The 57,671-nt window shown below is 39.6% G+C and carries 53 protein-coding genes (1 of these 53 cut by a window edge); 1 reads left to right on the forward strand and 52 read right to left on the reverse strand.

The window, feature by feature from the left end; genetic code table 11:
• The 45 genes from KA713_09355 to KA713_09575 form a co-directional block, all read right to left on the reverse strand.
• On the reverse strand, positions 1-1,484 hold the 5' portion of the coding sequence (locus tag KA713_09355; protein ID UXE68754.1) for a hypothetical protein. It extends 430 nt beyond the left edge of the window; 1,484 of the gene's 1,914 nt are visible here — the first part of the coding sequence; it begins with the start codon at positions 1,482-1,484; the stop codon falls past the left edge of the window.
• A 12-nt stretch (positions 1,485-1,496) separates the two neighbouring features.
• A complete protein-coding gene (locus KA713_09360; GenBank protein ID UXE68755.1) occupies positions 1,497-1,901 on the reverse strand; it encodes a hypothetical protein in 405 nt (134 codons plus the stop codon).
• 494 nt (positions 1,902-2,395) lie between these two features.
• Positions 2,396-3,565 carry a DUF262 domain-containing protein gene (locus KA713_09365; GenBank protein UXE68756.1) on the reverse strand — a complete coding sequence of 390 codons (1,170 nt, stop codon included), beginning with the start codon at positions 3,563-3,565 and terminating at the stop codon, positions 2,396-2,398.
• 10 nt (positions 3,566-3,575) lie between these two features.
• Complete coding sequence (locus KA713_09370) at positions 3,576-4,697, reverse strand: adenine-specific methyltransferase EcoRI family protein (GenBank protein UXE68757.1); 1,122 nt, start codon at positions 4,695-4,697, stop codon at positions 3,576-3,578.
• Between the two features lie 174 nt (positions 4,698-4,871).
• Positions 4,872-5,516 carry a hypothetical protein gene (locus tag KA713_09375; GenBank protein UXE68758.1) on the reverse strand — a complete coding sequence of 215 codons (645 nt, stop codon included), beginning with the start codon at positions 5,514-5,516 and terminating at the stop codon, positions 4,872-4,874.
• Between the two features lie 317 nt (positions 5,517-5,833).
• Positions 5,834-6,736, reverse strand: coding sequence for an IS3 family transposase (locus KA713_09380; protein UXE68759.1), 903 nt, complete (start codon positions 6,734-6,736; stop codon positions 5,834-5,836).
• 5 nt (positions 6,737-6,741) lie between these two features.
• Positions 6,742-7,083, reverse strand: a complete 342-nt coding sequence (locus KA713_09385) for a hypothetical protein (protein UXE68760.1) — start codon at positions 7,081-7,083, stop codon at positions 6,742-6,744.
• Positions 7,084-8,020: 937 nt separating this feature from the next.
• Complete coding sequence (locus KA713_09390) at positions 8,021-8,428, reverse strand: hypothetical protein (protein UXE68761.1); 408 nt, start codon at positions 8,426-8,428, stop codon at positions 8,021-8,023.
• Between the two features lie 43 nt (positions 8,429-8,471).
• Positions 8,472-9,005, reverse strand: a complete 534-nt coding sequence (locus tag KA713_09395; protein UXE68762.1) for a hypothetical protein — start codon at positions 9,003-9,005, stop codon at positions 8,472-8,474.
• A 179-nt stretch (positions 9,006-9,184) separates the two neighbouring features.
• Positions 9,185-9,787 (reverse strand): hypothetical protein, encoded by a 603-nt coding sequence (locus KA713_09400; GenBank protein UXE68763.1) that lies wholly within the window; start codon positions 9,785-9,787, stop codon positions 9,185-9,187.
• A gap of 157 nt (positions 9,788-9,944) precedes the next feature.
• Positions 9,945-10,550 (reverse strand): hypothetical protein, encoded by a 606-nt coding sequence (locus KA713_09405; protein UXE68764.1) that lies wholly within the window; start codon positions 10,548-10,550, stop codon positions 9,945-9,947.
• Between the two features lie 365 nt (positions 10,551-10,915).
• Positions 10,916-12,064 carry a hypothetical protein gene (locus KA713_09410; protein UXE68765.1) on the reverse strand — a complete coding sequence of 383 codons (1,149 nt, stop codon included), beginning with the start codon at positions 12,062-12,064 and terminating at the stop codon, positions 10,916-10,918.
• On the reverse strand, positions 12,061-15,408 hold the full coding sequence (locus KA713_09415) for a hypothetical protein (protein UXE68766.1): 3,348 nt from the start codon (positions 15,406-15,408) through the stop codon (positions 12,061-12,063). The genes KA713_09410 and KA713_09415 overlap by 4 nt, the downstream gene beginning before the upstream one ends.
• A gap of 37 nt (positions 15,409-15,445) precedes the next feature.
• Positions 15,446-16,024 (reverse strand): DUF4194 domain-containing protein, encoded by a 579-nt coding sequence (locus KA713_09420; GenBank protein ID UXE68767.1) that lies wholly within the window; start codon positions 16,022-16,024, stop codon positions 15,446-15,448.
• Positions 16,021-17,481 carry a DUF3375 domain-containing protein gene (locus KA713_09425; GenBank protein UXE68768.1) on the reverse strand — a complete coding sequence of 487 codons (1,461 nt, stop codon included), beginning with the start codon at positions 17,479-17,481 and terminating at the stop codon, positions 16,021-16,023. Before KA713_09425 ends, KA713_09420 begins: the two co-directional genes overlap by 4 nt.
• A 1,109-nt stretch (positions 17,482-18,590) precedes the next feature.
• Complete coding sequence (locus KA713_09430; GenBank protein UXE68769.1) at positions 18,591-19,493, reverse strand: WYL domain-containing protein; 903 nt, start codon at positions 19,491-19,493, stop codon at positions 18,591-18,593.
• 1 nt (position 19,494) lies between these two features.
• Positions 19,495-19,848, reverse strand: coding sequence for a hypothetical protein (locus KA713_09435; GenBank protein UXE68770.1), 354 nt, complete (start codon positions 19,846-19,848; stop codon positions 19,495-19,497).
• Between the two features lie 10 nt (positions 19,849-19,858).
• Positions 19,859-20,683 (reverse strand): hypothetical protein, encoded by an 825-nt coding sequence (locus KA713_09440; protein ID UXE68771.1) that lies wholly within the window; start codon positions 20,681-20,683, stop codon positions 19,859-19,861.
• Positions 20,684-20,919: 236 nt separating this feature from the next.
• Positions 20,920-21,315 carry a hypothetical protein gene (locus KA713_09445; GenBank protein UXE68772.1) on the reverse strand — a complete coding sequence of 132 codons (396 nt, stop codon included), beginning with the start codon at positions 21,313-21,315 and terminating at the stop codon, positions 20,920-20,922.
• Entirely contained in the window at positions 21,293-21,751 is a 459-nt protein-coding gene (locus KA713_09450; protein ID UXE68773.1) for a hypothetical protein, read from the reverse strand. Before KA713_09450 ends, KA713_09445 begins: the two co-directional genes overlap by 23 nt.
• On the reverse strand, positions 21,748-22,011 hold the full coding sequence (locus KA713_09455) for a TM2 domain-containing protein (protein UXE68774.1): 264 nt from the start codon (positions 22,009-22,011) through the stop codon (positions 21,748-21,750). Before KA713_09455 ends, KA713_09450 begins: the two co-directional genes overlap by 4 nt.
• Positions 22,012-23,236: 1,225 nt before the next feature.
• Positions 23,237-23,671 carry a nuclear transport factor 2 family protein gene (locus KA713_09460; GenBank protein UXE68775.1) on the reverse strand — a complete coding sequence of 145 codons (435 nt, stop codon included), beginning with the start codon at positions 23,669-23,671 and terminating at the stop codon, positions 23,237-23,239.
• Positions 23,668-23,985: a DUF2971 domain-containing protein gene (locus KA713_09465; protein ID UXE68776.1), complete on the reverse strand. Its 318-nt coding sequence runs from the start codon at positions 23,983-23,985 to the stop codon at positions 23,668-23,670. Before KA713_09465 ends, KA713_09460 begins: the two co-directional genes overlap by 4 nt.
• Before the next feature lie 290 nt (positions 23,986-24,275).
• Positions 24,276-24,755: a hypothetical protein gene (locus KA713_09470; protein UXE68777.1), complete on the reverse strand. Its 480-nt coding sequence runs from the start codon at positions 24,753-24,755 to the stop codon at positions 24,276-24,278.
• A 161-nt stretch (positions 24,756-24,916) separates the two neighbouring features.
• A complete protein-coding gene (locus tag KA713_09475; protein ID UXE68778.1) occupies positions 24,917-26,089 on the reverse strand; it encodes a hypothetical protein in 1,173 nt (390 codons plus the stop codon).
• 227 nt (positions 26,090-26,316) lie between these two features.
• On the reverse strand, positions 26,317-26,775 hold the full coding sequence (locus tag KA713_09480) for a hypothetical protein (GenBank protein UXE68779.1): 459 nt from the start codon (positions 26,773-26,775) through the stop codon (positions 26,317-26,319).
• 158 nt (positions 26,776-26,933) lie between these two features.
• Complete coding sequence (locus KA713_09485; GenBank protein UXE68780.1) at positions 26,934-27,404, reverse strand: hypothetical protein; 471 nt, start codon at positions 27,402-27,404, stop codon at positions 26,934-26,936.
• Between the two features lie 881 nt (positions 27,405-28,285).
• Positions 28,286-28,693, reverse strand: coding sequence for a hypothetical protein (locus tag KA713_09490; GenBank protein ID UXE68781.1), 408 nt, complete (start codon positions 28,691-28,693; stop codon positions 28,286-28,288).
• Positions 28,694-28,829: 136 nt separating this feature from the next.
• Positions 28,830-29,822 carry an alpha/beta fold hydrolase gene (locus KA713_09495; protein ID UXE68782.1) on the reverse strand — a complete coding sequence of 331 codons (993 nt, stop codon included), beginning with the start codon at positions 29,820-29,822 and terminating at the stop codon, positions 28,830-28,832.
• Between the two features lie 13 nt (positions 29,823-29,835).
• The gene (locus KA713_09500; protein ID UXE68783.1) at positions 29,836-29,976 is read right to left on the reverse strand and encodes a hypothetical protein; all 141 of its coding nucleotides are present in this window, start codon (positions 29,974-29,976) and stop codon (positions 29,836-29,838) included.
• A 48-nt stretch (positions 29,977-30,024) separates the two neighbouring features.
• Complete coding sequence (locus KA713_09505) at positions 30,025-31,485, reverse strand: NAD(P)/FAD-dependent oxidoreductase (GenBank protein UXE68784.1); 1,461 nt, start codon at positions 31,483-31,485, stop codon at positions 30,025-30,027.
• A 6-nt stretch (positions 31,486-31,491) separates the two neighbouring features.
• Positions 31,492-31,779, reverse strand: a complete 288-nt coding sequence (locus tag KA713_09510) for a hypothetical protein (GenBank protein UXE68785.1) — start codon at positions 31,777-31,779, stop codon at positions 31,492-31,494.
• 6 nt (positions 31,780-31,785) lie between these two features.
• A complete protein-coding gene (locus KA713_09515; GenBank protein UXE68786.1) occupies positions 31,786-32,187 on the reverse strand; it encodes a hypothetical protein in 402 nt (133 codons plus the stop codon).
• Positions 32,184-32,597, reverse strand: coding sequence for a hypothetical protein (locus KA713_09520; GenBank protein ID UXE68787.1), 414 nt, complete (start codon positions 32,595-32,597; stop codon positions 32,184-32,186). Before KA713_09520 ends, KA713_09515 begins: the two co-directional genes overlap by 4 nt.
• Before the next feature lie 819 nt (positions 32,598-33,416).
• On the reverse strand, positions 33,417-34,064 hold the full coding sequence (locus KA713_09525; protein UXE68788.1) for an energy transducer TonB: 648 nt from the start codon (positions 34,062-34,064) through the stop codon (positions 33,417-33,419).
• 208 nt (positions 34,065-34,272) lie between these two features.
• Entirely contained in the window at positions 34,273-34,827 is a 555-nt protein-coding gene (locus tag KA713_09530; GenBank protein ID UXE68789.1) for a hypothetical protein, read from the reverse strand.
• A 2,582-nt stretch (positions 34,828-37,409) separates the two neighbouring features.
• Positions 37,410-37,580, reverse strand: a complete 171-nt coding sequence (locus KA713_09535) for a hypothetical protein (GenBank protein ID UXE68790.1) — start codon at positions 37,578-37,580, stop codon at positions 37,410-37,412.
• Between the two features lie 755 nt (positions 37,581-38,335).
• On the reverse strand, positions 38,336-40,957 hold the full coding sequence (locus KA713_09540) for an ABC transporter permease (GenBank protein UXE68791.1): 2,622 nt from the start codon (positions 40,955-40,957) through the stop codon (positions 38,336-38,338).
• 2 nt (positions 40,958-40,959) lie between these two features.
• Entirely contained in the window at positions 40,960-41,292 is a 333-nt protein-coding gene (locus KA713_09545) for a PadR family transcriptional regulator (protein ID UXE68792.1), read from the reverse strand.
• 384 nt (positions 41,293-41,676) lie between these two features.
• Positions 41,677-42,153, reverse strand: a complete 477-nt coding sequence (locus KA713_09550; GenBank protein ID UXE68793.1) for a hypothetical protein — start codon at positions 42,151-42,153, stop codon at positions 41,677-41,679.
• 191 nt (positions 42,154-42,344) lie between these two features.
• Positions 42,345-42,968, reverse strand: a complete 624-nt coding sequence (locus tag KA713_09555) for a hypothetical protein (GenBank protein ID UXE68794.1) — start codon at positions 42,966-42,968, stop codon at positions 42,345-42,347.
• A gap of 273 nt (positions 42,969-43,241) precedes the next feature.
• The gene (locus tag KA713_09560) at positions 43,242-44,111 is read right to left on the reverse strand and encodes a carboxypeptidase-like regulatory domain-containing protein (protein ID UXE68795.1); all 870 of its coding nucleotides are present in this window, start codon (positions 44,109-44,111) and stop codon (positions 43,242-43,244) included.
• A 2,343-nt stretch (positions 44,112-46,454) separates the two neighbouring features.
• Positions 46,455-47,657 (reverse strand): DNA (cytosine-5-)-methyltransferase, encoded by a 1,203-nt coding sequence (gene dcm, locus KA713_09565; GenBank protein ID UXE68796.1) that lies wholly within the window; start codon positions 47,655-47,657, stop codon positions 46,455-46,457.
• Positions 47,654-48,829 carry an HNH endonuclease gene (locus KA713_09570; GenBank protein UXE68797.1) on the reverse strand — a complete coding sequence of 392 codons (1,176 nt, stop codon included), beginning with the start codon at positions 48,827-48,829 and terminating at the stop codon, positions 47,654-47,656. Before KA713_09570 ends, dcm begins: the two co-directional genes overlap by 4 nt.
• 2 nt (positions 48,830-48,831) lie before the next feature.
• Positions 48,832-49,134 carry a helix-turn-helix transcriptional regulator gene (locus tag KA713_09575; GenBank protein UXE69089.1) on the reverse strand — a complete coding sequence of 101 codons (303 nt, stop codon included), beginning with the start codon at positions 49,132-49,134 and terminating at the stop codon, positions 48,832-48,834.
• A gap of 861 nt (positions 49,135-49,995) precedes the next feature.
• Here KA713_09575 and KA713_09580 point away from each other — a divergent pair.
• Positions 49,996-50,880 (forward strand): phosphoadenosine phosphosulfate reductase family protein, encoded by an 885-nt coding sequence (locus KA713_09580; GenBank protein UXE68798.1) that lies wholly within the window; start codon positions 49,996-49,998, stop codon positions 50,878-50,880.
• Positions 50,881-51,207: 327 nt separating this feature from the next.
• On the opposite strand, the gene KA713_09585 is transcribed toward KA713_09580, so the two are convergent.
• From KA713_09585 to KA713_09615, 7 genes are all read right to left on the reverse strand, one after another.
• A complete protein-coding gene (locus tag KA713_09585) occupies positions 51,208-52,119 on the reverse strand; it encodes a tetratricopeptide repeat protein (GenBank protein ID UXE69090.1) in 912 nt (303 codons plus the stop codon).
• 179 nt (positions 52,120-52,298) lie between these two features.
• A complete protein-coding gene (locus tag KA713_09590; GenBank protein ID UXE68799.1) occupies positions 52,299-53,318 on the reverse strand; it encodes an alpha/beta hydrolase in 1,020 nt (339 codons plus the stop codon).
• 185 nt (positions 53,319-53,503) lie between these two features.
• A complete protein-coding gene (locus KA713_09595) occupies positions 53,504-54,079 on the reverse strand; it encodes a hypothetical protein (protein UXE68800.1) in 576 nt (191 codons plus the stop codon).
• A 160-nt stretch (positions 54,080-54,239) separates the two neighbouring features.
• A complete protein-coding gene (locus tag KA713_09600) occupies positions 54,240-54,914 on the reverse strand; it encodes a hypothetical protein (protein UXE68801.1) in 675 nt (224 codons plus the stop codon).
• Positions 54,915-55,077: 163 nt separating this feature from the next.
• Positions 55,078-55,323: a hypothetical protein gene (locus tag KA713_09605; GenBank protein ID UXE68802.1), complete on the reverse strand. Its 246-nt coding sequence runs from the start codon at positions 55,321-55,323 to the stop codon at positions 55,078-55,080.
• A 942-nt stretch (positions 55,324-56,265) separates the two neighbouring features.
• On the reverse strand, positions 56,266-56,847 hold the full coding sequence (locus KA713_09610) for a hypothetical protein (protein UXE68803.1): 582 nt from the start codon (positions 56,845-56,847) through the stop codon (positions 56,266-56,268).
• A gap of 175 nt (positions 56,848-57,022) precedes the next feature.
• Positions 57,023-57,460, reverse strand: coding sequence for a hypothetical protein (locus KA713_09615; GenBank protein UXE68804.1), 438 nt, complete (start codon positions 57,458-57,460; stop codon positions 57,023-57,025).
• Between the last annotated feature and the right edge of the window lie 211 nt (positions 57,461-57,671).

Genomic DNA, 57,671 nt, shown 5'->3' on the forward strand with positions numbered 1-57,671 from the left:
TAAATATCTGCTAAATACGTAAGTCCTTCACCGATGCTTTGGCTGGTGCCTGTTGGATCGTTTTCAGTCCAATAATATCTAGTAACACCATTGTTAGATGCAGGGTCAACCACGGCACGAAGAACCATCCAATGTTCGCAGGCGTCAATATCGTTAATAGTCACATAGGAAGAATTGACTATCGGGGTTGGGGTCACATTTAGATTGATTTCTGATGCGTAATTTCCAGCAATAGCTCTTAATATCACCGTTCCACTTCCTGCTGCTTGAATTGTTACTTGATTATTTCCGATTGAGTTTATTGTAGCAGGACCGGCAACAATTGTCCAAGTTGGTGCTAAACAATTTGGATTCGTTAAATTCACCACACCTGTACAGATAATGTTGGAAGTTGGTTGTTGAATCATGAAATAGTTATTGAGAAATGCTGCCCTTGGTCCACCTGCAGCAAAAATTGCTCTTCCCCTAAGTCTTTGTCCATTCGTAAAAACATTCATACAATTATCATCTGTATAGTCCATATAGTTCATGAACATAGAGCTTGGGTCGGCCACGTTGCACCTTGGGCCAAACCATCTTTGTGCAGTATTTACAGCAACCAGAGGAAAAGTGGGGCAGCCAAAATTGCTGTTTTGTTGCACGGGCGTATCAGCAACAAAGTCATCGCCACAAGTTGAATCGCCCCAAATGTGGCGGAGGTTCAACCAATGGCCTACTTCATGTGTGGCTGTGCGACCTCCGTCATATGGTGCAGTTACATTTCCTGTTCTGCCCATGGACGTGGTCGAGATCACAACTCCATCAACGTTTGGATTTGTTAGAAAGTCAGCTGGCCACGTTGCATATCCCAACGTTCCATCAGTAAAATTCCCAACCCAAATGTTCAAATAACGGTCAGTCGGCCATGGGTCTTGACCACCCTGATTGGTTATCTTTATGCCAATTGAAGTTTCGTCTGTTATTCGCTCATTTGGGTTATTTGGGTTGACGATTGTACTAAAAGTAAACCCAGTCTTGTTTGTGGATCTCCGGGTTACCCCATTTGTAGTATTTCCATTTGGGTCTTGACAGGCTAATCGAAATTCAAAATTATAATCAGAAGCTACACCCGCAAATGCAGCCGGTGTATTTGTTCTATTTGCATTCAATCTCCTGAAGTCCTCGTTGAGCACATCAATTTGCGATTGGATTTGCGCTAAGCTGATATTCAATCCAGTGCCTTCAGTCTCGTTACGGTGCAGCACATGTACCACTACAGGTATGATTATTATACCATTCGGGTCGGCAAGGCGATAGCTTGCGCCTGATTGGTTATTTATATAATTAGTGGTAAAACTCTCCAAGTACACAAACCGTTGGTAACGAGCTGGGTTCTGAATCTGCATCGAGTTGAGATCAAGGCTCATTGGACAATTTCGACTTTGACTCATTAATAAAAAGGTGAACCAAGTCATGAAATTGAGCAACAATATTATTTTCTTCATAAAAATTTGGTTTTAGTTTGATTTTTTTTTCCATGTGTCGGGGCCCCCTATACTTCTTACAAATTGATAATCCATGATCAAATATTGAGAGCAAATCCTTATAGGAACATCCGTAACCCTTAAGCCTGTTTTTAGGTCATAAAAGATTAAAACAGGCAACTCTCCCTCAGGAAATCCATCAGTGCCAGAACCAGGTGCATCTTTCCATTTGATTATGTCAAATCTTCTTTGGACACCAGCTTTGTTACAGGTATAATAAGTTGCAGTATCATTTTCCAATTTCAGTTCGAGAGAATATCCTTCTGTTTTCGGGGTCAAGTATTTAGTAGGCTTACCTCTTTGTACCTCCTCTTGCTGAAGCCACGTCCATGTTCCTTGAATATTCATTTCAACTGTATCAATATTTCTGGTTAGCATACATGGAACTCTAAATGGTGTTTCCACATTTTCGAGAATGCAAGGGCTTGGTTTACTGCTTTCATTGCAAGAAGAAATCAATAAGAGATTAATCAACATGAGAGAAACTATTTTCATCTAGTGCGATTTGTTTTCAACGGCTTCGATAATATGAATATAAATTTAGACACTCATGAGATTAAAAGGTTGAAAAAAGTGAAATTAATTTTTTGATAACAATATCTTAATTTGGTGTAACAATTGGCTCTTTTGCTTGCTTTGGTGTCGCGCGGTAAGGTGTGGCAAGCGAACGTGCCAATTTTCGAAGCGCGAATCTGTCCCGCGGCATTGTGCATAACGTGAGTATTTGCGTTCGAGCGGGGCTTTCGAAGCCACGCCTTGTCCCCGACACCGAACGCATTAAAGATACGAAAACGTTGGATTACGCGTCAACCCCGCTTGACGCAAATACATTGTTACAGGCTGGCGTTCGGTCTTTCCGTTATTGGTTGTCGTCATTTATTACCTTTTGCTCTGTTGTGTGTCTTACATAACATTTCGCAATTTTTTATGTCTGTCGCACCGCCTTTGCTCCACGCTGTTACGTGGTCTGCGTCCATTTCTGTTAGTTGCCAAATTTTAGTTTTATTGCTATCATGTCCTAATGAACATAATGGACAATTTGAAATCTCTTTTTTCTCTGCTTCTGCCGTTTGTTTTGTATAAACAGATTTCTTTGTCGCATCGTCAAAAACTCGAACTTCTAAAAGTTTTGTGTCTGTTGAACCACCAAGAATATATTCAAAAATACCTCTGCGATATTTTATGTATGGGTCACCATACAGTTTTTTCACTTCGTCTGATACTGTCTTTGAGTTGTAGGGCTGTTTCCGATAAGTTTCATAAAGTCTGCCCCATTCAAGTCCTTTCATTTCGCTTTCAACGTCAATAAATACAGTAGAAACCCAATCAATTACACTTGTAAAATAGTCTTTTAACTCTGTAATGTTGTTATCAAATCTATGTCGGCTCATATATTCGCTAGCATTGTCTTTGCTCACCCATTGTAATGCTCTTTCTAGAAAATCCTGACGATTTGCACTACCTGAAATGTATGCACTCCACTTTTGAATATTGGAATTTTTACTATTGCTAAATTCTTCTTTACCCATTGTAACGAAAGGTCCTGAATAAACTGCATTCAGCAATTCTTGGCCATTTAAAGGAACTCCTGCAATGTTTATAGTTCTAAACCATTCTTTAATTTCACTTTCTGTTCCCTCACATTCATAGATAAGAAGTTTAGTATTTAATATTTTATTCTTTTTGTCTAATGCAAAACCACCGAATAATTGTTCATTTCCGTTTTCGTCTTTTATTGCAAATTTATTTGTCACAAAACGTCCAATGCTTGTGATACGCTGTTGACCATCTAAAACTTCAAAGTTGTTTGGGTTAACTTTGTTGAAGTAGACTAAGCCAATTGGATAACCTTTCAAGATTGATTCAATTACAGCAACTTCTCTCTTGCCACCTTCAGAAGCATAAATGTAATTTCTTTGATACTCTGGTTGGATAGTAAGCTTACCGGAAAGTCCAAATAATCCTTTGCCCTCAAGTTCACTATAAACAAACCCATCGCAAATATCTTCTACAGTAATTTCTGTTATTAATGTTGCTTCCATATTCTTACTTTCATTTTTTACGTTTTATAAGAAGTCGCTTATATACATTTACACCATCAACTGAAACTGACATATTGATATCATTATTCCAACCATCAGGTCTTCCGTAATCATAAGAGCAGCCAATTATTTCGAATTGTTCAGGATTATATTTGTCTAAGAAAGTAATGGGAACGCCCATTACACCATCATAGTCACTTGGAATTGAATCAGTGTATGGAACTTCAATTGCATTGAAATTATCATATTTTTTATACCCAACCCCTTTAATATCCTTATGAGAACTAAACTTAATGTTATCATTCATCGTCATTAGAGGTAATATTTGGTGTCTCTTTCCATGGTCTAGATTAGTAAACCAAAGACAATTGTTTGTAGCTACGATTCTATTGCCATCTTCATCAATTCGTGCTTCAGTGCCATATAATTCATAAGATTTAGGAACAATAAAGCCAGAAATCCAACGCCCCATTCCTGTACCTAACCATACTTTATTTTTTTTGATCAATGGAAAAACTTCTTTGTAAGTAATTGCATTTATATTAGCTATTATTAAAAATTTCTTGTCGTAATCTACAAGCTGCTTAATGAATTCTTTGAAAAGACTAAATGGTGGATTGGTTATTACAAAGTCGGATTGTTTCAATAATTCAATTGATTCAGGGCTTCGAAAATCACCTTCACCGTACAATGGTGCCCACTCATTTTTCTTGTTTTGTTTTAGTTGTAAGGCAACGTCTTTTAAGCTGAATTCACCGTCACCATCTATGTCACCAACTGAGTTTATAATAAATTTGTTGGCTGTTATTTTGGGACGACCTTTTTTTTGTTTATCGGTGTCATTGTAAACAAATAAACCTAATTGAGTATTTGCAACAGGAGAGGGTTTGTAACTTGTGGTAATGAGCCGTTTTAATCCAATTCGTTCAAAGTTCAATATGAAATAGCGAAAAAAATTGCTTTCATACGGGTCGTCACAGTTACAATAAACAACTTTACCTCTGAATGTGTCAGGGTTGTATTCTAAATAGGCTTCAACCTCCTTTTGGATGTCAACATATTGCGTGTAAAATTCATCACTTTTTGATTTCTTTGCTTTATGCAATAATTTGTTTGCTCCTTGTCTTGCCATTTTATTTTAAGTCTTTCTTTCAGGTTCTAAATTTACATTTTTGTTGTCAACTGTTATTTCTTTGCGGTGTCGTCTTACGCTTGCCTGTAACGTGAATATTTGCGATCGGGCGGGAATTTGAAACTGCGTCCTGTCCCCAAACACAAAGCGGAATAAAGATAACAAAACTTTGAACTACACGTCAACCCCGCCTGGCGCAAATATATTGTTGTGTGCCGTACCAATTTTCTCAACTCTCTCTTGTCCACTAGTTTCGTTTTTGAAAATGATTGTATCGTTGTCCCGCCACGAGATTTTATCGCTTAGGCTTTCCTTTAATTCGATTTCATAAAATTCTATAAGAGGCAATTGAATTGGACTGTCAAACTTGTAAAACTTTAAAACATATGGACATGCCCAGTAGCAACCCACTACTCCTAAAATTTCAGCATTTGGTGAGATGTAGTAGTCTGTCCCAATGAAGCCGTCTTCTCCCGGAGAAAAACCCTCAATTATTCTATTTGTTAAATCAATAATTGTCTGTCCCCCATAGATGTCCTCTGCGCAAATTAGATAGTCAACATTACCTTTTGTTGCCCACCCATGAAAGAATGTCCCCCAGTTGCTGAAAATTGAAAATAGTTTTTCTCCGGTCGCGTGTTCAAAAATTTCAACTTTTGTTACTTCCCAATTTGTGTCGGGTCTGGTCTGATTATACTCTGCCGTCTCTATTCTGTACTTCTTTGTCGGGGAAAAGACTGTCGTCTCGCTTTCCTTAATTTTTGAATTAAGGTCAAGATATGTTGCTATTTCCTTTCTAATTTCTTCTATGTGATTCATCGTCCAATCGGTATGGCACACAACGGCCAAGTTTATGACGGCTGTCTCGTCCTGAAAAAAGTTTACACAATTTGGTTAAGAATCCTACTGCAAGTTTACAGCTTTAAGTTAATCCTGAATACCGTTTACATTTTTTAATTTTGTGTTACTGGTGAAAGCGGAAGTAGGCCCTGCAGAGGTGCAACCTACCAGGAATTAAACCAGTGTGTGACGAAGTATGTTGTTCAATAGAAGCCAAGTTTAACCGCTTGGCTTTTTTTGAGGGGTATACTTTTGAACACCTTTATGCCTTTTAAAACCTGCCCCGCGCAGCGGGGCTATGCCATTGAGACCTCCTTTCCTTTGTTCTTCTGCCAATAGTTGGTCCACCGCTTCTTGATCGGGCCGCTTTGTTGGTGCGCTTGGGCAGGCTTTAGGTTATCAATGCTTCCATGTGGGCGAAGGTGGTTATAGGTGCTGCACGCAATGGCCACTTCTTTTTGGGCCGTTGCATAATCAGGGAATGCCTCTTCCAGTAACTCTTGCTTCAAAATCCCGTTCACTCTTTCGGCCAGTGCATTTTCCAACGGGTCACCTTTCTCGGTCATACTGATCTTGACCCCATGCTGTTCCAATAATTTCACATATCCATCGCAGCAATACTGTACCCCTCTGTCGCTGTGATGGATAAGCCCATCGTGCAGGGGGGTTGAAGCCAACGCCATTTTCAAGGCGGCCAGCGGCCCTCTTGCCGATAGGCCCTCGCTCAAATAAAACCCTACAATCTTTCGGCTGTATGCGTCTGTGACCAACGACAAATAAGCAAACCCCTCATTCAAGTGAATGTAGGTTATGTCACTGACCCAAAGCTGGTTAGGGGCAACTGGGATAAAATCACGGACAATGTTGGGGTACTTTTTAAAGCGGTGTTTCGATAGCGTGGTCACTGGGCCTCTCCGTTTTCGTTTCGTGACCAACAGGCCTCTGTCTGCCAGCAAATCAAACATTGCGTCCCGCCCGATTTTAAAACCATGGGCCGTTAGAAAACTTTGCATCTCATCTAACAATTTTCGAGTACCGATACGTTTGAGATGTTTTCGATGCCGCAACACCTCTTCGATAATGACATCCGATTCATAAGCTTTCTGATGAATATAATCTATGCCTTGATAGTAGGACTGCCTACTATAACCAAGCAGCAAACAAAGCCCGTTGATACAACGGGGCGTACTTTGTTCCACCTGCTCTACTGCTTGGTGCCAGACTTTTTTCGGATGTCGATCTTAAGCTGCCCCTCAGCTATGTCAATGATGGCATTGAGCAACTTATTGTGCAACTTAGCTTTTCGGAGTTCTTCCCGCAGTAGCTTTACATCGGTAGGCAATTCTTCCCGGGGAATATCGTCTTTGACTTTGATCTTGGGCTTTGTTTTTCTCACCGGCTTTCCTTGAAATTGTGTGACCCAATGGTGGATTGATCTAAAGTCAACTCCATGCTTGGCCCCCAATTTACGATAGGTCGTATCGCCCAGCAAATACTCTGCAATGATAGCCTCTTGTTCCTGAACTGTTTTTTCTGATTTTACCATCTTGTTTACACGTTAATTCGTGTAAACCCAGATCAGGACGAGACACTCTTTCTTCTTTTGTCATTGTCTCAAGTTTGGGTTTTAACTTTGTCCAAAAGCCGATGATTAAAAGTGGTCCGAGAAAAGGAATTACCCAAATAAGTCGTTTGTGTAATCTTCGTCTCTCTTCGTTTAAATAGTCAGACTTGTTAATACGAATTGTCACGAAAATGTTCAGTAACACATAAACTGTCCCAATGGCCAATAGTATTTTCAATTCGTTTGCTTTAAGTTATTCTCATTGTCCCGTAGCATAGCAGCCAACGGTTTGGCTTGCAGAAGGCGGGCAGTTAAAACCTGCGCCTTCTCCCACGTGATTAAATAAATGAAACGCACTGAACTTTCCTAACGCACAGTCCGCCCGCTTTTCTGCAAGCCTGTGTTATGGCCAGTTTGCAACCGAGCTTAGGGTTTTAATGTCGACCGTGCAAAAGAATAAATGTCAACCGAGAAAGTCTCGCGAGCAAGTCGTCCAGCGCAAGAGTTTTTGGTCGTCCGCCAGAAAGTGTCGTTAAGAGTTGTCGCGCGAGAATGGGTCGTCCCATTGCAAATGTTTCCGAGACGAGTCGTCAACGAGCAAAAGTGTCACCAAGGAAAAAGTTTAAAAAGGCGTCTTTGATTTTTTAAATTTTCCGTCAGTCGTTTGAAGCAAAGTCCGCGCAATGTTTATGAATTGTCAGCGAGCAGAAGTCAGTCGTCTACTAATTTGCCGTCACCGAAATTTCGGATGCACACTCGTCCCGCAAATTGGCCATAACGTGAGTATTTGCGTTCGAGCGGGGCTTCCGAAGCCACGTGCTGTCCCCGACAGCGAACGCACTAAAGATACGAAAACGTTGGATTACGCGTCAACCCCGCTTGACGCAAATACATTGTTAGCAGCTGGTTTGCCTCTCAATCAATATAACTCAATAATGTCAGTCGTCTCCAAATCAATCTGATTGTCGTCAAGGAATCGAAGTGCATATTTTATCATTTCATTTTCCATTTCCATTTTCAATTTGAAGTCCTCCTTGTCCTTAGATGGAATACTTGGCGAATAGTCAAAAACCTTGTCCGCCTTTTCAATTTCAATTATACTTCTTGAGTTTGTCTTTACTTTTTCAATTTTCAAACGGAGAATCTCTTCTATTTCCTTTGTCAAGTTCGCTGCATGTCTGTCAAATAAATTGTACTGATTGCCCGTTAAATACAAACTAAAAAAAGTCTTGTCATCTTTGTCGAAATAAAATTTCTTTTCAGGGTCGTCATTTAAAAATTGTCCAGCCCAAATAAAAACTAATACCCTATCTTGTTTCCATGTCATATTCAAACTTGCTGCTAACGTTTAGCTTATTGCTGGCGGGCAATTAAAACCTGCGCCATGTCCAACGAGATAAAGATAAATAAAGAACTGCAAACTTCAATGACGCACAGTCCCGCCCGCTTGCAATAAGCTTTTGTTGTGGGCTGGGCCGCTTTACCCATTCTATTTTCTTCCTCTTGTCCAATGTCGGAATTGTCTTTTGTCCGAAATGCCTTCTGTGTATTTGTATTGTTATTATAAGTCGTACGATTTCAAGCCCCATAAGAGCTCCAATAAAATACTTATATCCTAATTCGTCCAGTTGGAATGGATTAATTGTCAGCAAGAAACTAAACGACAAAATCACAAATAAAAGTCGGAGTGGGAATTGTCCATAGGTTAACCAAAGTCCGACCTTACTTTGTCTAATCAAGAAGTATGCAGAGAAAATGAGAGATAAATAACACAAAGGTGTCCCAATTGCAATAGCTACAAAATACGGAGAGGCACTTGTAAATCCAGTGTCGATTGGATTTTTAATGTCCCTAAACAAAGTCACTAAATCAAGAAGACCAAATACTATCAATAACTTTTTCATGTCCTATTTGTCAACCGCCAATTTGTCCAGCGGCCTTGCCCACAACGTGAGTATTTGCGTTCGAGCGGGGCTTCCGAAGCCACGCCTTGTCCCCGACACCGAACGCATTAAAGATACGAAAACGTTGGATTACGCGTCAACCCCGCTTGACGCAAATACATTGTTGTGGGCTGCTTGCCTCACTTACTTTTTATCATTAGGGAAATCTTTCGAGTGTCCCTTATGTAAATTCCTTTTAGCTTTTCTCCTTCAATTTTCGTTTCGTCTTTGCCCCCTGGATTTATAAATACTCTCCCTTTAAATTTAAAATTGTACTGGTCACCATACATAAATTCAATTGTCATGTTAGGAACAATGCTCGCAGGATTGTTGTCGTCCACGTTGCTTGCAATGTCAATGCAACCCAGCTTGGTAATTTGTCCTTTGTTATACTCAAATACGTCAACTCCTGTTGAATACTCAAATCCAAGTTCGCACACAATTATTATTCTGTCGTCCTTGAACTTGTAAAATATTGGTCTATAAATATAACTCTCTCCAACGTCTTCAGATTTGAATTTAATCTTGTTCTCTTCAATATAAAGAAGTTTAAGACCTTCAATCTTAGCGTTGTCAGTTGTCAGTTGGTTTGCTATTACAAATCTCTCCTTTTGGTTGAGTACATAACTGTCCTGAACGTTGAAGCCGTCAAGTTTGAATTTATTGTCTTTAGTCAATTGAATAATTTCGGGGTTCTCTGTCCCGATAAATAGAATAAAAAGAATAGTTGTTATCTGGTTCATGTCTTAATTGCCAAGTTGCCCACAACGTGAGTATTTGCGTTCGAGCGGGGCTTTCGAAGCCGCGTCCTGTCCACGACACCGAACGCATTAAAGATACAAAAACGTTGGATTACGCGTCAACCCCGCTTGACGCAAATACAGTGTTGTGCGCTGGCCTTCACCTCTTAAGGTACTCTGTCAACATGAATACTCCGTAGATCCAAAAGTTATAAAGCAAAGTGTAGGTCAGCCCATACCTGATGCTCTCAAATATGTTGCCCTTACTTTTATTGGAATTCTTAAAGACTAGTCTCAAGGCTCGAAAGAAAATCCAGTACAACATTGCTGCAAATGTCGCGATGACTATCAATACAACGTTACTGAAAATCCATAGCGCTAACGCAACTAGTATTGCCCAAAGAATCCACAATAGTATTCCCGCAATTATCCCCTCTAAGCCGTCACCAACGTCAACGTCAAAACCGTCTCCATGGTGAGTCGGATGAATATTTAAATCTAGGCTGTCGTTAAATGATAATTTGTCACTTGTTATTTGTCCAATGTTGTCTTTAAGCTTGACACCCCGGTACAGCCCGATAGTTATAAAAAGAAAGAAAGCTATTGAAAGTATTGTCGTTGAAATTATTGAATTCTCAAAAAATGTATTGTGTCTCCCGAGTCCAAAAAAATAAACGCCAATAATGGTCAATGAAACTACTAGAAGACTAATCTTAAAAATAGTCTTCGATTCAATTAGTCTATATGTCTTTGGTCTTAACTTCATTCTGTGTCCTTAAGGCTTGCGCACAACGTGAGTATTTGCGTTCGAGCGGGGCTTCCAAAGCCACGCCTTGTCCCCGACACCGAACGCGATAAAGATACGAAAACGTTGGATTACGCGTCAACCCCGCTTGACGCAAATACAGTGTTGGTAGCTGTAGGGCCCTTCACCGCAGTTAATTCGTAGCCTTGTCTTTGGTCACCCGTCAATGTTACACAGCTCTTTATTGGTCAGTCGCGCGGTTGGGCATTTTTCATTGACTCAATTGTCGGCTTAACACAAAACTGAGCACACTTATTGGCTGGCTTTGGCTGTGGGTGGAATGTGCGGCCCTGACAATGTGTGTGCGACTTGAGGTTTGTAGCTAATTAGTCATTTTTAAAGTAGTTGTTCACATAGTCGAATGGCACTTTTTCCTGTTCAAGTCTCCAGTTATTTGTTTTTAGAATATTGTAAAGTTCCTGTTCTCTGTCTGTCAGGTTTAATTTCGTTGAAATATTGGTCGGTGTTCCTTTATCATTTTCAAAGAATGTCTCAAAAGTTACTTTGTCCATTAGTACACTCTTTACGTTTGTAAAATGTTCTCGAAGTCGCGATAGTATCTCAAATCCTTGAACATCGATGTCACCCCAATACAAGATTTCCATTTCAATAAGCCAAGCAGTGTTTTTAAGATTAAGCACGGCATTACCTTGACCAAACACTGCAATCGCTCCCTCCATTTTTGGAAGTGTCAAGGTTGTATAAAGTGTAGTTTTGTTTTCCACAACCAATATTTTTTTGATTGGTAGATTCAATGTTTCGAATTGACTTACTGGAATTGCTAAATCATCAACCCCTGAAAATAACTTTTGACTGATTTCCTTGTCTAGTATCTTAAATCGAATTTGTGATTCACTATACTTTAGGTAGAATCTTTTCTCAAACTGCTTTTCTTTTGTATTTAAATTTTCAAAAACTAGAATATCGAGCAATTCTTTGAGTACGCTCTGATTTCTTTCAATAAATTTAGTATGGACATTTATGGGCAATTCCCTTATGTATTGATTTGGTTTAGGGTTTTCCTTGAAATATTGACACACCTTCAAAATGCTAGTCCATTCAGCGTGGTTTTGTATCACCTTAGCAGGATTTTGAGCAGCCCAGTTTCTCAATTCAGGAAGCTCATTGATGATTTTATCTATGTTTATCTTAAATAATTCCGCTTCTTTCTCTTTACCCAAAAATTTCAAAAAATCCCTCTCTGTTTCAAAGTAGATTGATACAGGTAAATCTTGGATACCTAAGTGTTTGGTTTTTACCTGCTGAAACTCTAACGAATAGCCAAATCCTTTTTTCTCTTTTGACTGACTATTGATTAACTGTATTTCTTTTTCGAAATCAGGAAGAGATGATTTGGTATAAGATTTATCTCCACGTATAACAAGCTTCGCAAAGGGAACATCATTTGCTAGAGCTTGTAGAAAAGAAAAGTATTTTCTTTCAGCCTTGTCTTTTATTTCTTGGGGAGTAATCATTTAGACACGTATTTCGCTTTCTCTTGTTTGAATTGTTCAATCGGCATATCGTAAAGCCAAGAATGTCTTTCTTCTTTGCGTTCAACGAAGTGAACGAACGATATGTCATTTTCAACAATATGAATGTTATCACTTGGAGTAACTACTAGTAATTGCAAGTGGAGCTGTTTACAAAGTGTAATGAGGTAACGCGCTTTGTCTTCGTCCTGCGCTTTAAACGCTTCGTCAATAGCAATAAACCGGAAAGAATTAGTTTGTAATCCTTCTTTTGTCAAACCAAATTGATAAGCGATTGCCGAACCTAAAATTGTGTAAGTAAGTTGCGCCTTTTCACCACCAGAAAGTTGCCCCATATTTTCGTAGGTCTTGAATTTTGCGTTCGTTTCTTTATAAAATTCTTCAGCTTTGTAACTGAACCAAGAACGAACATCCATCACTTTTTTACGCCAATCCTCCTTATCCAATTTTGAAATTAAGGGTTCTATGTGGTTGTAAAAGTGATTTTTCCGTCCGTCAATAGACGCATCAATTTCTCTGATATTTGGGATTGCAGCGTTAAGTAATTTCTTAAACTCACCAACTTCATCACTGATCTTATTTGGTGCTACAAGTTGAATGTATGTTTGAGGTTTACTTTTAAAATCAATTTCCTTTAAGGAATCGTTTAGGTGCTTAATGTTTTCCTTGATAGAATCAGTCCAGTTTTCGAAGAACATTCTAAAATCACCAACTTTGTTTGTAATTGTTTCTTGAAGGTAATTATTGAATTTTGTTTCAAATTTTGGGAGATTGTCTTTTTCTAATTTGTGCAAAAACGTCTGATATTCGCTAATGAATTCCAAATGCGTAGAGTCGGGAAGTGAGCTAATATCGGAGCGCCAATCTTTGAATTTATTTGTGATCTCTTCTAATGGCTGTTTAAGGGCATTTATTTTAATACTTACTTCTCGTTCATTTTGTTGTTTTTGATTTATAAGTTCAGATTCTTTTCTCGTTAATTCTCTTTGAAAGTTTGTTTGTGTTGTTTTGATGTTTGAATAATCTATATTCAAAATCTCAAAGTGGTTCTTTTCAAACTCAGCAATATTAATAGTGCCTGTAATCTGAATTGTTTTCTTATTTTCTAGAATACCTTTTTCAATATCTTCAATGTTCTTTTTCTTATTAAAAATATCTTGCCCTTTATTGAAAATAGTAACTTCCGAAAGCTGTTTTAAATTCTCTTGCACTTTCCTCAAGTCTTCTTGCAACTGTTTTACTCGGTCATTGGTTTTTTCTAACTTGTTTTTCTGTTCTGTTTTTTCTTGTATTTCCTTGGCATAGGATTGCCAATTTACATCATCAAATTTCTCAAATCTTGAAAATAGATTATGACATTCATCTTTGTATGTTCCTAAAGTTCTAATTTCAGTACTTTTACTTGTAATCGCTTTCCTGTTTTCTGTTTGCTGGATTTGTAAATTGATTAATTCCTTCTTTAAAGCCGCAATTTTTTCTTTGTTGTCCCAACCTAAAACATAGTTTTCCTTTTTTGAAATATGTTCACGGTCGTCTTTTTCGTGCTTTCCTTTTTTAAATTTAATCAACCCATTTTGAGTGATTACCATTTCAGTGTGAAGGTCAAATTCAGATAGATTATCCACACAAATAAAATCAAATTGATTTTCTAAGTACACCTCAATCCATTCGTAATACTGTGTTTTCGGCTTTATATCAATTTTATGGACTAAGGATTTTTCGTTATTGTCCTTGTGTCGTAAATTTTTGAGATAGTCTTGTTTTTCGTATTTATCGTAACGAATTCTACCCTTCAAATTATTACTATTAACATACTGATTTACTTGTGAGTAATACTTTGGTGGAACAATCAATCGCAACGCAAAATTGTGAAGCACTTTTTCAATTGAAGATTCCCAGGTAAGTTCATTTTCTTTTACTTTGATAAGTTCGCCAATAAATGGAATCTCTTCTCTGTTTGCACCAATGTGTGTAATTATTTCATCTCGTATTGCGGCTTCGCGGCCCGCAATGTTGTTTTTATTTTCTTGAAGCGTTTTTATGGTTTTTACTAATTCTTCTGTCGCTTGTTTTAGCTTGTCCTCTTCATTTTCTAACGCGCGTAAACTTTTATTTCCATCATCAATATTCTGTTGAGTACTTTGTTTTAACTGTTTAGCATTTTCACGGTTTGCATTAAAAGTTTCCTCGCTTGGGTTTGAACTTAGTTTAACAATTTGTGCAATTCTATTGTACTCATCTAATTTTGTCTTTCTGCTATCTCTATTCCTTTCAAGTTGCTTAATGTCTTTTTCTAATTCTTTTAGTTGATTGCCGACTTCATCTTTTTCAATAGAAATAGAAATGGTTCGTTCATCTTGTTTTAGTTTTTCTTCTTTGTTTCGTAATTGTGTTAATTCGTCATTCAAACGTTCTAGTTCTTCCTTACTCTTATCAAACTCACTCTCTCCAAGTTCCACGCCTCTCTGGGCAAACCAATAGACTGCCGTTTCTCTTGAATTTTCTAATCGCAGTAAGTCCACTTGAATATTTGTGAGAAGTATTGCAATATCATTTATTGGCTTTAACTGTTTGATTTGTTCTTTGGCTTTTTCAATGTTGGTCTTTGCGTCCATTAAAGTTAAAAAGCTTTCCTTAAGTTGAATAAATTCAGCTTCGGCATCTTGTTCTTCTAGCATGTTTGTTCTGATGAACTCATCCAAATCCTCCAACACTTTTACACCCACAACTTGATTAAACAGACTTAGCGCTTTTACAGACCTCATTCCCAACAAATTTGACATTCTCTCCGCGTATGCTGTTGGTCCGTCTAAAAATTCAACTTTCTTCTTAGTAGTGTTTGAATTATATATTTTATCCAATCTTCTTTTCCACAAACCTTTTGAGTCAAAATCATTAAAATCTTTTTCAACGTCTAGAGAAACGTGAGCAATACCGAATTGCCGGTTTAACTCCCCACTACTATTAAACCAACGCACCTGAAACAACGTGATTTGTTTTTGGTCGGTGTTTGAGAAATTGGCAAGGATTACTGAATAAGTATTTTTATCACGCAACTTTTGGGTGGAAGTTGAGCTTTTCCCTTCTTCTTGAATACTTCCATAGTGGCCTAAAACATAGGTTTCTTCGGTTCGGTCGCCCTTTTTCTCAACACCAGATGATTGGTTGTAAAATCGGTCTTTCTTTGCGGGAACCATCAAAGTAAGCAAAGCATCAATAAATGTACTTTTGCCCGATGCGTTTGCACCAGTAAGTAGCGAGTTATTTCCTTGAGGATTTATTCTGAAGACGTTCTCATTAAATGTTCCCCAGTTAAAAACCTCCATATATTGAAGTCTGAAACCCGCTTTGTTAGAACTTGTACTAAACAGACTCAACATATTCTTTCAGTTTTGTTTGAAAATCCTGTAAAGTATCGAGTGTTATTTTCTCCTTTATGATTCGGTGGATTTGGTATTTTGTTTCGCTATCCTTTTTGTTGATTTCTTTCAGATACCCCAATTCGACTACGTTCCGAATGTATTTATCTAGGTCTTTTTTAAACTTCAATTTGTTGTAACCCTCTTGCAGAAAGAGTTCCAATTCATCTTTAATTTCGGAATCAGTAATGAATTTTTCCGTTGCCAATTGAGTGGGATTGCTGTCGAATTCTTCTAGACTCTGCCTTAAAACCACAAGAACGATTGATGTTTCAAAGCCGATTTGTCTCCTTGTAACTAAACCTAGTGTTTCGCCTTCGCTATTTTCAAATTGCTCTACGAAAGCAAAACCTTCATCTTTTTTTACAATTAACTCTAATCCGATTTGACCGATGTATTCCTGAATTTCTCTTTGATAGTTGATTATATCTTCCCATACGGTTGAATTTCGCTCAACTGGCGATTTGAGCAATCTAACTATTGCTTTGCTATATGGCTGAATATTTCTCTCTAAACTGCTCATTTTGTCAAAATAATTTCAGGTATTCTAATTTGCTTTTTATTTTCAACATCAAACATGACGTTCTGTGTTTTATCAGGACTGATTATATGCTTGAATTCTTTTGCAATAGCAATGTATCCGAAAAGTTCAGGCAACCCTTTTTCAAGCCCTCCGGAATTTTCAACAACTTCTAAAAGTGTTGTTTGTGATTTTTCTTTAAGAATATCTTTGATTCTTCTTCTAAGTAGCTCCTTGTCAATATTAGATTGTGCAAATAGCTTATTTAGGTAATTAGAATGCGAGATATCAGCGTCTGCTATTTTGGGCTTGTTTGTATAAGAAATATCTTCAGTTTGTTCAAGAGTTAATTTACGTTCAAAGAGTATGTTGATTTCAATATCAGTTTCTAATTCAAATGAAATTTCTGGCCTTTTTCCTTTATTACTGATTTCGACAAGTGACTTCTTAATCTCTTGAATGACGTTTTTTGTAGCTTCTGATTTAGAGCTCTCACTTTCCCGAATAATACGACTCAATTTCTCGGCCATTTTATCATTAGCTTTATACACCCTTTGGCCCGAACCATGTAAGTGTTTTTTCATTCCCTTGAGAAACTGATCATTTACCGAAATAGATTTTCTTTCCAGTGTATTATATAATTCTTTGGTTAATATTTCCCATTCTTTTTGCAAGTCAGGGTTTAAAATGAACGACCAAAAAGCATAAAAGCTTTTGCCTTGTTGACTTTCTTTAAGTGAATCAAGTGCATCAAAAGTAAATTCCAAGATGTCACTTTTTGTCAAACTTCCGTCAGCGTGCTTTTGGTAAATTGCTTTTGTAATTTCTTTGAAGTTGTCTTCAACCTCCTTAAAGTCTGAGAGTAATTCCTTGGCCGATTGGTTTAACTGATTAAAGCGAGGAACAATTTCAAATTCCTGAAATACTTTAACATCTTCCCCTGTCTTTATCCTTTGAATTTGTTGTTCAATTTCTAATTTTTTGTCTTCTAGTAATTGAATTCTCTTGTCAGTATCATCATTAGTAAATTCCACTAATTCTTTTAATTGACTAAATATGTACTTGAATTTGGACTCTGTACCAATGTACTCCTCTTTTTTTAGGCTGGAGAGCCAGTCAATAGTTTTACTTGAGTGAGATGAGAGTTCATAAAATATTTCCCCTTGGTCATCCTGATAATTCGTTAAAAATCCCTTGTTTGTCCAACTCAGAATATATTTCTTAGCCTTTACTTCATAGGTGTCAATTAATTCTATCTCATTCTCATCATCATTTTCGATTTGTTTGAACTCTAGGTAATCGGCAAGTTGGCTGTGTATGTTATCATAGGAGATGCTCCCTCGAAGGTTGGAAAAAGTCCTTATAAAAAAACCAACAATAGCTTCCCTATTTCTTAGCCTGAGTAGCTCAACACTAGGAGAGGTATTTATAATTTCTGTTATTTTAGAACTCTCTATCATTGCTAAGGGATTTTTTCGAGTTGGTAACGGCTATGCTTTGCCATTATCTAAAGTCAGTTTTCAAGCTATTAAATGGTAATATAGGGAAATTTGAGTCTTTTAACCGCTTTTTGTGCGTTGGGAATTTGGCTCTTGCCATAGCTTTGGTGTCGCGTTGGGTTTGCGCGGCTATGGCATGTGCCAAATGCGTGGGGCAAATCGAAGCACAATTTTCTTAAAAATGCGAAGGGTCGGCTGTATTGATTTTAGTCTGTCCCACGTTTTAGTTTTTTCAAAGTCCAAGTTGTCATGGAGCCGTTCACTTGTCCCCGTGGAAAATCTTTGTTAGAAAATTGTCGTCCTCTTTTTTTGAAACACAAATTTGTCCGGGCCCTATTGCTACCAACGTTTGTGCTTCTGCAGTAGCGCGCTTTCGAAGCCTCGTCCTGTCCCCGAACCCAAACGTTGAACGAAGATAACACTTATAGCTTACACGTCAACGCGCTATTGCAGAAGCACTTTGTTAGCAACATGTGCCCTTCTTCTCTCAACTTTTAAGTCAGTCGCTAGTGTGTCGTAAAGGTGTCACGTAATAGAATTGATTGTCACGGTACATGGTTGTCCGTTTGCTATTCATTTGTTCTTTGTCACCGGAACTTGGTTGTGAAACTGTACCCGCGCGGGGGGCAGCCTTGGAGAATCTTTTAGTTTGCTCTTATTAATCTGTCCAGTATTGGTGCGGGGGTGAGGCACTCTTGGCAAAGGCTTTGGATTGTGCGGTTGGATGTGTGGCCTTTGGCAAGTGTGCTGCCTGGGTCGGCCTCACTGTCGGGTTAGATATGCCCAAAATCTGCTCAAATTCAATGATTGGTCGCCCGAATTGAAGTCACGGGCGCGAGAATTCTAAATGCGGAAGCGAGAATACTACTCGCGGATGCTCCATTTCTCCGCGCTGTCGCAAGAATTCTCCGCACGGAGGCGAGTTTTGAAGTCGCGGAAGCAAGAATACTACTCGCAGGTGCGAGAATTCTATTCGCGGAAGCTCCAATTCTAAAGCAGGTCAGGAGTTTTCTAAATCATCCTGCTTACTTTATGAATCAGGTTGCTTAATTCTTACTTAGCGGGCAGACTCACTTCTTGTATTGAACCAAAGCATTTTTGTATATTTCGCAAAGTTCTTTTCGTAAGCTGTCGGGTGAGATTATTTTTACTCTGTCACCGAACGATAGGAGTTCCATTACAAAGTCATAGGTAATATAGAGTGAAAGTTTTATTTGGGTCTCTTCATAGTTATCAGTTATCACTTTTTGTGATTCATGAAGCGGAAATGATTTAATGTACTTCCCCTGAAAAGAGTCAAATGATAATATCACCTCTTCCATGTCTTTGTCGATTGAATTGATGATCCCAAAGTAGTTTTTGAACATTTCATTTGCATCAAAGTGTTGTGGCCACTCAAATTTCTTCTTGGTTATTTCGATTTCCTGTATTCTATCTAGTCCAAAAGTTTTTAGTTGATTGTTTTTTTGGTCTTTTGCCAGAAGATACCATCTGCCTCTAAATTCTTTCAAAGCATATGGCTCAACGTCTCTTTTGCTAATCTCATCTTCATCAAATTTCAGATAGGGAAATCTGACTATAAGCCGATTCTTTATGCAGTGTAGTATTCCGTAAAAATTATCTGTGCCTTGAGCCTTACGCTTTTCGAATTGAATGTAGTTAGAAAGGTCATCTGTAATGTTGAGAGCATTGAACATATCGAAGGCTTCTAACATTCTCCCAGTTATCTCTGATTTATCTCTGTCTTCAATGGAATAGACTCTGCGCGAAAAGTCGTATTGAATGTCAATTTTAAAAATATCCCTTATTTCGGTTAAGTCTCTTTGAAAAGTCCGCTTAGAAATAGAAAGGTCGCAGTCCAGAAGGTCAGATTCACGCGCTAAGTAGGTACTTATATCTTCAAATGTTGCTTGTCCTTTTTGCAGCCTTTTCAGAATTAGTGAGTAACGGAGAAAATATTCACGTTTTGACATATTACTGTTTGTCCCTTAGTTGCGATACCCTATTGATCTGTTTGGCTAATTGTTTGGCCTCTTTTAATTGAACTTCGTTCAGAAATATAATTTCAACGAAACAATGCAAATGGATAAGAATTCCATTTTTTAAAAAGTAAGTTATGCTCTCATAAGGATTATTCTCTCCAAATTGAATAATACGTTTGTTATGAATACTAGATCTCAACTTAGTATCAATCCAAACAGCGGCCTTTTCACAATCGGTCTCTTCTAAAACAATAATACTTGGCGAGGTTATTAAAAAGCGGTTGTATTCGCGTAACCATTCGTCACCGTATTCACCTTTAAAGAAATTTATGTAGGTGTTATCCACAAAACTTAGTTTAAGACTTTATCAAACTCAATATTTGATGTACAAATAAATCTTGAAGCTTGTGACCTCCAAATCGAGGTCGTTCTGTTACTATTATTTTTGTGGAGTCAAATTTTTCATTGTAGTGAATTTTAGATGGTAATTCTTGTATTGTTGGGAAATTCTGTATTAAAGCTTTGCCGAATGGCTCCCACCATTTCCCATTTGTAAGAATTATACAATACTTTGGTTTTACTTCCTTGATTTCCAGTTCTAACAATTTTATAGAATACTCCATTTGAATATTTTGTTCATAATCGCTTGGGTTTGCGTCCTCTGGAGCAATCTTATATAAGTTTGACCACACTAATTTGCTCGACCAAGAGCTTTGATTGCGATCTGTACCATAGTAATCATTTATCAACTTAAACACAACGTTCCAAAAAAATGAACGGTTTGCCCTATAATTACCTTTATAAAAATCCTTTACACCGACATCTTTAAGTAAGTATTCTTCATAAGAATACATATCCCATTGCACATTAATAAAATCTAAAGGATTATGGTTAAGAGGCTCAAAATATTTATTGGACGCTAGTATACTCTCTGATAATTTATTGTCAATATCAATAGGCGTTGCTATTTCAAAACCGGAACCCCAGCCGTTGGCAGCCTGACCATATACTAAAAAATCAGCGTGCTCGTTTTCCGCAATTCCAAAACTTGGATAAAAATCAATATAGTACTCTCCGGCCTTTCCATCTTCTTTTAGTTTTGTTTGAAATGATAAAATGTTTTCTAAAAATAATTGATTGTATTCTTTGGATAGTTGATTGTAAACTTTAATGTCTTTCATACAATGTATTTTTAAAATTGTCTTTTCTTTGTTCAGCGTTTGGATATCGTGTGCAGTAGCCAGGTGCAAGACTTGAAATGTTTCTTCCGCAGTATTTATAATAATTGTTTGGCATGGCTAGTGGCAAAATGTAAACTGGCCATAAACAAATATACTAATATTAAAATCCTACTTTAGACTATCATTTCATGTTTGGCTATTTCGATATGCTGCTGTTCTTCAATTCGCACTGCGAACTAAATATCTGTTATCTTAAAAATATGTTTGTTTTTTTTGTTATGATCCCATAACGCATGCATGGTGTAACACCACCTTGTACCCAGTTTTGGAAATTGTTCTTCACTCCAATCGTCATTAACTTGTTTTTGTTTCGATTCTATGTGTCTTAAAGAAAAGGCCTCATTAAATACAAAGGCCGGACTATTTCTTCCCGTATAGTATTCGATATAAAAATCCAAATTGTAGTCTTGAAGATCACCTCCGTTTCTTTTCAGTCGTTTTCCATAGATTTCGCTAATTGTCCTGAGCCTTTCTAATAGTTCTCTCTCTTTATTGGCTAGGATGTAATTTAGCTTTTTCAAGACCTGCACCTGTTCCTTAGTAAGTTCATCATTTATGTGGTAAGTTTTCATTCTGTACTAATTTTAAATTAGAGTTTCTTCCAAGAATGAACGGTAGATAGTTGGTATCAAAGGCAATCATATTTTTATCTAAATCATAAAAGAGTTGCTTGCCTCCAAACATTTCTTCCAGTAAATGCTTCTTCAAATCGGCAATACATTCCTTGATGTAAAAAAGCCTGTCATATTGGTATGATGATGCCCATTCTTCCAAAATAGAAATGGCTTGCGCAATTTTATTCTCATTTTGCATTCCCTTTTTAACCAAGTTTTCATTGGACATCCATAAGATGGTGTAGTTACGCTGTAGGGTTTTAATAGTTTTTTTTAGTTCCATTCTAAACTCAATGCGTTCTAGTTGATTTAGTTGTAGGTAACGGTCAACAGAAAATTTTTCGTTTAGGAATTCGAGATCAATATGAGATTTCCTTTTTAGATTCTTTTTCACGGTTTTTTTAGATTGCTGGCTGTTATTTTGCCAATCTCCAATGCGGTTGCTCTCAATGTCTTCAATTCATTATTGGTATTATATTGGTCAACCTGTCCCCCCAAAGTGAATAGGTCAATCAACGAACCAATGCCGAGTACTCCGCCTGTAATTATCCAGAGTATACCCGTACCGATTTTCCCAAGATAGAAACGGTGAAACCCCAGCCACCCAAAAATGCTGATAAGCCATAATAAGTAAGCAATTCCTTTTGATTTCATAATTTCATTGTTTTTTGAATCAAAAGTATTCAGCCACTCAGCCAAAGTATGTCGCAGTTATTTTTTCTTTTTTGGCGGGTTGGGATTTGGCTCTTGCCATTGCTTTGGTGTCGCGGTGGGAGGTGCGGCAATGGCAAGTGCCAAAAGCGTGGGCGAGAATCTTTTTAGGTTGCGGTGCGGTGGGAATTGTTAGACGAATCTTTGTTCGTCAGCCGAGTCGAGTCCCAGTTTTTTATGTTTCTTTTTAAAGACCCCGTTGTCTAAAGATACGCTAAGTTGTCCAAGTGGAGATACTTAATAGGTGGGGTTGTCGAACATTGTTTTATTGTCGTGGAGAATTTGTCGGGTTACACGGAAGGGCATTGTTGCTAACGCTAAAGTTTGCGTCAGGGCGGGAAGTTGACACCTGCCTCATCTCCCACGTGATAAATAAACCAAATAACCACGAAACTTACAAGCCACACGTCAGCCCCGCCTGGCGCAAACTTAATGTTATGGGCTGCTGTCCTGCGTCACCCTCCACGAAGCGCGTCCCGATGTCGTCCTGCGTCAAACGCTCAGCAACGTGCTGTCTTCCTCGGTCAACGGAGTGCACACGTAAACGTCAAACGAAAAACTGTCAACGAGCTAAAGTCCCACGAGAACAAAACAAGTTACCCATAACGATGAGGCTTGCTGCAGTGGCGGGTTTTTGAAACGTGTCACTGTCCCACGTAGCTGAACGAAATTAAGAAAACAAAACTAAAATGCAACACCAAACCCCGCCTTTGCAGCAAGCCATTGTTGTGTGCTGGCACTTTTACACCAAGCTAATTCCAACTCCCTTGTCAAACAAGTAGTAAATATCCCCGTCACATGTTTTAACTCGAACCCTCTCAAAGTTCAACACGTCCACAAATTGTTTTGAACCCTTGCTCTCAATTTCGTCATTATTGTCAAGTCGTTACTTTCATTGGGAAGTTGTCTATGTTCGGACTTTTTGTATAAACATAAACACAGTCCTCTCCGCTGTCATTTTGGTCAATCATTATCCATAACTGAAAGTCGTGATGTAAGTCTTTAGTTTTTGTTTTAACTGATCAAATGTCTCGAGGATTTGTTCAAGATATTGTTTTCTTGTCTTCCTGTTCTTGTTTCCTTTTCTGTCCCAGTCAAAGTGTGTGCCAACGGTCAAACCAACTTTTAGGTCCACCCGAAAAATCTAGATCCAATTCTCTTTTCGTGCCTAAAGTTGCTTAACAAAACAAACTTCGCTTATCAAGTCATTGGTAATTGTATAAACAACCAACGCATCCATTACCCAATTATCAGGAAAACCGCCTGACTTATCAAAGCCTGTCAACTTTTCCAGATCAATCACCTTGTTCCCAAATACTATCCTATTCGCAATCTCGCACTTTAACTTTGGGTGAATGGCAAATAACTTTTCATATCGCTTCCTCATTTCAGATTTACCAACATACAACATAGTATTCGGGTATTCCCTTACTTTTACGCTGTCGCTGAACGGTCTCAAAAATTCATCAATGTCCTTGTTGTTGTAGGCGAGCAATTGCTTATCGGCTAATTCCACGGAAACCTTCTCCAATAAGGCAATCTTTTTATTTACCTCATCAATAGATTGGCTATAAGCACTTGTGAATAAAGTGAGGATTGTCACAAAAAGAATCTTTTTAAGGAAAAGACTAAACAGACACCTTTGTATTTGTCGCCATATTGATCCCACATTCTTGGTTTTGCAAACCCGTATTTTTCAAAAGGAGGAAAAATCATACCATTTTCGTCCGGACGACAAGTATTTTTGCAAAAACAAACTTGCTTAGTTTTTCTAAGCATTTTCTTGGTCTCGTTCGTTAATCGAATTGCATCAGCGGGAATTCCTTCTCCGTGATTACCTCCAGCATAGCTAAAAAAATGTTCTGTGTTTTCAATTGGATCACTTGATTGAGAACGAGGACTTAGTCGTAATTTCATGCTCGGCAAAATATGAGATAGAGCCGTCTCAGAAGTCGTGTAGTGATAAATTGTGTCGTTGTCTTTGTATAGATTTGGAATAAGTTGGATACTCATTTGTCAGTGAATTTTTTTACCCGCGCGCTCCTTTTACAATGAGGCATAACGTGAGTATTTGCGTTCGAGCGGGGCTTCCGAAGCCACGCCTTGTCCCCGACACCGAACGCATTAAAGATACGAAAACGTTGGATTACGCGTCAACCCCGCTTGACGCAAATACATTGTTATGGGCAGTTTTCTGTCCACACAATTTAGGTGAAGTATTCTCCGTCCCAAGGTTCTTGAAATGAAATTGTCGAACTTGGTTGGAGCTCCACAGTCAACGATTCGTTGTCAGGAACCAAACCAAAGATAAACCCGTTAATTACGGTCTTAAAGGTTTTTACTTTTATGTCTTTGAATTCCGTTTGTCCCAAGTCAGAAACCATTTCTTGAAGTTTTACTTTAATTTTTTCATTGTCCACGTCTGCCGTTGTTCCTGCAAACCAATGTTTTGTCGTCAAGTAATTTCCTTTTTTGTCGAAAGTGTGAAGTACTGCGTACTCCCATCTACTTTTCTTCCAGTCTTCGTCCCCTGTTATTTCGTCCATTGGCTTTGAAAACACAAATGTTTCATAACCCCAAAATAGTCGACCGTCACTGCATTGTCCAAGGTAATGAGTATGGTAATCTTCCATTCTCATTATTGGTAACAGGTCTGGAATTCCTTTCTTTCTAAATAGGTTGAACATGACTCAAGTCAAAAATTGCCCATAACGTGAGGCTTGCTGCTGTGGCGGGTTTATGAAATGCGTCACTGTCCCACGTGGCTGAACGAAATAAAGAAAATAAAACTACAATGCAGCACCGAACCCCGCCATTGCAGCAAGCTATTGTTGTAGGCAGGCCGCAATTATTTTTCGTTTTTTATAAGTTCCCAAACTTTGTCATTGTAGTTATTCCTAGTAATGCCAGTCAGTTTTTCAAGTGTTTTGTAATAATTCTCATTCCCTTTTTCATAAGGTCCGCAGTTCAAAAATTCCCAAACTCCGTCAAAACCCTTTTCTTTTTCTATTTTTTGTACTATTAAGGCATTCACTACATAGTCAACCATTAGATGTCTGGCTTGACTTTCTCCAAAATTTACGGGATTTTCCTTGTAGTCTGACCAATTTGAATTTTTGTCGCTCGCTATTTTTGTTTCAAATTGTTTGAAAATATCTTTCCAACTAATTCCCCAACTACCACCATAGAGATAAGCACATGCCTCGTCAATTGGCTTGTTAACTTTTCGTCTTGAAATTACTAAACTTAATCGGTCATGCCATAAGTCGTGAGGGTCAAAGTCATTAAAATTTGCATTATTGTTCCCTAGAACAATCACTTTTCTATCACCTAATGATGAACTTAAAGTATTCTCTGTGTAGCCATTATAGTCTGATTTATAGTCCACGCCTATCAAGTTTAGAACTTCGGCAAAATTTTCAGTACAATAAAACTCAGTAATCTTATCTTTCGATTTTAGTTTACCATCAAAAACGGAGGCCATTTTATCGTACTCCTTTGTCTTTGCCTTATTTATGTCACTCTGGTAGTGAAAAATATTGTTGCCTACTTTTAAGACTTTCCAATTCCTTGAATTTCGTATCAGAGTAGAAGAGAATAAAAAGGTATTATTTGTCTTGGTGGCAATGAATTTAAAACTTGCCCTAGTCAATGGAGTTTTCTCGTCTACGCCAATATAAGACACCTGTATCAAATACTTACTTTCCTTAAGAGGTACAACATTTGTCAGATAGGGCTTATAAAAAAAGTCATCTTTAAATCTTCCGCTTTTCGCAATACCGTTTATCTCATCAAGCAAAACATAGGTTTCTATTTTCTCGCTTGGGAGAATAAATTTATTTTCTTCGTTTGGTTTTTGGGCAGCCACTAAAAAGTCATTCAATGATGAAAGTAGCTGCTTGCTTTCTATACTGTCTGAAAGTAAAGCAATATTAGGATTTACAATTAAGCCACTTGTCTGGGCACTCAAAAAAAGTGTCGTTACTAAAAACGTAATGGTCAAGATAAATTTTAATTTCATTTTCTGGTCTTTGTTAAATTGTTGGAATTAAATCTGCCTATAAAGCTGCATACGACTATTCTCACAAAAAGTTTTCTAAGTAGGGACTCTCCCAGTGGCTTGCCTACAACGTTTAGCTTATTGCTGGCGGGCAATTAAAACCTGCGCCCTGTCCAACGTGATAAAGATAAATAAAGAACTACAAACTTCAATGACGCACAGTCCCGCCCGCTTGCAATAAGCTTTTGTTAGCTGCCGTTTTTTTTGGTCAATGCTTGCTCGAGCTCCGGAAAAGTCGCGCTGATTGTCGTGCCGTCCATTTTTCCGTCATAGTCATTGTCGCCATACTCAAGTCCAACTATAATAAGCTCATTAATTTCGTTTTTCTGTTTTTCAGTCAGTCCGTTTATAAGTTTAATAAATTCCTTTTCTCCTAATCTATTAATTATTTGCGTCAACACATAACCGAGGTCATAGCAACCAGCAGCCCCACCACACGAAAACTCAGTCAGTTCAATTAAAGCTTGCTGGTCTTTGTCAAGTGTCCGATTGATAATGTCGCAAAGTCGCTTATTAGTTGCGTAGTCCTGATTTTCATATAATGCGTTGCCGATTATAACTCCGTCAACTTTGGATTGTCTGCAAGAAGTCAACAGTATAAAAGTGATCGAAGCTACTGTTATGTTAATAAGTTGTCGTGGTGACATGGTGTCTGTTCAAAAATGGCAGCTAACGTTTAGCTTATTGCTGGCGGGCAATTAATACCTGCGCCCTGTCCAACGAGATAAAGATAAATAAAGAACTACAAACTTAAATGACGCACAGTCCCGCCCGCTTGCAATAAGCTTTTGTTGTGCGCTGCCATTCATGCAGTCCACTTTAAATAAGTAGGCAATTTTTGTCCTGAATTAAATTTCTTAAATTTATCAACCTCGTTAATCAATGTCAGGCAAATATTCTCAGTTAACCAAAATTCAATTGGTGAGTTAATGTCCCACCCAATTTTTTTAAAGCCCTCACACAACTTAAATGATTGAGTCGGAGTCCAAAATGCTTTAAACAGTTCGTCATGATGCTGAAAGTCCACGTCCTTGTCAGTTATAAAGAAGTCGAAGCAGTCAGGCATTGTTATTCGCAGTGCAGGAGCTTCTCCGCTACCACCACCTACAATTATGTCTCCAGTTTTTCCGTCAAAGTTGTCCTCGCTGTTCGGTATGTCCTCGAGTAATTCGTAGACACCAATGTCCTTTGTGGAACTATTGTAAACGAAGTCGTAAGTGCTCGGGCAATTTATGCGTCCAAGAAGTTTATGTTTATATAGGTCAATCGAAGCCATACTTTTCTAGAGGGGTTGCGCACAACGGCTAAGTTTGTGACGGCTGCGGTCTTCGGAGCGCGTCCCTGTCGCACGTGGCAGAGCTAAATTAAGAAAAACAAACCGAATAACCACAACGACCCCGCAGCTGGCATAAACTTTTTGTTATGCGAACAGCCCCAGAAACTGTTCAGGGGCCGAAAAACCGTCCAACGTGGCGGGTGCGCCTGCGTCCCTGTCCCGGAGCGGTGAAGCGTGGCGCGGTGAAGAAATTGTCGACCGCGTCACCGTCCCCACGCAATGGTGAACCAATTTGAAAAGCTGCAAAACAAATAAGCAAAGGCGCGGGATGAATTTTGTTTTGCGGTCTCAAAATCCTGCGCGTCCGCGGGGCTTGCGCATAACGGCTAAGTTTATGACGGCTGCGGTTTTCGGAGCGCGTCCCTGTCGCACGTGGCCGAGCTAAATTAAGGAAAACAAACCGAATAACCGCACCGCACCCGCAGCTGGCATAAACTTTTTGTTATGCGAACAGCCCCAGAAACTTTTCAGGGGCCGAAAAACCGTCCAACGTGCCGGGTGCGCTACGTCCCTGTCCCGGAGCGGTGAAGCGTGGCGCGGTGAAGAAATTGTCGACCGCGTCACCGTCCCCACGCAATGGTGAACCAATTTGAAAAGCTGCAAAACAAGTAAGAAAAGGCGGGGGATGAATTTTGTTTTGCAGATTCAAAATCCTGCGCGTTCGCGGGGCTTGCGCATAACGTGAGTATTTGCGTTCGAGCGGGGCTTCCGAAGCCGCGCGGTGTCCCCGACACCGAACGCAATAAAGATACGAAAACGTTGGATTACGCGTCAACCCCGCTTGACGCAAATACATTGTTAGCAGCTGGTTTGCCTCTCAGTCAATATAACTCAATAATGTCAGTCGTCTCCAAATCAATCTGATTGTCGTCAAGGAATCGAAGTGCATATTTTATCATTTCATTTTCCATTTCCATTTTCAGTTTGAAGTCCTCCTTGTCCTTAGATGGAATACTTGGCGAATAGTCAAAAACCTTGTCCGCCTTTTCAATTTCAATTATACTTCTTGAGTTTGTCTTTACTTTTTCAATTTTCAAACGGAGAATCTCTTCTATTTCCTTTGTCAAGTTCGCTGCATGCCTGTCAAATAAGTTGTACTGATTGCCCGTTAAATACAAACTAAAAAAAGTCTTGTCATCTTTGTCGAAATAAAATTTCTTTTCAGGGTTGTCATTTAAAAATTGTCCAGCCCAAATAAAAACTAGTACCCTATCTTGTTTCCATGTCATATTCAAACTTGCTGCTAACGTGAGTATTTGCGTTCGAGCGGGGCTTCCGAAGCCGCGCGGTGTCCCCGACACCGAACGCACTAAAGATACGAAAACGTTGGATTACGCGTCAACCCCGCTTGACGCAAATACATTGTTAGCGGCTGGCAGTCCCATTTAGTAGGTCGTAAATTATTTTTTCAAACTCTTTGTCCCCCAAAATGGTTTGATGTGTCGCTCCGTTTATCTCAAAATAACGGTCGTCCGTTTTCAGTAGTTTTTTAAGTTCAAGAGCGTCTTTATGAAGAGCACTCTTTGTCCCACAGATAATAGCAATCGAGCTTTTTGTTTTCTGAATGTCTAAATCTGTCCTAAAAGGGAACTTATTAATTTGGGGGAGCGGGAAAAAGAGTATTTCTAAGTACTTGTCGGCAAACTTCTCGCGAGGTTCTACCAATATTGTCATTAATGGGTTGTTGTCAATGGCCAGATGTGAAGCAATGCTCGTTCCAAGTGAGTAGCCAACAACTACTATTTTATTTTCTGGGTATTTCGTTTTTAGAAAGTCATATACTGTTTGCGAGTCAGAGTAGAAATTGTCAATCGTGATTTCTCCTGTGCTTTTTCCGTGTTGTCTGTAGTCTGTAATAATTATGTCGTAGTTGCATTTTAGAAACATTGGGGCCATAAGTCCCCACCTGTCAAGATTCCCACCATTGCCTTTCCAAAAACAGATTACTCCGCGCGAGCTGTCGTTCTTGAAAAATAACGAATTTATTTGTCCACCGTCTTTTGATTTGAAATTAAGTTCTTCGTATGGTTCGTCAAAAGCGAATTTAAAGTCCGGTGATGCCTTATATTCTCCTGCGGGTCCACCAAATGCAGATAATGGCATTAATTGATAGGGTAGATTAAAGTAATAGCGATAATCGGCATTGGCTGTTACTTTGGGAATTAAATTTGCTTTCGCTTCTTTCTCTTTTTGCTCACCAATAGCAATATTGTTCCTGCTCATTTGCAAGTTTTTATTCCGAACCTGTGCTGTATCAATACACTGTTGCATTGTCCATACTTGGGCTTGTGCTGCTTGAAGTCCTATTAGAAAGAATAGCAGGAATATTGTTTGTTTGTGAATGCTAACTAACTTCATTAGTCAAATATTTTTAGACTTTTTTATTGCGTGTACCACCATGCCCACCTGCAACTATTCCTAATATTTTTAAGCTTAAATAGATGAACCTAAAAAATTGAATAATTGGATTTTGCATTTTTGAATGCTCCGATTTAGATATTTGTTGTGTCATGATTGTTGATTTAATTATGCAGGAATTAGCTTTAGTAGTTTATTTCCGCTACTCAGGAATTAACCACCAAAATGGTTTCATTTTAGCTTTATAAATAAAGGCATAATGCAAAGTCAACTTTAGCCAATGCCCAGCAAGGCCAATGTCACCAAAAGTTTTCCTTAAATCTCTGCCGTGTGATGTTGGATATTTTTTATAATCAGGAACAATTGGGAAAGTTGTAATACTAATCCCGCTTCCATTAGTCATTCCATAGCCAGCAGAAGCAATGCAAGCAGCCCCCATATTACCCATGGATCCTTTATGGTCAAGTGATATTTTTCCGTTTTTAATGTTGTCAATAATATTGTCAGCCACTAATTTTGCAGTAATTCCCGAAGGCATTCCTGTTCTTGGTGGTGATGGAAAAATATCAGTGCCATTTATACTTTTTCTTGGTTTCGAAATACTATGAGGCGGTGCAAATGCAATTCCGGGTGCAAAAATGTTGGCATAACTTGGATTTTGGTATGTTTCTGGCCAGTCTTGAACAGACCATTCTTCATAGGGTTTTGCTGTGTAATCGGCATCTACAATCATAAATCCCTTGAAAAGTTTGGCAGTTATATCGTTTTCATTTTTATCAAACGCTTTAAAACCATGTCCTGAAAATGAGGGAATTAACATTGCAAAATCGAAGAACTCTGTTTTGTATTCCCCCTTTAAATTTTCATAATGTGCTATGCCATCTTCAATTTTAGAAACGCCAGCACCTAAAACCCATTTAATGCCACGGTCAGCAAAAACCATTTCAACCATTTCACTTGACTTCATTGTCTTATTGCCATAGGATAAAAGCATGCCATCCATACCAAAGTCTCCCAATTCATTTTCGTTAGAAATCCATGTCAGTTCTATTTTATCTCGTACACCAAGACGCACCAATTCCTTTTCAACATTTAAAATATATTCGAATGCCGCACCCTGACATGTGGCTTTAGCATGACCAGTTCCAATTAATATTTTGGCTTTCTTGTCAGATACTTTAATGTCTGCTATTAATTTATGTAATGCTTCAGAAGCATGAGTGGCATGCTCATAAGTGCATACAGAATAGGCCTTGTTTGTTCCTGGATTCAGCCCTTCAGTGAGTTCAAAAGCTAGTTTAGGTCCAGTAGCATTGATTAGAAAATCATAATTCACTTTTTCTTGAACTCCAGCATTTTCGCCAAAAATGTATTCAACTGTTACAAATGGCTTTGTTTCTGTGGCATCACCGTCTGGATGAAATGAAACAACTTTTGCTTGCTTATAACCAATTCCTTTTCTTTTATACAAAGGTTCCAATGGAAAAAATACTTCTTCAGATTTCATTCGTCCAGTACCCACCCAAATATTAGATGGAACCCATTGATAATTTCGATTGGGCGAGACCACTAGAACTTCATGTTCTTTGGATAGTTTTCTTCTTAAATGTGATGCGGCAGTGTGTCCTGCAATACCGGCTCCAAGTATGAGTATTTTTGACATGATAGTTTATTTAATAAGTATTAATTGGCTTTCAATTGTTCCTTCAACCCAATGCTTTATCATCGGTTCAATATTTACATAATCACCCGAGATTAGTGTTTCTTTAATACCTTTTTCGTTTTCAAAAATCACTTCCCCTGCCATACAAATCAATAGTGCTGGTGTTTTCGTAAGATGTTCTTTTAATTTTTCGCCTTGCAGAATTTTTATTGCTGTAGCATTGCCCAGATCACTTTTAAAAAGGGAAATTGCTGAAACTGGTTTTTCTTGAGTGTGTAATTCTTTTATGTTCATTGGAGATTATTTTAAATTTGATTGAAACTTTCTTGTGATTGTGAAATAAGCAATTGTTGCAAAAACCAGTGTTACTGTAATCCTGAAGAGCATAGCACCGACAGTTTTTTCTTCATAAATCCCACCAGAACTAATGTGAATTTTAAGACCGATAAACGCGGAAAATAGAATTAGCGTTGAAATTCCTAAGAGTGTAGCTGTCCATTTCTTGTTGTTGATAAACCCATAAGCAGCGAATAGGTAAAGAATGCTACTGATGAAATTTGACCAAACCACAAAAGGAACATAATTGCCCTCTTTGGCTCTAATACCAAACAAATCAAATATTACAGATGTGCTTAGAAATAGAGTAAGCAAACCAAAGCCCGTCAATACAGCAACTAATAAAAAAAGTATTGCCTTTTTCATAATTGAGTGAACGGTTTCATTTTAAGAAATGCAATTCCAAGCCAAACAACGGAAACTGTCATTGTAATTGCACCTATTAATACTAATGCAGGTGGTAAACCAAAATACACCTCTGTTAATATTCCAATTGGCATTAATAAGCCTGTGAGTGCGAACCAAGAAATGGCTTTGACGTTTTGGAGTTTGTTTCTAAAATGAAGTAGAAGATAGCCAATTAGGATGTTAAGAAAAGCGAACAAGTTTCCGTGAACGTGGGCAAGTCGAGTCTCAAAATGTTTTCCGATACTATATGAGTTTACCCATTCTTCTTTCCCAGGAGCAAAGTCACGAAGATAAATTAGTAGAAAGCCATAAGCCATGAAAAAGCCCATTGTCAAAAAGCCAATTGCGATGTTGTTTTTACCATTCATATTATTTTATATTAAAGTGTTGAGTTAAGCTTAATATCCTAAATCACTATAGACAATCTTAGTCTGGTCACTTTTTGACTAAATGCCGTATGTGGGCAAGGCTGCCCAAAATTGAACCGTAAATCGGAAGATGGGTTAACAGGGAGTGAATCTGTAACTGAACCATTTCCTTATTTTTTACCAAATGTGATAAGAAGCCACTGTTATAGAAATGATTAAACTCATAGGATAACATGATTATACAACACCTTTCTTAAAGTATTTTATGCTACATTCAAACCAATTGTTTCAGCGTAGTAATCTTTGTTATAAAGAAGTTGGTGGTACTCTTAGAGAATTACGTCTACTATATGGATTACTATGTAGAAGCATTTACCCATTTGTAATTGGATTGATCTGGTCGGGTTTGGCTCTTGCCATTGCTTTGGTGTCGCGGTGGGAGGTGCGGCAATGGCAAGTGCCAAAAGCGTGGGCGAGAATTTTTTTAGGTTGCCGTGCGGTGGGGATTGTTAGACGTGTCGTTGTTCGTCAGCCGAGTCGAGTCCCAGTTTTTTGTGTTTCCTTTTAAAGTCCCCGTTGTCTAAGGATACGTTAAGTTGTCCCCGTGGAGATATTTAATAGGTTGGATTGTCAAACGTTGTTTTGTCGTCTTGGAGTATGTGTCGGGTTACACGGAAGGGCATTGTTGCTAACGTTTGTGTTTGCGCAGTGGTGGGCTTCCGAAGCCGCGCCCTGTCCCCGACACAAAACGTTGAACGAAGATAACACTTTGAACTTACACGTCACCCCACCATTGCGCAAACATTTTGTTGCCGGCTGTTACCTCTTCTCACCTTTTTTTGGGTCAAACGTTATTGGTATCACAAGTCTCGTCTTAACTGGCTTACCTTTTTGTCGTCCGGGATTGAAAGGATAATTTAATGTCGAAAGAACCCGAACTGCTTCTTTGTCTGCTAACTCATTGAATCCCTTTATCAATCTCACGTCTTTCATTTGCCCAACGGAGTCAATAGTAAACTCAACGAACGATTTTCCTTTTTCATTTAGTCCGGTTGGATAGTTCATTTTGCTTGTAATTGCCTCAAAGAATTTTTTATAACCACCTATTGGTTCAGCCTGAGTCTCAACTATTATTCCTAAGAATACTTCCTCTTCATTCTCAGTCTCGATTTTTTCACACGCCTTTAATAATGAGTCCCCTTTTATTACCTCTTGTCCAAGTGTTGGAATTGTCAAAGATGTCGCTATAAATGTCGCGGCTGCATATTTTAAAAATTGGTCGCTGAGCTGAGATTTTTTAAATAGTCCACAAACTGGTCCTTTCGATTTCTTAATTTCTTCTCTTAATTCTTTGTCCGTTTTGCCAGTAAAATCTATGACAGCATGGGAGCATCTGTCGCAGTGGAGTTTGTTGTCCAATGTCTCAGGGCAGTTAAACTCAATGGTAACGTCTTTAATCTTTGTCATAAGTTAGGTCGTCATTGAGTCTATAATCCTGTCTCCGTTAATTAGTCACAAAACTGTCCGAGGTAATTGCCGGCAACGGTTAGCTTGTGGCAGGCGGGCAAATAAAAACCTTCGTCCTGTCCAACGTGATAAAGATAAATAAAGAACTACAAACTGCAATGACGCACAGTCCCGCCCGCTTGCCACAAGCTTTTGTTGGTGGCAGTGCTTATTTACTCGATTTTAACAAACCAAAAAAAGTCAATATCTCTTTCCAATTACTAATCAAAAAAGTCAATGCCGAACCAATTAAAGTGAACCAAATTCTATTATTTCGGTTTTGAAGCTTCAAATTCTCGATCGTCAGTTTGTCAATTTCCTCTTTGCTCTTTCTGGTCGTTAGCTCGTTCCTGAGTGAGTCATTTTGCAACTTTAAATTTTCATACTCTAAATTTTCCTTCGTCTGCTCTGCATTATCGCGTTTTGATTTTAATTCTAAATGTTTTAACCAACCACCATTTTCTTGAATCTCTCGTCCATGAGGTGTCGCGGAATAGAGCACACCACTTGCATCATTTGTTGTTACCAGTTCTAAATGCGCCATTCTGTCGGTCAATATTACTAACTCACTTTGGTTTGCGTTCAGATTTTCTGTCCAAAAGTCGTGAAGCGATGATGAGCCGTCTAGAGTCCCAAATGCAACTGCATAGGCTTCTCCACGTGGAATTGAGACGTGGTTGCAATACACTTCAAGTAGCTTATTAATTTTCTCGTCCTTTGTCATATTTCGTTATAGTTCGAAGCGCATTGCCACTAACGATGAGGGTTGCCGAAGGTGGGATTAAAAACTTCGCTCTTTCCCCATAAGATAAAATTAATAGAAAGAGGAACGTTTTCCTAACGCACTTAGCCCCACTTTCGGCAACCCTATGTTGGGCGGTGTTGCAATTTCGAGTTCGCCTTTTATGGCCAAGTCATTGCGTATAAAAGAAAATTATGCGCACGTTACTTGGACTGCCGAAGTTCATTTCCCTGTTATTTACCCCCTTTTAACACGGCACACTTCGGCACGTTAGCCGTAATTAAACGTTTGTAATCGTTTGACATCTGGATACTGTCAAACCAAACGATTAACTTCGTCCCCAAGTCTTTGAAAGCGGGGTCACCCGTTTGAAAGTGCGAACTTTCACGGTCTCACCGCAAAGACTTGAAAAGAAATCCTAACGTCTTTCTTCCAACGTGCCTTCAGCGACTTTGTAAATAAATAGGGAAAACAGAACTTTGTAAAAGGCGATCTCTGAAATTCGCACTCGCAATATAGCCCAACGGCCAAGTTTGTGACGGCTGCGGTCTTAGGAGCGCGTCCCTGTCGCACGTGGCAGAGCTAAATTAAGAAAAACAAACCTAATAACCGAACCGCACCCGCAGCTGGCATAAACTTTTTGTTATGCGAACAGCCCCAGAAACTGTTCAGGGGCCGAAAAACCGTCCAACGTGCCGGGTGCGCCTACGTCCCTGTCCCGGAGCGGTGAAGCGTGGCGCGGTGAAGAAATTGTCGACCGCGTCACCGTCCCCACGCAATGCTGAACCAATTTGAAAAGCTGTAAAAGAAATAAGCAAAGGCGCGGGATGAATTTTGTTTTGCGGTTTCAAAATCCTGCGCGTTCGCGGGGCTTGCGCTTAACGCTAAAGTTTGCGTCAGGGCGGGAAGTTAACACCTGCGTCATCTCCCACGTGATAAAAGAACTAAATAACCACCAACTTTGCAAGCCACACGTCCGCCCCGCCTGGCGCAAACTTATTGTTATGGGCTGCTGTCCTACGTCACTCTCCACGAAGTGCGTCCCGATGTAGTCCTGCGTCAAACGCTCAACAACGTGCTGACTTCGTCCCGTCAACGAAGTGCGCACGTAAACGTCAGGCGAAAAACTGTCAATGAAATGCGGTCCCACGAGAACAAAACAAGTTGCCCATAACGGCTAAGTTTGTGACGGCTGCGGTTTTCGGAGCGCGTCCCTGTCGCACGTGGCCGAGCTAAATTAAGAAAAACAAACCGAATAACCGCACCGCACCCGCAGCTGGCATAAACTTTTTGTTATGCGAACAGCCCCAGAAACTGTTCAGGGGCCGAAAAACCGTCCAACGTGGCGGGTGCGCCTGCGTCCCTGTCCCGGAGCGGTGAGGCGTGGCGCGGTGAAGAAATTGTCGACCGCGTCACCGTCCCCACGCAATGCTGAACCAATTTGAAAAGCTGCAAAACCAATAAGCAAAGGCGCGGGATGAATTTCATTTTGCGGTTTCAAAATCCTGCGCGTTCGCGGGGCTTGCGCATAACGGCTAAGTTTGTGACGGCTGCGGTTTTCGGAGCGCGTCCCTGTCGCACGTGGCAGAGCGAAATTAAGAAAAACAAACCGAATAACCGCACCGCCCCCGCAGCTGGCATAAACTTTTTGTTATGCGAACAGCCCCAGAAACTGTTCAGGGACCGAAAAACCGTCCAACGTGGCGGGTGCGCCTGCGTCCCTGTCCCGGAGCGGTGAGGCGTGGCGCGGTGAAGAAATTGTCGACCGCGTCACCGTCCCTACGCAATGGTGAACCAATTTGAAAAGCTGCAAAACAAATAAGCAAAGGCGCGGGATGAATTTTGTTTTGCGGTCTCAAAATCCTGCGCGTTCGCGGGGCTTGCGCATAACGATGAGGGTTGCCGAAGGTGGGATTAAAAACTTCGCTCTTTCCCCATAAGATAAAATTAATAGAAAGAGGAACGTTTTCCTAACGCACTTAGCCCCACTTTCGGCAACCCTATGTTGGGCGGTGTTGCAATTTCGAGTTCGCCTTTTATGGCCAAGTCATTGCGTATAAAAGAAAATTATGCGCACGTTACTTGGACTGCCGAAGTTCATTTCCCTGTTATTTACCCCCTTTTAACACGGCACACTTCGGCACGTTAGCCGTAATTAAACGTTTGTAATCGTTTGACATCTGGATACTGTCAAACCAAACGATTAACTTCGTCCCCAAGTCTTTGAAAGCGGGGTCACCCGTTTGAAAGTGCGAACTTTCACGGTCTCACCGCAAAGACTTGAAAAGAAATCCTAACGTCTTTCTTCCAACGTGCCTTCAGCGACTTTGTAAATAAATAGGGAAAACAGAACTTTGTAAAAGGCGATCTCTGAAATTCGCACTCGCAATATAGCCCAACGTGAGTATTTGCGTTCGAGCGGGGCTTCCGAAGCCACGCCTTGTCCCCGACAACGAACGCAATAAAGATACGAAAACGTTGGACTGCGCGTCAACCCCGCTTGACGCAAATACATTGTTGTGTGCTGGGCGGTTTTTACTAAACCAATTCGTTGCTGTCGGTTGTCAGCGATCAATCTCTACCTGAATCTTTCTTAACTCTTCATTCCATTTAAACACTTCATCAATATATTTCTTGTCGATAAAGCCAGAGTCCGTTTGCTCTTCTTCCAGCTTCTTACTGGCTTTGTTTAGTTTAATAATGATTTCAATTCTCTTCTTTAATAATTCTTCCATATTCAATCACTTTATTATAGGCTTACTTTAAAAATACTAATAAAAACAATGCGGATTTAAGTTGAGAGTCAAAAAGTCCGTCTTTAGTTATCGTTTATATTTTGGTTATCATTTGATCTCTTGCTCTCAAATAAACTCTACCGTCTGGTTTGATACAAACTTTGACGTCCGCGGTTATAAATTTAGTCCCTATTGGATGTCTTTCTCGTTCATATTTACTGCATTCAATAACCAAGTCTGTCGATAAACCTTGGTCTGGTAAAGGACGTACTCTAATTCTTCCTGTCTCAGAGTCTTTAAAACTTTCACACTTGATGTTATCAATGTAGTTCCCCACTATCATCTCTGGAGTCATATTTTTAGTTGCTTATCGGTCCGTATGATAAAAATTGTCTGGTTAGGAGTTTATTCGTCAAGCCAGTTGGTTGTGCTGAGACAAATCTTTCCACCGCCTTGCACACAACGTTTGTGTTTCTGCAGTTGTGGGCTTTCGAAGCCGCGTCCTGTCCCCGAAACCAAACGTTGAACGAAGATAAAAACTTATAGCTTACACTTCACCCCGCAATTGCAGAAACATTTTGTTATGCACATGTGCCGCAGTCAACCGTCACTAAGCAGCACGGATGCCAAAGCTTAGGTCGCGGGTTGAAGTAGCGCGGCTTTGGCATTGGTGCTGCGGTACGAAGCACGACTCCAGTCTAGTTAGTGTCGGCTTTGAAGTCGGAAAGTCTTTAGTCGATTGCTTGGTTTTCATTTCACTCCATTTTTATCACATCGACTGGGTTCATTCGGCCTGATTTCCAAGCGGAGTAGCTGACTGAAAGCATAACTACCATCACAGAAGTCAATACCACAAGTAAAAACGGCAGGTAATCTAACTCAACCCGGTAAGCGAAAGTACTTAGCCATTCCTCGATAAGCATATATGCAACGGGCAACGCTACGGCACAGGCAATCAATACGAGACGAATGAAATAGTTAATATGCAACATGGAAATCTGTGTCACCGATGCACCTAGTACCTTGCGTATGCCAAATTCTTTCATTCGTTTCACGGACATGTACATGGCCATCGAGAAAATTCCAAGTACTGAAATCAAAACTATAACAAGTGTACCAAATTGAAGTGAAGCATACGCTTTGTTCTCCTTCTCGTGGCTTCTGTTGTACAGCTCTGCCACATGAAACCAGTTAAGCGGGTAGCCAGGCATAATCATTTTATATTTTTCTTCTACTGATTGAATGACGGATTTTGCATCACCAGTGTAGCGAACGTAAATAAAACCATCAGGGTATTCGTTCGTCCATGGCAACCGCATCACAAGCGGTTTCACTTTATCATACAATGGACTGATGTTGATATCTGAAACAACGCCCACCACCGTTCCGTCCCACTTGCCCTTCTCTTCGGGATGCGTGTAGATGCGTTTGCCCAACGGCTCTTTCCAACCCAGTTCCCTCACAGCCGATTCATTCACAATAAATGCGGCACCACTGTCCGAAGGAATTTCAGCATCAAAACCCCTGCCTTGCAAAATCTTTATCTCAAGTGTTGAGAAGAGTTCATCATCAGAGAATACTTCATACAATTCAACCTGCTTCATCTCCGGCTTACTTTCCTGTTCAACAAAGTACCAATCAGTCCCATACCCACCACTTATAAAAAACGAGCTGTTTGAAACCTGAGTGACTCCCGCAACCTGTTTAAGTTCATGTTTAAATGTCGTCATATTATTTACGGTGAATCCCTGCGGCATATTTAGCATCAGCAGGTTTTCCTTATTAAACCCAAGGTCTTTATTGTGAATAAAACTGATTTGATTGCCAACTATTACAGCACAAATTATACAGATCGCTGAAATGCCGAATTGGACAAACAACAAAATCTTGCTTAATGAAGAGTTGTATCCGCTGCTATTGGATTTTAGGTTTTGAATCACTCCCGAAGTGGTAAACATTTTTGCAGGGAAGTAGGTTGAAAAGAAAAGCAAAACAACCAAACCTGACCCCGCAAGTATCGCCACTCTGGGATTTAACAGCATTTCAAAGCGCAGGTCGCCATCCAGTAACTGCGTAACTTTAGGAAACAGTAGGTAAAGTGCACCCACGCCTAGAGTCAATGCGAAGAGACTGAACAATAACGTTTCAAGCGATACCTGTGATATCAATTGATACTTTCGTGCACCCAGCACTTTGCGAACGCCAGTTTCGCGTGCACGGCTGTTGAAATCCGCAATGGAAAGGTTAACATAGTTAATGGCAGCCACCATCAGCAACAAAACCCCAAGAACCGAAAAGGCATAAACGTAAGTCGCACTACCCTTGGTACCCATTTCACCCTGATATTCAGGGTCAAGATAAATGTTTGAAATAGGTTGAAAGAAGAGATCGAATCCCACTTCCTGCCGTTCTGACTTTTTGATATGCCTGTTCAGCAACGACTCTATTTTTGAGCTAAGTTCTTCCGTTACAGGTTTTTTCAGTCGAACAAAAAGGGTTGATGACTGGGCAAAGAATTCTCCGGGTGATACAATACTATTGAGCGTTGATTCGGTTTTGTCAAGTATGACTGCTTCAATACCAATGGATGTATGGCTAGGGTTTTTGATCACAGCTGTTACCTGGTACACATCGTCCCTATTGTTAATTGTGATCAGCCTACCTAATGCGCTAGCTGTTCCGAAAAGATTTTCCGAAATTTTTCTAGTGAGCACAATGCCATTCGGATTTTTCAATGCATTGGATGAACCTTCGATAAAATCGAACTTTAATAAATCGAATAAGGTGCTGTCAGCCTCTATCAAGAAACCTCCACAGGAAACGCTTTTATCTTCGTACCGGAGGTAAGAACCATGTGCATACCTTATTCTGGCAATCGCTTCTATTTCAGGAATATCTTGTTTCAGTATAGGACCAATGGCGTGTGGCACAATAGCATATTTTTCCACCTGATCGGCTTCTTTGCGTAGAGAGTTTACCCGGTAGACATTTTGATGGTCGTTGTGGTGTGTATCATACGATCTTTGATATGACACATACATCGCGATTGAAAGAAAACTAAAAATCGCTAATGTCAACCCACCTAGTTTAAAAACAAAATTCACTTTGCTTTTACGGATGTGGCGCATTCCAGTGATGAAATAGTTTTTGAACATAAAAAAGTGGTTTTGTTCTATATTGATTTTGTTTCGTAAGATGATCCCCGGCCTGAAAAACCGAAAACATGCTAGGATAAATCGTAGCTTGGCTTTTCGTTTCCCTGTAGTTCTCTCTTCGTAGTTATATATTTCGATGAGGTCTCCCTCAATCTGTTCATACAACTCTTCAGGGCAAATTGCACGAAGTAATCTTTCTGCCCATTTCGGAAGCGATTTCATTTTTAGCTATTAATCATCTTTAACTGTGGTACCAACTTCCAGATTTCAGTTCTTGTTTCCTTCATGGAGCGAAGTACGGCAAGCCCCGCGTTCGTGATCGAATAGATTCTTTTTCTTCTTCCTCCACGTTCATTAGTTGCACCGCCAACTACTGATTTTATGTAGCCTTTGTCTTCCAACCGGTATAGCAATACATGGACAGCACTCAGAGTTACTTTCCGACCAAGCCACTGCTCTATTTCAATGGTAATTGCGGCCCCATAGGCATTTTCGAGAAGAGCGGCAACCAGCGTTAAAATCAACTCTTCGAAGTCGTTCAAGAATTCCTTTTTCATTTCATTCTGTATTCAGAAGCAAATAAGTAAATTAATTGAACACAAGCAATTTTGGTTGGTCTGGAATTACGTCCTCTTTAGTGATTTTAATTTAGGTCACTCAATTGTCCGTTTTTAACTCGTCATCTTGTCGCGGGGGGAAAGATTGGCTCTTTTGCTTGCTTTGGTGTCGCGTGGGAAGTGCGGCATGCAAATGTGCCAATGCGGGTCGGTCACTACTCTGTCCCGCGGCATTGTGCATAACGTTTGTGTTTCTGCAGTGGTGCCTTTCCGAAGCCGCGTCCTGTCCCACGAAACAAAACGTTGAACGAAGATAAATATTTATAGCTTACACATCACGGCACCATTGCAGAAACATTTTGTTGCCAGCTGTTGGGTCGTCCACTATCTATTATCAAATTGTTCTTTTCTAATTAAGTATTCTCGTAATTGGTCAGAGGTCATATTTAAAATGCTTTCACATTTAACTCTAAAGTCGTCCGGATACTCAGACATAAAATAGTCCACAATTGTGTCGGACGTGTTCGGATGTTCAAAATCTTTATGTATAAATGTCAGGTCCCTGTTCATCTCTCTTTTATGAGTTGTCCGCCATTGATTATACATTTGAAAATAGCGAAGCACAATTTTTAAAGAAAAATTGTCCAAGTCTGTCTCTGTGATGTTCTTAACATTCTTTCCTTTGAAATAGTTTTTTACGATTTTGTGATTTTTTGTAATTATCTCGCTGGTCTCATCAATTGTTTGGTTTGGGATAAACCAATTCTCCCTCTTTGTCGTCAGTCGAACTCCTTCACCAAGTCCCATTGGGGAGATTTCATCTTTTAAATTTATTGCTATCTGTCCAACGTTAAATTTCATTAATGTCTCTTCAAATTTTGTTGCTCACTGTCCACGGAGCTGACCCAATTGCTGGCAACGTTTGTGTTTGCGCAGTGGTGGGCTTTCGAAGCCGCCACTGTCCGCGTGGGCAAACGTTGAACGAAGATAACACTTTGAACTTACTCGTCACCCCACCATTGCGCAAACATTTTGTTGGCAGCTGCCTTTTTTCACACACTCTCAAAAAACTGTATAGCGAAGTTGCAGAAGTCAATAATCACGTCTTTGTCCAAGTCGAACTCCTTTCTGTTACCAAGATAGTTTCTTGATTCAGGTGTTATTTCTTTTCCGTCTAACAGTTCCTGCACTGTCAAACATTTAATATGTTTTTTTGAAACAAGTATTATGTAAGCATTTTCGTAGGGATAGTCTTTCGGCAAGTCCTTTTTCTTGAAGTCTCCGCTTGCTCTAAATTTCACCTCAATAAAATAAACCTCCTTTGTCTTTGGATGCTGAATTACAAAGTCAGGCATTCGCCTAATGTGTTGAGAAACGTCAGAACGAACACCTTTCAATAATTCCATAATTCCTGGAATTGTATTTTCCATTCCGTACCTGAAAACATTATATTCAAGACTTAGAAACAATTCTTGAATTAGTGTCTCCGCAATTCTCCCCTTTATCATTCCATATCTATACTTCCTCTCATTTTCGGTCAGTCCGCCTTCATCTTCATCTTCGTCTATGTCCTTGTCCTCAGGTCCTGAGTCCTTGTTGTTTTTCTCATTATAACATTTTGTACACAGTCCGCCATTGTACTTTGTAAACTGTCCACACTTAATGCATTCGGCCATGTTTTTATTTTAAAGTCCCTGTTTGAAAGTTTTGTTTTGTCGTCTGTGAAGTCGTCCCACTCTTTTATGTGGTCAAATCTTTTTTAAAAAAGGTTGCTGCCAACGTTTATGTATGAAACGTGGCTGGGCTTTCGAAGCGCATCACTGTCCCATGACACCAAACGTATTTTGAAAACTAAACTACAAATTAAAACTGAACCCCAGCCATGTTTTATACATTTTGTTATAGCCAGTGCGCTTTCTCCAATCTTAATTCGGGGAGCTTTTCATTAATTAATACTCTGTCGTCACATTGAACCCTAGACTAATAGCTTTATACTTTTTCCATGTCCCCTGACTGGTTTCTCTAGTTATAAATGAACTTCCGAGAAGTCCCGCTGAAAATAATATTCCCTTTTTGCTTCTTTGTCCGAAATTCTCAATAAGCTCTAACGAAACAAAAAAGTCATTAGTCATTACAATATTGTAACTACTGAGATCAAATGTAAACTTTCCATTCTTTGTCCGAATGGGAAAAATAATCTGCTCTGTATTTATTCTGTCGCCTGGCAGTCCCTTTTTTAAGTCATAGAAATTCAATCTAAATATCATTGAGTCCGATGTATTCTCCACAATAAATGCGTTAAAGTCTTTTATGTAAGTCGGCCTTTTCTTTATGTTAATGATAATACCTAATTCATTTCCCAATTCACTATTTGTGAAACCTCCTCTAAACTTCTTTGACTCGGTCTTATTACCTTCAATTTGTTCTTTTGTTTTTTTACTCAAAACAACGACCTCAGAAAGTTTCGTTATCTCCTCTTCTAGTTTTATTTCCTTATCGTAAACAATCATAGCTTTAAAATCCGACACCCTAAATTGTCTGGATTTATAACCTACAATTGATAGTCTTAGAGAATCATTATTATTCTGTTCAGATAGTGAAATTTTGAATTTCCCTTCATTGTCTGATACAGTTCCTATGTCCTTGTTTAAGACACCAATATTTACATATCTAATGGCCTCATTTGTCAATTTATCTTTGACAACCCCTTCATAAATCTTTTGTCCAAATAGGTCTGGGGTCAGAATGAAAAATAGCAAGGTAAATGAAAGTCGGATGGTCAGTCTCAAATAATAGTTAACGATACTAAATGGATTCATAAAATGTTTAGGTTAGTTTAACCTTTGATGATGTCTCTTATTAAATAGTTTTATGGATAATTCTAAAATTCTTTTCTTCTGTCGCATCGATCTAAAAAAACTACTCCACTTATTTGTCGTTGGTAGTTGGGGAAGAATCTTTCTAGCGCATTGGCTATAACGATGAGGGTTGCCGAAGGTGGGATTAAAAACTTCGCTCTTTCCCCATAAGATAAAATTAATAGAAAGAGGAACGTTTTCCTAACGCACTTAGCCCCACTTTCGGCAACCCTATGTTGGGCGGTGTTGCAATTTCGAGTTCGCCTTTTATGGCCAAGTCATTGCGTATAAAAGAAAATTATGCGCACGTTACTTGGACTGCCGAAGTTCATTTCCCTGTTATTTACCCCCTTTTAACACGGCACACTTCGGCACGTTAGCCGTAATTAAACGTTTGTAATCGTTTGACATCTGGATACTGTCAAACCAAACGATTAACTTCGTCCCCAAGTCTTTGAAAGCGGGGTCACCCGTTTGAAAGTGCGAACTTTCACGGTCTCACCGCAAAGACTTGAAAAGAAATCCTAACGTCTTTCTTCCAACGTGCCTTCAGCGACTTTGTAAATAAATAGGGAAAACAGAACTTTGTAAAAGGCGATCTCTGAAATTCGCACTCGCAATATAGCCCAAAAGAAAATTATGCGCACGTTACTTGGACTGCCGAAGTTCATTTCCCTGTTATTTACCCCCTTTTAACACGGCACACTTCGGCACGTTAGCCGTAATTAAACGTTTGTAATCGTTTGACATCTGGATACTGTCAAACCAAACGATTAACTTCGTCCCCAAGTCTTTGAAAGCGGGGTCACCCGTTTGAAAGTGCGAACTTTCACGGTCTCACCGCAAAGACTTGAAAAGAAATCCTAACGTCTTTCTTCCAACGTGCCTTCAGCGACTTTGTAAATAAATAGGGAAAACAGAACTTTGTAAAAGGCGATCTCTGAAATTCGCACTCGCAATATAGCCCAACGGCTAAGTTTGTGACGGCTGCGGTCTTCGGAGCGCGTCCCTGTCACACGTGGCAGGGCTAAATTAAGAAAAACAAACCGAATAACCGCACCGCACCCGCAGCTGGCATAAACTTTTTGTTATGCGAACAGCCCCAGAAACTGTTCAGGGGCCGAAAAACCGTCCAACGTGGCGGGTGCGCCTGCGTCCCTGTCCCGGAGCGGTGAAGCGTGGCGCGGTGAAGAAATTGTCGACCGCGTCACCGTCCCCACGCAATGGTGAACCAATTTGAAAAGCTGCAAAACAAATAAGCAAAGGCGCGGGATGAATTTTGTTTTGCAGATTCAAAATCCTGCGCGTTCGCGGGGCTTGCGCATAACGGCTAAGTTTGTGACGGCTGCGGTCTTCGGAGCGCGTCCCTGTCGCACGTGGCAGAGCGAAATTAAGAAAAACAAACCGAATAACCACACCGCACCCGCAGCTGGCATAAACTTTTTGTTATGCGAACAGCCCCAGAAACTGTTCAGTGGGCCGAAAAACCGTCCAACGTGGCGGGTGTGCATACGTCCCTGTCCCGGAGCGGTGAGGCGTGGCGCGGTGACGAAATTGTCGACCGCGTCACCGTCCCCACGCAATGGTGAAATAATTTTGAAAAGCTGCAACAGAAATAAGTAAAGGCGCGGGATGAATTTTGCTTTGCGGTTTCAAAATCCTGCGCGTTCGCGGGGCTTGCGCATAACGGCCAAGTTTGTGACGGCTGCGGTTTTTGGAGCGCGTCCCTGTCGCACGTGGCAGAGCTAAATTAAGAAAAACAAACCGAATAACCGCACCGCACCCGCAGCTGGCATAAACTTTTTGTTATGCGAACAGCCCCAGAAACTGTTCAGGGGCCGAAAAAACGTCCAACGTGGCGGGTGCGCCTGCGTCCCTGTCCTGGAGCGGTGAAGCGTGGCACGGTGAAGAAATTGTCGACCGCGTCACCGTCCCCACGCAATGGTGAACCAATTTGAAAAGCTGCAAAACAAATAAGCAAAGGCGCGGGATGAATTTTGTTTTGCAGATTCAAAATCCTGCGCGTTCGCGGGGCTTGCGCATAACGTTTGTGCATAAGCAGTGGCGGGAATTCGAAGCGCGTCACTGTCCCACGACACCAAACGTATTTTGAAAAACTAAACTACAAATTTACACTGAACCCCGCCATTGATTATGCATTTTGTTAGCAACCGTGCGCTTGTCCCACGTTATTTTTTTACTCTTTTGAAAACCACTTTGTCCACCTACACAAAACTGAGCGCACTTATTGGCTGGCTTTGGTTGTGTGACGGAATGTGCGGCCTGCCAATGTGTGCGCGGCTATTAATGATAATATTGATTGTATATTTCGTGAGCAACCTTGTAAGCCAACAAAGGAGGAACAGCATTTCCTACCTGTGTAAATTGTCGTGCGGATGGTCCAACGAAAATGTAGTTGTCGGGGAAGGTCTGAAGTCTTGCACTTTCTCTTACGGATAATGTCCTTGGTGAGTACGGATGAAGGTGTGAACGACCACCACCTTTAGTCCCCCCAGCAATAACTGTCTTGCTTGGTAAGAATGGATTTAATCTATCAACTCTACCTAATTGGTCTCTTTGTCCATAGTTAAGTTCCATATAACGCAAGATAGATTCCGCAGTATGCTCCCTTGTCACATGATTTTCATTGTCGAATATTGGTCGTTCGAAAACATCAAAGCAAGGAGTAGGTGAGAGATTAATTTGAGGATAATCAAAATTGGAACCTTGTCGTGTGCCTATAATTATTAATCGAAGTCTTTTTTGAGGAACTCCAAAGTCAGAAGCGTTTAATACATGAGGCTTAGCGATTTTATAACCTATTTTAGCAAGGTCTTCTAAAGATTTATTTAGACCCTTTCCGTTATCAATTTCAATGAGGCCAGGCACATTTTCAATTAAAAATACTTTTGGTTTAAAGTGCTTTATGAACCAAATATAGTCGTTAAGTAAATTTCCTTTCTCCTTGTCTGAGAAACCTTTTCTTTTAAAGTTTTCGTCTTCCTTTGCAAAACGTTGGTTAGATGCAATACTGAAAGGTTGACATGGTGGCCCACCGTGAAATACGCCATCGAATGGTGCTTTAATTCCAAGAGACTTTTTAAGAACTTTAGCAATCTCCTCTTTATCCTTTACATCACCAGAAAAATCAGGTGGTCCAATTACTAAGTGATTAGGGTAATTCAGTCTTAAAGTCTCGCAGAATAACTCATTCACTTCGACAGATGCTAAGTTATCAAAGCCAGCATAATCAAATCCAATATCCAGTCCGCCTGCACCTGAGAAGAAACTTACGGCAGGAATACCATGATTTCTCTGTTTGTAGTCTTCAATACTCTTATATTCTGAAAATGAAACTTCACCTTCTGAGTAGTTTTTATAGCGTAAATGGTCATAGGTAAGTCCGAGTTTCCTTAGCTCTTCATTTAAATCTAAGTCCTTGTCTTTACATTTTTTTAATAAAGCAATTTGCTCTTTCAGCGATATTTTCTCGTCAATTTTTATCATACCACTATGCTTGTTTTCGCTTTAACATAAATTTCTTTTGCTTCGTCTCGACTTCTGAAGTCATCAAGCTTATACTCATTTAACCAATTCTTATAAAAAGTATGAACGCTTTTATGGCAATTCGGACACAGGCCAACAACGTCATTAAGAGAGGTTCCTTCACCAGTTATTAAAAGGGCTGATGACAAAGGTAGAATATGATGTACTTCTAGAAGATTATCCGTCCAAGGGTATCTCTCCCTTGTATTACAAACACACATATCACAAATTGTTTCCGGGTTCTTTTCAAAGAATAGTCTTCTAAGTAAAGGACTCCGTTCAATTTTTATGTGAGTAACTCTTGTCCTTTTACCTTCAACAAAAATGTCATCAGTAGGAATTTCTCTTGATTGTAATTTAAAGGGATAAACTATTTCACCTGTTAACGAAGTCATCGAGAGATATTCTTCCTCTCTTAACTCTTTGGGCTGCTTAAATATTGGATTAGTTAAATGACTAAAACCATTGTAGTCCTCATAGTCTTTGGCCGAAATGTCCAAATAAAGCGCACCGTTGTGCCATTTTAGAATGCTAAGTTGACTTATGAAAATTAGCATTTCACGCACTTGTCTAGTTTCGTCTCCTTCCGGAGAATACCTTGTTGATGGGAGTTTTGAATAATGCTCTATTGGCTCAAGACCAGTGCAATTGTTCCCAATAATTAGTGAGAAAACTTCTTCAAGTGAAGCTGTTGGTCTTTTGCCAATTATAAATTGTGAAAGCAGATACTTTAATACAGCACAGAATGGATAAACTATTTCATCTGATTTTGAGTAATCAGTGAATGCAGCAAATGGAAATCTAAATCGCGGTATGAAAAGCGAGAGATACTCATCTACATCGATAGTGTCATCAACTATTTTTTTACAAAAATCAGTAACATAAAGTCGGTCATTAATATTCGTCCCTAAGAATGAACACTCAAACACTCTTTTGTAATTTCTCCAAACTCGATATGAACTTGGAGCAAATGGTAGACCTGTAAAACTTTCTAATTCACTTCTAAGAGGGTCAACATCCTTCTGATTAATTTCTACTCCCTCCAGGCGTCTTAGTGTGTGAGCAATAGCTTTTAAATTTTCGTATTGAAAATACGTGAGTCTACCTTGGTCCCATCTCCATTTTTGCGGCATAATTATCGTCTATGGGATTTTATATATTTAATTTTCTTTTCGGCTACTTTTAATGCCCTACTTGCACAATCTTCTTCAACAATTTCGTAAGCTATTTTCTCACTAAGAAATTGAACCATTAATTCTTCTCTGTCAATTTCAAGAATTTCTGAGAGTTTATTGATATTCTCCTTATTGGGATTCCTGTCTCCCTTTTCTATTTTACTCAGTATTGCTTGGTCAATATCTAAGTACGCAGCCACTTGTCTAAGAAGTAAGTTCTTAGACTCGCGTTTTGATTTAATAATTTGTCCTAGGGTCTCCATTTGTCCGGATTTACTTGACATATTTTGTCAAATATAAATATTCAAGTCAGAATATCAAATTTTTTGTCAGCTTATACGCGGTGTGGATGATTTGGCTCTTTTGCAAGCTTGGGTGTCGCGTGGGTTTGTGGGGCTTGCAAATGTGCCAAATGCGGGAGGGGTTTTTATGGGAACATTGTCCACGTACACGGTCTTATCGTCTTTGTCATTCGTTAGCTTGGTCGTCTTAGCGCATGGTTGCTAACGGTTAGGCTTGCAGAAGGCGGGCAATTAAAAACCTGCGCCTTCTCCCACGAGATAAAATAAATGAAACGCACTGAACTTTCCTAACGCACAGTCCGCCCGCTTTTCTGCAAGCCTGTGTTATGGCCAGTTTGCAACCGAGCTTAGGGTTTTAGTGTCGACCGTGAAAAAGGAAAAATGTCCACCGATAAGTTTTGCGAGCAAGTCGTCCAGCGCAAGAGTTTTGGTCGTCCGCCAGAAAGTGTCATTAAGAGTTGTCGCGCGAGAATGGGTCGTCCGATTGCAGATAATTCCGAGACGGGTCGTCAACGAGAAAAAGCGTCCGCAAGAAAAGGGTTTAAAAAGGTGTCTTTGATTTTTTAAATTTTCCGTCAGTCGTTTGAAGCAAAGTCCTCGGAAAGTTTATGAATTGTCAGCGAGCAGAAGTCAGTCGGCATTTGTCGTCACCGAAATTGGGGATGCACACTCGTCCCGCAAATTGGCCATAACGTATCAAATATAGGCGAAGTGGCTGCCTTAGAGAATTTATATGAGCCACACGGTTTTGCAACGTTTGAATGTGCGCTGGTTTGCGCGGGTTGCTTAACGGTGTGAGCGGTGAAACACAAACTTGATAAAATGAAAACTAATTTACTTGTCTCTTTCTCTGGTGGTGAAACGTCCGCTTTCATGGCTCAATGGATTAAAAACCACTTAGAGGATAAAGTCTATAAAAATGTTGTTTACGTGTTTGCTAACACCGGATTAGAGAATGAGCAAACATTGGAGTTCATAAAAAAGTGTGATGATCATTTTGATTTTAAAACTAAATGGATTCAGGCAAGGACTCGAATCGGCAGAAAGTCCACAGCGTACTGGCATATTGATTTTGAAACCGCAGCAAGAAACGGACAGCCGTTTGAGGAGTTAATTCAAAAATATGGAATACCAAATCAGGCAATGCCACATTGCACAAGGGAATTAAAACAAAACCCAATCAAAGCCTTTGCAAGAGATTATTTTGACAGTGAGAAATATGATACAGCTATTGGAATAAGAAGTGATGAGGCCGACAGAATTAACGCAAAAGCCAAAGAAAATGGATTTATCTACCCATTGGTTAATCGCCAAATGATACCAACTACTAAACCAATGGTTAATTTTTTTTGGAAACAAATGCCGTTTAGATTAGAACTGAAAGGCTATCAAGGGAACTGCCTAACGTGTTGGAAAAAATCAGATAAAAAGCTATTTCAAATTGCTAACGAAAACCCGAAGGCGTTTGATTTTATGAATAGCATGGAAGAAAAATATTCTTGGATTGGAGCTGAATTTAAAAAAGAATATGAAGGACAACGGCAACGGACATTCTTTAGGGGTAATCGAAGCGCAAAAGATATACTTGAACAATCAAAAACGTTTAAAGGTATTGTTAAAGATGATGCTCAAGAATACAACTATCAAATTGACTTAATTGGAGGCGATGGTGAGTCCTGTGAAGTTTTTGCTGAATGTGGATCGTAGCGGTAATTACTCGGCACGGATGCAAGGGCTTTGGATGCGGGTTGATTTGCGCGGCCTTTGCATTGGTGCCGCTTACGGGCAGCCATTTCGCCTATATGGTGTTATGCCCCGTTGCCCCGCGAAGGGCTGGCACAAAAGGCAAAGGCTTCCACGCCCCTTTTGTGTTCGTGGGGCGGGGCAATGTGGCATAACGATTTGTGCTTATGCCAGTAGCGGGATTTTGAAACTTCGCCCTTTCCCACAAGCAGAACGAAATTAAGAAAACAAAACGAAGATACCACACGTCACCCCGCTATTGCATAAGCACAGTGTTACCACCAGTGCAACTCACTTCTTTTTAAGTTCCTCAATTTGTCCCGTGGCGTAGTTCTTCGCTTGGTCGTTTCCGTATTTAATTGTCAGCTCATAGTACTTTATAGAATTTTTATAGTCCGTTTTTAACTTGTAAGCTTGAGCGATATTGCTTAATACAATGTAGTCGGTTGGCGCTAATTTCTCAGCTTTTAAAAGCGCTGTCAACGCCTTGTCGTACTCCTTTTTGATAAGGTAAACAATTGAAAGATTTGACAGGCTTTCAACATGGTCAGGATAATATTTAAGAATGGTCTCTGCAATTTGGCGCACATTGTTCAATAGGTCGTCATTGTTAGTATTATAGAGTTGTAATTGATAAGTCTGAATTGAGCTTAACAAAAATTGCTTCGGGTCGTCAACTGGTTTATTATCAGTCCACGTCCATTTGTTTTTTATTTTTTCTGAGTAGTCAATTGTCTTAATGATTTCAGTTGTAAAATTTTTGTAGTCCTCTAACTCACCAAACATGTAGGTCTTCCCAAAACGAATATCAAGTCGTGTCGGGTTTTTTGCAATTCCTTTGTCGGCATAGTCAAAGCCCCTTTGAATCATTTTCGGATCGTAATTTGAATTGCCATACATATAACCCACAGGTTCACTTTTTGACGTGTCTTTGTCCATGATTTTTAAAACATTCTCGCCTTTTGGATTATTGCCCAATTCAATGAAGTCTTTCTTACTTTTGGTTACATAGAAGTTGAAGTATGCAACATAAAGTTCGGGGTCTTTGCTGTCGGCATTTTCCCATTTTCGCAAAAGTTGTCGTTGTCCTGTCGTGTCTTGTTTTGTCACGAGGTCAGCAAACTGTTGTTTAAACGTCTGCCCAAACGTTGGATTAAAAAATACGGTCAGTCCGATTAAAACTATTATTGTTCGTCTACGCATCATCGTCTTTTTGCATTGGTGGTAACGTTTGTGTTTCTGCAGTGGTGCCTTTTCGAAGCCGCGTCCTGTCCCACGAAACCAAGCGTTGAACGAAGATAAAACTTTAAACCAACTCGTCACGGCACCATTGCAGAAACATACTGTTGCCAGCTGTTGGACTTCCCAATTGTTCACCGTGACTATTTCTTTGTTGAAACTGTCCAACTAATAAACTCTTGAAAAATTCCGTCCCATTTGTCTTGTGTCTCTCCATTTTCTTTTTCAATCACAAATCCGTGGTCACACTTTGCGCAAATTTCATATCTCAAGTTTTTCTTACCGAGCCTAGCAAATTCAAGCGGAATTAAATAAGTACTTTCAATTGGAGCGCTTTCATCTTTTCCAGCGACTTGTACGTAAATCGGGATGTCTAATTTTAATAGATTATAAATTGGTGGTTCAGCATAACTCCACCATCTCTTGGCTGAATAATCATGTTTTCCTTTTGCACTAACGTCTCCCTTGTTCTCAGTTATTTTTTGGAACGAAGTCAATATCTCTTTTGTGTTATTTAATGCAATGCTGTCAGAAATCTGCTTTGTCCAATTTGCCTTACTATTTTCCAGCAAGAAGTCAAAATGGTCCGGTAAAGCGTTTCCAGCCCAAAAACCTAAATGAGTAATTTTTTTATTGACTGTCCCGAGTTTAGCTGCTACAGGTGCACCCTCAGAATGCCCGTAAACTATTACTTTGTCAATGTCCTTTATCAATCTCTTAGTTATGTATTTTATTACTAAGTCAGCTTGTTCTACTCGATTTTGTAAGCTATTGTTTTCATGGTATTTAGAATAGTCAGTCGTCTCACCAAAATTTATTGAAGGAATACCAGTCTTTGAAATAATTGCATAACAGTAACTCTCGTCTAATAACTTATAATCTCCAGGAAACCAACGATAAGTAGTGTACACTCCCTTATCATTTTCTACCGTAAATAATGGGTCCGGTGAAGTCCCTTGTAGATACAAGACTAAATTTGTCGGCATTCTATTCTCACTTTTATGAACGTAAAACCAGACTGTATCGTCTGAAGTCGTAATTGTATGTTCCGTAAACCCAAATTTGTCTAAAACCTCTTGTCTTGTAGGTTTTATATTTTGTGAATACGAAAGTGTCAGTCGAAGTACAACAAGAACAATCGTCCAGAAAAAGCTTGAATTCATTAAGTCAAGTTATTAATCTTTAAATATTATAAATCTCTGTCCACGGAGTCCGTCCAATTGCTGGCAACGGTTAGCTTATTGCTGGCGGGCAATTAAAACCTGCGCCCTGTCCAACGAGATAAAGATAAACAAAGAACTGCACACTTCAATGACGCACAGTCCCGCCCGCTTGCAATAAGCTTTTGTTAGCGGCAGGCATTTTTTACCCGTCCCATTTCTTTGTGTCGCCAAATTGCTAAAACATTACAGTCCGCGTGATGTTCCTCTGGATTGTTTTTAAAGAGTCGATCGCGGATGTCGTAAGCTTTATCAAATGTGTCAATGAGGCCGAAATGATTTAAGTCAATCGGTTTGAATGTCTCATCAAAACCACCACAATTTGAAAGAGCACTTGTCGAGTAATCTTTGTCAAGCAGCTCGTAACCGACAAATTCGAATTCCTCTATTTTTATTTCCTCACACTTCTCTTTCGGTTCTTTAACAACTGTCAAAAGGTTAAACCGCTCCTTATCCTTTACCTTTTTGACTACGTAGGCCAGTGAGTTGAAGAGTCCTGTTTCATAAAGGCTGTCTGTGATAATAAAGTCCCAGTCCCCGTTTTCCCCTCGGTCGGGTTCGAATACTAGTCCATTCAACATGGCGTCCAATGAAACTAATTCTGTCAAATGAGTCAGCTTGCTAAACTCAATGTACTTTGTCCAAGAAGAGCCGTCTTCATGTTCTTTGTCGTACGTCTCTGTCGCGGTGTACCAATAGTCCATTTAATTGTTTAGCTCTAATCTTTCCAAAAATGCTTGCCGCTAACGTGAATATTTGCGATCGGGCGGGAATTTGAAACTGCGTCCTGTCCCAAACACAAAGCGGAATAAAGATAACAAAACTTTGAACTACACGTCAACCCCGCCTGGCGCAAATATATTGTTATGCGGTCGTGCTTCGCCTTAATATCATTCGTCTAATTGAAGTCTTTACTGTCAAATACCGCTCCTTTTTTGCAAGTGTCCTGTACGTGTGGTCGTCAATTATTAGAAGTCCATCTTTTGTCAGTCCTATGATTGTTGCTCCACAAAAACCAGTTAATGATTTTGTCGTTAAGAATTTACCGTTCAATACTTTATAGAGTTTACTCTTGTTCGGAATTTCCTTTTTGTCAATTAATGACGTCTTAAATCGTTTTTCTGTGAAAGTGATGTAGCCATTATTGCCTTTTTGCTCATTCAAAATCTTTGAACTTCTATAGTATATTTTCGAGTCGGTCAATAGACTGTCTTTAACTTCAAATAGTCCAAAGTTAATTACGTCCCATTTGCCAATTAATTTCTCAACTCCAAAATTGTGAAGCGTTGTGTCCATTTGAACTTGTCCCAACGATGTATTAAAGCAAAATCGTCCTCTGGTCGAGTCCGTTTCGTTGAAAACGCAAGTCTGGCAGCGATTGGCAATTTCTGAATAGTTTGAATTCAACACTTCATTGTCCTTTTGCCAATATGTGCTGTCGAGTCGCGGATACAATAAGTAGTCAGTCAGTTTAATATCTTGACCATTAACTAAAATCGTTGTGAAAATGAGTGTCGTCAGGAAGTATATTTTTCTCATAGTTGTCGCCTTTTTAGCATGCCGCATAACGTGAATATTTGCGATCGGGCGGGAATTTGAAACTGCGTCTTGTCCCAAGCACCGAACGGAATAAAGATAACAAAACTTTGAAATACACGTCAACCCCGCTTGGCGCAAATATATTGTTGGCGGTAGTTGCAATTTACAATTTCCTCCATACGTAGCCTGTCCCTTTTTTATTCTTTGTCACTCGTCTCAAATTCTTTGGATCAAACTTAAAAGGCAAATAGGGTTCAATGGTTTTAACATAGTCCCAAAATTTATCGTCTGCTTGGTTGAATGGGAAATTTATTGTCGGTGAGCAAAAACTATTTCTCTTTAGCCAAAACACGATTCCAGATTCAAGTGTTTGTCCCTTCAAAATATCTTTTGTTTCTAAGTACTTCAAATAGAACTTGTGATAAAATGTAAGTTCTGCTGGTCCCTCCGGATGTTTTGGCCAAGGGTCTCCATTCACAAGTATATCGACAGCATCTTTAAATTTCTCTTTCTTAAGTCGCCAAATTGTCTCCTTTTCGGAGGGTTTTTGTAAAGTTGCTGTACATTAATAATTTGTCCATTGCCAAATTTCTCGTTCGCTATATTTATTGCAGACCAGCATTTGTCCTCGGTCATTTGGTCGTCAAACCCGCTAAAGATGTGCAGCTCGATTGAGTCCCAAGAAGTGTCGTCTGGTCTTTCTGGATTCGCTGTTGTAAATTGTCTTAGAAAAAAGTCCAACTTTAGCCAAGCCATTTCAATTGCCTTTTCCCTAACAGACTGAACTGTTTGTGATTTAGACAGAGAATATTGGATGAATGATTCCTGAGTGTCCATCTTGTTCGATTGCAATTACCGCCAACGGCTAAGTTTGTGACGGCTGCGGTCTTCGGAGCGCGTCCCTGTCGCACGTGGCAGAGCTAAATTAAGAAAAACAAACCGAATAACCGCAACGACCCCGCAGCTGGCATAAACTTTTTGTTATGCGAACAGCCCCAGAAACTTTTCAGGGGCCGAAAAACCGTCCAACGTGGCGGGTGCGCCTACGTCCCTGTCCCGGAGCGGTGAGGCGTGGCGCGGTGAAGAAATTGTCGACCGCGTCACCGTCCCCACGCAATGGTGAACCAATTTGAAAAGCTGCAAAAGAAATAAGCAAAGGCGCGGGATGAATTTTGTTTTGCGGTCTCAAGATCCTGCGCGTTCGCGGGGCTTGCGCATAACGTTTGTGTTTCTTCAGTGGTGCGCTTCCGAAGCCGCGTCCTGTCCCCGATACCAAACGTTGAACGAAGATATAAACTTTGGATTACACCTCACCGCACCATTGAAGAAACATTTTGTTGTGCGCAGTGAGTTACTCTCGCCAGTTCTTTCTACTATATTCGATAACTTCTTGATCTGTCACCAGAGGTTTCCAATTCCCGTCCTTTGGGAATTTATTTTTATTTCGCTCGCCTTCGGGTATGTAAAAGTTTACTTTTTCACCACTGCTTTCAGTCGAGAACCAGAACAATTGCTCCTCCTTGATATACTGTTCTTTATCTGTATAGCCAGTCATCATTTTGTCGTCCCATTCCTTTGATACACACATCTGGCATTCATGTGTTTGCTTGTCAACCGAAACGAATCCGCATATGTCACAGGTGTCGTAGGTCAACCTTTTCGAAAATGATTGAATAGGGATAGACAATAAAATAATACAAATGATACTAGTTACAATTACAATACTCTTTATCCAATGCGTCTTCGCTTTTACCAGTCGATAAATCCCTAATCCTAAGCCTACACTGATAAAAAGGCCAATTATTGTCAATGGTATTTTTTCAATCGAGTTGTCAACCAAATCCGATATTGCTGCGAAAATAGGGCCGCAGAATCCGACAATGTATACTAGTTCCCAGGCACCTTTCTGTTCAAACGTCTCTTTTATAGTCATCGATTCCAACTTCGTTTATCTCATTGCGCACAACGTTTCGGGGCTTTGCGAAGTTGGGGTTTAAAATGCCAATCGTTTCAGAACTAGAACGAATTTAGTAAAATTCCTGAACTTTTTGCTAGCCTTCAGCCCCAATTTCGCAAAACCCCTGTTACCAGCAGTGTTTCCCTGTCAGTCATCTGTTTTTATTATTTATTCGTCTTTTGTTGACTTCAGTCGCAACATTAAGTTCAATGTAAACAAGTCCACAAATAATGGCTATTTCCCCTAAAAAGTATGCTATCCCAATAGTTGTAAGTTGAGGGTGATAGAAAATTATAAGACCAATGGTCAAGATGCAATAAAGCAGGTTAGCAATACTAATACCCTTAATATAAGGTGTCCAGTTTGCTTTAATGACAAAAAAACAAGTTGTTGAATAAATACAGAAACAAACTGCAATCAAAGAAAGGAAAGTCAATATTCTTTCAGGCATTCCAAAGTATTCGTTGATATTTCTCAATACTACAAACAATAAAAACGCAGTAGTCAAAGCCCCTATACTGTCAATTAGGAACAGTTTTTTTGGCTCTGATGATAATTGTTTTATAATCTTACTTACAGTCTTTATCATTTAAAATGCAAATTTTAGTTTTGTCAAGCGTTTACAAGTCGTGTTAGGTGTTTGAGTGGTCTTCTAACATTGCTGGTAACGGCCTAGTTTGTGACGGCTGCGGTTCTCGGAGCTCGTCCCTGTCGCACGTGGCAGAGCTAAATTACGTAAAACAAACCGAATAACCGCACCAACCCCGCAGCTGGCATAAACTTTTTGTTATGCGAACAGC

This window comes from Chryseotalea sp. WA131a (assembly GCA_025370075.1).
Taxonomy (GTDB): domain Bacteria; phylum Bacteroidota; class Bacteroidia; order Cytophagales; family Cyclobacteriaceae; genus ELB16-189.

Bases quoted from the DNA above. Each gene is read 5' to 3' on its own strand.
- KA713_09440 (UXE68771.1), bottom strand. From the start codon at position 20,683: ATGAAAGACATTAAAGTTTACAATCAACTATCCAAAGAATACAATCAA.
- KA713_09375 (UXE68758.1), bottom strand. From the start codon at position 5,516: ATGAATCACATAGAAGAAATTAGAAAGGAAATAGCAACATATCTTGAC.
- KA713_09545 (UXE68792.1), bottom strand. From the start codon at position 41,292: ATGAAAAAGGAATTCTTGAACGACTTCGAAGAGTTGATTTTAACGCTG.
- KA713_09580 (UXE68798.1), top strand. From the start codon at position 49,996: ATGAAAACTAATTTACTTGTCTCTTTCTCTGGTGGTGAAACGTCCGCT.
- KA713_09515 (UXE68786.1), bottom strand. From the start codon at position 32,187: ATGAAAAAGGCAATACTTTTTTTATTAGTTGCTGTATTGACGGGCTTT.
- KA713_09615 (UXE68804.1), bottom strand. From the start codon at position 57,460: ATGATAAAGACTGTAAGTAAGATTATAAAACAATTATCATCAGAGCCA.
- KA713_09520 (UXE68787.1), bottom strand. From the start codon at position 32,597: ATGAATGGTAAAAACAACATCGCAATTGGCTTTTTGACAATGGGCTTT.
- KA713_09525 (UXE68788.1), bottom strand. From the start codon at position 34,064: ATGACAAAGATTAAAGACGTTACCATTGAGTTTAACTGCCCTGAGACA.
- KA713_09600 (UXE68801.1), bottom strand. From the start codon at position 54,914: ATGAGAAAAATATACTTCCTGACGACACTCATTTTCACAACGATTTTA.
- KA713_09425 (UXE68768.1), bottom strand. From the start codon at position 17,481: ATGATAGAGAGTTCTAAAATAACAGAAATTATAAATACCTCTCCTAGT.
- KA713_09470 (UXE68777.1), bottom strand. From the start codon at position 24,755: ATGTTCAACCTATTTAGAAAGAAAGGAATTCCAGACCTGTTACCAATA.
- KA713_09610 (UXE68803.1), bottom strand. From the start codon at position 56,847: ATGACTATAAAAGAGACGTTTGAACAGAAAGGTGCCTGGGAACTAGTA.
- KA713_09420 (UXE68767.1), bottom strand. From the start codon at position 16,024: ATGAGCAGTTTAGAGAGAAATATTCAGCCATATAGCAAAGCAATAGTT.
- KA713_09395 (UXE68762.1), bottom strand. From the start codon at position 9,005: ATGAAAAAGTTATTGATAGTATTTGGTCTTCTTGATTTAGTGACTTTG.
- KA713_09365 (UXE68756.1), bottom strand. From the start codon at position 3,565: ATGGAAGCAACATTAATAACAGAAATTACTGTAGAAGATATTTGCGAT.
- KA713_09360 (UXE68755.1), bottom strand. From the start codon at position 1,901: ATGCTAACCAGAAATATTGATACAGTTGAAATGAATATTCAAGGAACA.
- KA713_09535 (UXE68790.1), bottom strand. From the start codon at position 37,580: ATGGAAGAATTATTAAAGAAGAGAATTGAAATCATTATTAAACTAAAC.
- KA713_09390 (UXE68761.1), bottom strand. From the start codon at position 8,428: ATGACATGGAAACAAGATAGGGTATTAGTTTTTATTTGGGCTGGACAA.
- KA713_09385 (UXE68760.1), bottom strand. From the start codon at position 7,083: ATGGTAAAATCAGAAAAAACAGTTCAGGAACAAGAGGCTATCATTGCA.
- KA713_09560 (UXE68795.1), bottom strand. From the start codon at position 44,111: ATGAATCCATTTAGTATCGTTAACTATTATTTGAGACTGACCATCCGA.
- KA713_09485 (UXE68780.1), bottom strand. From the start codon at position 27,404: ATGGCTTCGATTGACCTATATAAACATAAACTTCTTGGACGCATAAAT.
- KA713_09495 (UXE68782.1), bottom strand. From the start codon at position 29,822: ATGAAGTTAGTTAGCATTCACAAACAAACAATATTCCTGCTATTCTTT.
- KA713_09505 (UXE68784.1), bottom strand. From the start codon at position 31,485: ATGTCAAAAATACTCATACTTGGAGCCGGTATTGCAGGACACACTGCC.
- KA713_09465 (UXE68776.1), bottom strand. From the start codon at position 23,985: ATGAAATTACGACTAAGTCCTCGTTCTCAATCAAGTGATCCAATTGAA.
- KA713_09475 (UXE68778.1), bottom strand. From the start codon at position 26,089: ATGAAATTAAAATTTATCTTGACCATTACGTTTTTAGTAACGACACTT.
- KA713_09430 (UXE68769.1), bottom strand. From the start codon at position 19,493: ATGTCAAAACGTGAATATTTTCTCCGTTACTCACTAATTCTGAAAAGG.
- KA713_09480 (UXE68779.1), bottom strand. From the start codon at position 26,775: ATGTCACCACGACAACTTATTAACATAACAGTAGCTTCGATCACTTTT.
- KA713_09550 (UXE68793.1), bottom strand. From the start codon at position 42,153: ATGAAATTTAACGTTGGACAGATAGCAATAAATTTAAAAGATGAAATC.
- dcm (UXE68796.1), bottom strand. From the start codon at position 47,657: ATGATAAAAATTGACGAGAAAATATCGCTGAAAGAGCAAATTGCTTTA.
- KA713_09490 (UXE68781.1), bottom strand. From the start codon at position 28,693: ATGACATGGAAACAAGATAGGGTACTAGTTTTTATTTGGGCTGGACAA.
- KA713_09575 (UXE69089.1), bottom strand. From the start codon at position 49,134: ATGGAGACCCTAGGACAAATTATTAAATCAAAACGCGAGTCTAAGAAC.
- KA713_09455 (UXE68774.1), bottom strand. From the start codon at position 22,011: ATGAAATCAAAAGGAATTGCTTACTTATTATGGCTTATCAGCATTTTT.
- KA713_09405 (UXE68764.1), bottom strand. From the start codon at position 10,550: ATGAAGTTAAGACCAAAGACATATAGACTAATTGAATCGAAGACTATT.
- KA713_09570 (UXE68797.1), bottom strand. From the start codon at position 48,829: ATGCCGCAAAAATGGAGATGGGACCAAGGTAGACTCACGTATTTTCAA.
- KA713_09400 (UXE68763.1), bottom strand. From the start codon at position 9,787: ATGAACCAGATAACAACTATTCTTTTTATTCTATTTATCGGGACAGAG.
- KA713_09510 (UXE68785.1), bottom strand. From the start codon at position 31,779: ATGAACATAAAAGAATTACACACTCAAGAAAAACCAGTTTCAGCAATT.
- KA713_09500 (UXE68783.1), bottom strand. From the start codon at position 29,976: ATGACACAACAAATATCTAAATCGGAGCATTCAAAAATGCAAAATCCA.
- KA713_09410 (UXE68765.1), bottom strand. From the start codon at position 12,064: ATGATTACTCCCCAAGAAATAAAAGACAAGGCTGAAAGAAAATACTTT.
- KA713_09585 (UXE69090.1), bottom strand. From the start codon at position 52,119: ATGCGTAGACGAACAATAATAGTTTTAATCGGACTGACCGTATTTTTT.
- KA713_09555 (UXE68794.1), bottom strand. From the start codon at position 42,968: ATGGCCGAATGCATTAAGTGTGGACAGTTTACAAAGTACAATGGCGGA.
- KA713_09370 (UXE68757.1), bottom strand. From the start codon at position 4,697: ATGGCAAGACAAGGAGCAAACAAATTATTGCATAAAGCAAAGAAATCA.
- KA713_09590 (UXE68799.1), bottom strand. From the start codon at position 53,318: ATGAATTCAAGCTTTTTCTGGACGATTGTTCTTGTTGTACTTCGACTG.
- KA713_09540 (UXE68791.1), bottom strand. From the start codon at position 40,957: ATGAAATCGCTTCCGAAATGGGCAGAAAGATTACTTCGTGCAATTTGC.
- KA713_09445 (UXE68772.1), bottom strand. From the start codon at position 21,315: ATGAAAACTTACCACATAAATGATGAACTTACTAAGGAACAGGTGCAG.
- KA713_09530 (UXE68789.1), bottom strand. From the start codon at position 34,827: ATGACAAAGGACGAGAAAATTAATAAGCTACTTGAAGTGTATTGCAAC.
- KA713_09595 (UXE68800.1), bottom strand. From the start codon at position 54,079: ATGGACTATTGGTACACCGCGACAGAGACGTACGACAAAGAACATGAA.
- KA713_09415 (UXE68766.1), bottom strand. From the start codon at position 15,408: ATGGAGGTTTTTAACTGGGGAACATTTAATGAGAACGTCTTCAGAATA.